Below are 53,560 nucleotides of genomic sequence, written 5' to 3' on the forward strand. Positions count from 1 at the left end.
TCATAAACCGTATCTCGCCAGATTCGCTGTGCGTAAACTGAACAATCTTATATGGCGATTTTTGGTGCTGGACAGATTGGATACTTAATCCCCCAAATTGGATAAATTAAAACCTAAAGGCCATTTAATACAATGGCTTGAGGAGGAATTGTTTATATATCCATTAGTATAGGGCGTTTAATCTGATTGGCAAGAGAAGTTGTCGAGTTTTGATAGATGAAGATATTCATAAAAAAACCCCCAGAGCGGTAGGCTCTGAGGGTTATAGCATGCAAAATCTTAACTATTCATAAGTAACCACTTCTAAGGGCTACTGACACTTGCTGTCACCACAGGCCAGGCAGGTGGCGCAGCCGTCCATCACAATCACCGCCTTGGTGCTGCATTTGCCGCACATGGTGGCGTTGGGCGGGTAATCGGCGCCCGTGTCGTCATTGGTGGCTGAGCTCTGGCTGGCTTCGAACTCGGCGCGCTTTTCGGCGAGGATGCGCTTGGTGGTCTCACTCATTTCCTCGCTTTCCAGCAGGCCGATGGCCTTCAGGTGCTTCTCGATCACGGCGCCGATCTCGGCCACCAGCGAGGGCATGAACACACCGCCTTTCTTGAAATAGCCGCCGTTGGGGTCGTAGACACTGCGCAACTCTTCCACCAGGAAGGTCACATCGCCACCCTTGCGGAACACCGCCGAGATAACCCGGGTAAGGGCGATGACCCACTGGAAATGCTCCATCGATTTGGAGTTGATGAAGATCTCGTAGGGCTGCCGGCTTTCGTGGTCTGTGTCCTCGTTCAGCAGGATGTCGTTGATGGTGATGTACATCGCATGCTCGGCCACCGGCGGCTTGATCTTGTAGGTGGTGCCCAGCAGGAAATCCGGCCGTTCGATGTTCTCGTTCATTTCCACCGGCTTGGTTTCTGCGTGCACCGGCGCTTGCTTTTCGGTCGGGGTTTCGTCTTCGGCTTTCTTTACGCGGTAGCCGACGATTTTATTGCTGATTTTTACTGTCATGGTTGTATTCCTGTCTGTCGGTTCCCGGATCAGTACTTGCCGTAGGTGCCTTCTTTGAGGGCATCGAACAGGTTGGCGGCGTTGTGGATTTCGCCGTCGTACTCCACCTCTTCGTTGCCCCGCAGGGTCACTTTGCTGCCATCATCCAGCGTGAACTCGTACAGTGTGTTTTCAAGGTCTTTCTCTTTGACCAGTACGCCCTGGAAGGCTTCCGGGTTGAAGCGGAAGGTGGTGCAGCCCTTCAGGCCCTTATCGTACGCATACAGGTATATGCCTTTGAAGTCCGGATACGGGAATTCGGTTGGCACATTGGCGGTCTTGGAGATGGACGAATCCACCCACTTCTGCGCCGCAGCCTGGATGTCCACGTGCTGTGCCGGGCTGACGTCGTCGGTGGTGGTGAAATAGTCCGGCAGTTTCTTGTCTTCGTCCTCGGAGAACGGCATGGCGGCCGGGTTGACCAGGTGACGGTAGGCCAGCAGCTCGAAGCTGAACACGTCCACTTTTTCCTTGGTCTTGCGGCCTTCGCGGATGATGTTGCGCGCGTAGTGGTGCGAGAAGCTCGGCTCAATGCCGTTACTGGCGTTGTTGGCCAGTGACAGGCTGATGGTGCCGGTGGGCGCGATGGAGGTGTGGTGGGTGAAACGGCCACCTTTCTCGATCAGTTGCTCAACCAGTTCCGGCTCCACGGCGGCAATCTGCTGCATGTAACGGCTGTATTTGGCGTGCAGCACCTTGCCTTTAAGCTTGTCGCCGACGTTATAGCCATCTTTGGCCAGCTGCGGGCATTTGTTCAGCATTTTCGGGGTGATTTCGAAGTCGTCTTCCATGATCGGTGCCGGCCCTTTTTCCGCGGCCAAAGCCAGGGACTGGCGCCAGCCTTCCACGGCCATTTCACGCACCACTTCCTCGGTGAATTTCACCGATTCGTCAGAACCGTAAGGCATGCGCAGCATGGCCAGGGTGGAGCCCAGGCCCAGAATGCCCATGCCATGACGGCGCTTGTAGGTGATTTCGTGGCGCTGTTCCGGCAGCGGCAGGCCGTTGATTTCCACCACGTTGTCCAGCATGCGGGTGAAGATGCCGACTACCTGGCGGTATTTCTCGTAGTTGAAGCTGGCTTTCTCGGTGAACGGGTATTCCACGAACTTGGTCAGGTTGACCGAGCCCAGCAGACAGCTGCCATACGGGGGCAGGGGCTGTTCGCCACAGGGGTTGGTGGCGCGAATGTCTTCGCAGAACCAGTTGTTGTTCATCTGGTTGACCTTGTCGATCAGGATGAAACCGGGTTCTGCGTAGTCATAGGTGCTGGTCATGATGGTGTCCCAGATGAACTGGGCTTTCACCGTCTTGTAGATACGACAGGCCACTTTGCCCTCGTCGTTGACCACGTAACCGTCCTGCACCGGGAAATCGCGGTAGACAAACTGGCTTTCGTCATCGAGCTTCAGGCCTTCGTCTTCCACTTCTTTCTGGGTGACAGGGAAAGACAGGTGCCAGTCGTCGCCGTTTTTCACCGCTTCAATGAAGTCTTCGGTGATCAGCAGTGACAGGTTGAACTGGCGCAGGCGACCGTCTTCACGCTTGGCCTGGATGAACTCGATCACGTCCGGGTGGTGAACGTCGAAGGTGGCCATCTGCGCGCCACGGCGACCGCCGGCTGAAGAGACGGTGAAACACATGCGGTCGAAGATGTCCATGAACGACAGCGGGCCGGAGGTGGTGGCGCCGGCACCGGCCACGTAGGCGCCCCGTGGGCGCAGGGTGGAGAATTCATAGCCAATACCGCAGCCGGCCTTGAGGGTGAGGCCGGCTTCGTGGTTTTTCTCCAGGATATCGTCCATGGAATCGCGAACAATGCCGGAGACGGTGCAGTTGATGGTGGACGTGGCCGGCTTATGGGCTTCAGCGCCGGCGTTGGAGGTGATGCGGCCGGCCGGAATGGCTCCGTTTTGCAGCGCCCAGATGAAGTTCTTCATGTGCTTGGCGCGCACGGATTTGTTTTCAACCTCGGCCAGGGCCTTGGCAACCCGCTCGTAAGTCGCGTGAATGTTCTTGTCGACAGGCTCGCCCGTTTTGGTTTTCAGCTGATACTTGCTGTTCCAGATATCGAGCGATGCTTCCTGCATGGGAATCGTTGAGATCACTGGCTCTGCCTTTGCGTTCATTTCCACCCTCGGTTTTCGGTCTGTCTGTTGTGGGCCCGGGCTTGCGTCAAGCAACGGGTTTATGTTTGGCGACCCTATATGTGGGTTTAATTTGAGGGAAGTATAACAGGATATTGTGTTCTGTGAATAAGGAAGGAACTATTGCCTGTGCCTTGCAGGCAAGGAAATTCAATGGCAAAAGGCTTGAATTGGCTGGAAGCCAGAGAAATCAGGCGTTTGCCGGAACCGGCATCAATACGGTCGGTTCCGGCAAACAGAGAGAGGAAGGTTAACCCAGTAGCAGGCTGTCGTCGTCGACCTGCAGGCCGCGCTGCTTTTCGAACAGGCCCAGCAGATCCTTTACTTCCAGGCCATCCCTTTCCTTGCCGGCGATGTCGAATACCACTTGTCCCTGGTGGAGCATGACCGTGCGGTTACCCACTTCCAGAGCCTGTTTCATGCTGTGGGTGACCATCAGCGCAGTCAATTGCTGGGTGGCGATGATGTGTTCCGTCAGTTCCAGCACGAAGCGGGCGGTCTTGGGATCCAGTGCCGCGGTGTGTTCGTCCAGCAGCAGAATGCTGGACGGTGTCAGGCTGGCCATCAACAGGCTCACCGCCTGGCGCTGGCCACCGGACAGCAGGCCCATCTTGTCGCCCAGCCGGTTCTCCAGGCCAAGGTTCAGTGATGACAGGCTGTCGCTGAACTGCTTCATGTACTGTTTTTTTACGGCCGAGGTGAGGCCGCGGCGTTGTCCGCGTTTGATGGCCAGTGCCAGGTTTTCCTCAATGGACAGGTTTTCACAGGTGCCGGCCAATGGGTCCTGGAACACCCGGGCCACGCGGTTGGCGCGTTTGTGGGTGGGCAGGCGGGTAACATCCTGGTTGTCGACAACAATCTTGCCGCTGTCGACCATGACCTCGCCGGCCAGGGCGTTGAGAAACGTGGATTTGCCAGCACCGTTGCTGCCAATCACGGTGACGAATTCACCCTGGTTCACGGTCAGGCTCATGCCCCGCAAGGCCGGGTTTTCCAGCGGCGTTCCCTTGCCAAAGGTCAGTTTCAGATCGGTTGCGCTGATCATGTCGGCTCCTCAGGCTTGCTTGCGGGAAAAACGGTGGGTGAGCTTGGTACGGACACCGGGCAACACGATGGCCAGGGTTACCAGCACGGCGGTAATCAGGTTCAGGTCCTGTGCCTGCAGGCCGAGTGCATCGGCGTTCAGGGCAAAGGCAATGGCCAGACGGTAGACGATGGCACCGATGATGCAGGCAAACAGTGCCCGCACCACGGTGGAGGGTGTCAGTACCGCTTCACCACCAATCAGTGAGGCCAGGCCGATCACAATCACGCCAACACCCATGGTGACGTCTGCCGCACCCTGGCTCTGGGCAAACAGTGCGCCGGCCAGGCCGACCAGGCCATTGGAGAGGGCCACGCCGAGCACGATCATGGCGCCGGTGGCAATGCCCTGGGCACGGGCCATGCGTGGGTTGGCGCCGGTGGCGCGCATGGCCAGGCCGGTTTCGGACTTCATGAAGCGCCAGAGCAGTACCAGAACCACCAGCGCCACGATCACGAACAACAGCACTGGTACCTGGTGAAATTCCAGGCCCAGTTCGTACCAGGGGGTCAGTACGGTATCTTCGCCCAGCAGTGCCACATTGGGGCGACCCATGATGCGCAGGTTGACGGAATACAACGCGATCATGGTCAGAATTGAGGCCAGCAGGTTGAGAATGTTGAGTTTGACATTCAGCAGGGCGGTGACCGCGCCGGCGGCCATGCCGGCGACAATGGCCATGCCGGTGGCCAGCCAGGGGTTCCAGCCGGCCATGATCAGCATGGCGGCAACGGCCGCGCCGAGAGGGAAGCTGCCATCCACCGTCAGGTCGGGGAAGTCCAGTACACGAAAGGAGATGTAGATGCCGAAGGCAACCAGGCCGTAGATCAGGCCGGTTTCGAGTGCGCCGTAAAATGCGATTTCACTGAGCATGGGTATGGGTTCACCGTGAAAAGAAAACGGGCGGGCCCTTTTGGGGTCCGCCCGTGTTGGTCAGGCGTTATCAGTCGTTTTTGACGACTTTGGTGGCTTCTTGGATCAGGTCGTCCGGCAGGGTGATGCCCATGCGCTCGGCGGCGCGCGGGTTCACATACAGATCCAGTTCTTCCATGACTTCAACCGGGGTGTCGGCGGGCTTGGCGCCTTCGAGGATGCGGGCCACCATGGCGCCGGTCTGGCGACCATGCTTGTAATAGTTAAAGCCCATGGCCGCAACCGCGCCCCGTTCAACGGTGGCGGTGTCTGCCGCGAATACCGGAATCTGTGAACGCTCGCCGACGGAGATGACCGCTTCGGCGGCACTGATGACGGTGTTGTCGGTGGTCAGGTAGATGGCGTCTACTTTGCCCACCAGTGAACGGGCAGCGCCGAGTACTTCAGAGGTCTTTGTGGCGGCGCCTTTTTCCAGCTTCAGGCCGCGTTCGGTGAGCTTTTCTTCCAGCAGCTCGACCAGGGCGGCAGCGTTGGCTTCACCCGGGTTATACACGGTGCCGATGGTCTGAACGTCGGGCAACGCGCGCTGGATCATCTCCAGGTGCTTGTCGATCGGCAGCATGTCGCTGACGCCGGTGATGTTCGCACCCGGCTTTTCCCAGCTTTTAACCAGCTTGGCGGCAACAGGATCGGTAACCGCGGAGAATACAACCGGAATGTTTCGCGCCGCGGAAGCCACGGTCTGGGCCGAGGGAGTGGCAATGGCGACGATTACATCGGGATTTTCACCCACAAACTTGCGGGCGATCTGGGAGGCAATGGCGGAGTTGCCCTGGGCGCTTTCGTGCATCAGTGTCAGGCTTTCCCCTTCACGATAGCCTCTTTCGGCCAGCTCGTCTTTCACGCCCTGGTGGGCAGCATCCAGAGCCGGATGTTCAACAATCTGGGTAATAGCAACTACACGAGGGTCTTCAGCTTGAGCCAGTGTGGCCGCCGCCAGCAGTGACGCGCCAATCAGGCTGCGCAGGAATTTCTTGGCCATGTGCCGGTCTCCGAGTTGTTTACGGGTTGCTGTGCCGTGGGCACGGGCGTGTTACAAAGCTGCAAGAGTTTACCACAGGCTTGCGGGTTTGGGGCCATCCCCCGAGGCACTTTCTTTGGCCTTTGTATTCTCCCTTGCACGGTACCCGCCGGGCCGGGCGGCCGCTCAGGCCATGGTGCGGGAGTTGGAGATGGAGCGGTTCATCAGGATGATGGGAATGATGCCAGCCAGAACAATAATCAGCGACGGCAGCGCGCTGTGCTGCAGCATTTCGTCGGAGGCGAACTGGTACACGTAGGTGGCCAGTGTCTCGTAATTGAACGGCCGCAGAATCAGCGTGGCCGGCAGTTCCTTCATGCAGTCAACGAATACCACCAGGGCAGCGGTGATCAGCGTGCCCCGCAACATCGGCAGGTGCACTTTGATCAAGGTCCCCCCGGGTGTATGCCCCAGCGACCGCGAAGCCATGTCCATGCTGGGTGTGATTTTCTGCAGGGCGCTTTCCACGCTGCCGGCGGATACCGCCAGAAAGCGGACGGTGTAGGCAAACACCAGGGCAAACGCGCTGCCGCTCAGCAGCAGGCCAGTGCTGAAGCCGAAATAATCGCGCATCAGGCCATCGAGCCAGTTGTCGAAGCCGGCCAGGGGCACAATCACGCCCACGGCAAGGACGGCGCCAGGCATGGCATAACCCAGACTGGACAGGCGCATGAGGATTTGCATGCCCCGGGTGTTGTGCAGTCGGCGGCTGTAAGCCAGGGTGACGCCGATCAGTAAGGTGGTGAGGGCCGCGGCGCTGGACAGGAACAGGCTGTTGAAGGTGTTTTCGATAAAATCGGGTGTCCAGCTCTCGTCGAAATAGTCCCAGGCGTAGTAGCCCAGCGTTGCCGCGGGAATGATAAAGCCGAAAACCAGCGGCACCGAGCAGGTGGCCACGCAGATCATCTGGCGGGGGAACGACATGGTGAAGCGCTGGATGGGGTCGCGGTTATCACGTGCGGCGAACTGCTGTTGCCTGCGCCGGGAGTAGCGCTCGAGGGTTACCAGGATGACCACGAAGATGAGCATGGTGGTGGCGATCTGTGCCGCACCGCCGAGATTGCCCAGGTTCATCCAGGTATCGAACAGGCCCCGTGTGAGGGTTTGCACGGCAAAGAAATCGACGGTGCCAAAATCGTTCAGCGTTTCCATCAGCACCAGCGACAGACCGACGGCAATGGCTGGGCGTGCTATGGGCAGGACCACCCGGAAAAAAGTGCTCAGGGCCGAGTGCCCGAGGCTGCGGCTAACGGAAAACAGTGAGGGTGATTGTTCAAGGAACGCGGCCCGGGCCAACAGGTAGATGTAGGGGTACAGCACCAGACTGATCATCAGAATGGCACCTTCCAGGCTGCGGATCTCCGGGAACCAGTACTCGGAGGCATTGGCCCAGCCGAACCAGTCCCGAAGCGCGCCCTGTACCGGGCCGGCGTAGTCCAGAAGGCTGGTATAGACATAGGCGATGACGTAGGCCGGGATCGCAAAGGGCAGCAGCAAGGCCCATTCGAAGAACTTGCGCCCGGGGAACTCGCACATAGTGACTGCCCAGGCCGTGGCCAGCCCGATCACCAATGTGAGAACACCCACTCCAGCCATCAGTTTCAGGGTGGTGGACAGATAGCGGGGCAGGGTGGTGTCCAGCAGGTGCGGCCAGATGTTTTCCTCGGGGAAGAAGGCAAGAACCAGAACCGACAGGACCGGAAGCGCAACAATGGCTGTGGTGATGAGGGCACTGAGCATCCAGCGTTTGGAGGTGCGTTTGGCCAGCAGGGGTTGGGCAAGTCCGGGATTTGCGCTGGTAACGACCTCGGTCATGGTGTTCCTGTTGCGATAGTGGAGATGAGAAAGGTTGCGATTCTAGATTGTGGTTGTGTTCCCTGCAATGATTCGTATCAGTTTCGTGGAGATGCCTGGCGGCGACTCAAACAAAACGGGGTGCCCTCAGGCACCCCGTATGTGGTTGCTTATTCGCCGTCGTAATCGACGCGATCAACCAGTTTTACCGCTGCATTGCGGTTTTCGGCGATCTCCTGCAAAGACAGGTCATCCGGGTTGATTTCACCCCACTCGGCGACGATGCCGGATGGCTGAATGTCCGGGTTGGCCGGGTATTCGAAGTTGGCCTCTGCGTAGATGCGCTGGGCTTCCGGTGAGGACAGGAATTCCATCAGTTTGATGGCGTTTTCCTTGTTTGGCGCGCTCTTGGTCAGGGCGATACCGGAAATGTTTACGTGGGTACCACGGCCCTCGGCATTCGGGAACACCAGGAACACCTGCTCTGCGATGGGGCGCTGGTTTTCGTCTTCCAGCATCTTGCCGTAGTAGTAGCTGTTGCCGATGGACAGGTCGCACACACCTTCGGCGATGGCTTTGATCTGGTCGCGGTCGCCACCCTGTGGTTTGCGGGCCAGATTGTCTTTCACGCCTTCCAGCCACTGTTCGGTTTTTTCTTCACCGTGGTGGGCGATCATCGAGGAGAACAGGGCGATGTTGTACGGATGTTTGCCGCTGCGGGTACAGATGCGGTCATCCCACTTTTCGTCTGCCAGATCTTCATAGGTGGAAATTTCGCCTTTTTCAACGCGCTCCTTCGACGCGAAGATCAGCCGGCCGCGGGTGGTCAGGGCGTACCATTTACCTTCAGGATGGCGCAGGTTTTCCGGAATGTTCTGGTTCAGGGTGTCGGTCTCCACACCTTCAACCAGGTCGCGCTCGACCAGCTCATTGATCCGTGAGATATCAACGGTCATCACCACGTCTGCCGGGCTGTTGCGGCCTTCACGCTCCAGACGTTCCGCCAGGCCTTTCTTGGCGAATACCACGTTGGACTCGATGCCGGTTTCCTTCTCGAATGCTTCCAGCAGAGGTTCCAACAGAAACGCCTGACGATAGGAGTAGATGTTGACCTCGCCATCAGCAGAGGCGCTCAGGGGCAGGGCAGCCAGGGCTGCTGCAGCGGTAGCGGCAAGCTTCATTCGCATAGCGTCATTCCTTCCTGTGTTTTCTCTTTTATGGGTCAGCTTAACTGTCAGGGACAGGGTAGCTATCTATAAACGGTAACCATTCTCATTGCTAACCGCATTTCAGTCAAGCATTCTTGGCAATTTGAGCTAAATTTATTGATATGCTTGCCGACACCTCCAGGGATAACCAAGAAAAGGACTTGAGTACCATGACAGGAGAAGAACGCAGGCAGCACGAGCGCACAGCCATGAAAGCCCGGGTCAGGGTAGTGCATAGGCTGTTTGGTGAGTTTGATTTTTCAACCGGTGACATATCCGACGGCGGGCTGTTTATTGTGATGGAGAATGACCATTTCCGGCCGGAGCTGGGGGATCGTGTGACTGTTCAGGTGCAGGGGCTGCCAGTGCCCGCTCCGGTGCTTGACATGAAAGTGGTGCGCCGTACCGACGACGGCCTGGGGCTGCAGTTCGAGAATTGCTGAGGCCTTCACAGGCCAGCTGTGAGAGTAATCACAGTGCGACAATTTGCCGTCTTGGTTGGTGCGTGGAGTGGGTTATATTGCTGAATGGATTCAGGCAATGGTTACGAGGTGCATGGTGGGTGTCCGACAGCAGAAGATAGCGGCGCATGATCTGGAGATCGGCATGTTTGTGTCGGATCTCGATCGGCCGTGGCATCAGACCCCGTTCCCGATTCAGGGGTTTCATGTTCGTAGTCAGGCAGACATCCAGGCGGTGGTGTCCCATTGCCGCTGGGTGATGATTGATGTCGACGAGGGCAGGGCCTCGCTATCGGCCGGAGGCGCCGGTTTTGGCTCTGGTTCATCATTGCGGGGGCAGGGACGGGAAACGCTCAAGCTGCCACCGCTGAATATTCGCCAACCGGTTCGCTACCAGACTGAACAGCCTCTGGAGAAGGAGGTGAAAGCCTGCCAGCGCTTGCTGGCCGATGCAGAGAGAGCCTTGCAGGACACCTTTGTAACCCTCCAGTCTGGCAAGACTCCCGACACCCGTCCGGCTGAGGCAGTGACCCGGAAAGTGGTCGCCAGCGTCGTGCGCCAGCCCAATGCGTTGTTATGGCTCAGTCGTACCCGGCAATTCGATGATCTGGTCTATCGCCATGCCCTAAACACCGCTGTGTGGGCCCTGGTATGCGGCCGTCAACTGGGTTTGAAGGAAGAGCTTCTCAACCATCTGGGGCTGGGCTGCCTGCTGTCTCAGGTGGGCAAAACCACCTTGCCACGGGAATTACTCCGGCACGAGCAACAGTTGTCCCGCGAGGACTATCAGCAGTACCGGAGCTATGTTTCCCGGGGCGTTGAAATGCTGGCCCAGAGCGGTTTGCCCCGGGCGGTAATGACGGTGGTGGAGAACCATCGCGAGCGCCACAATGGCTCCGGTTTCCCCCAGGGAATCAGAGGGGACCGTATTCCGGTGCTGGCCAAAGTGGCGGGGATTGCGGAGTTTTTCGAGTCGCTGGTGGCGCCCCGTGAAGATCATTCCCCACTTACGCCGGCCAGGGCGGTGGCATTGCTCTACGACATGCGGAATATCGAGTTTCAGGAAGATCTGGTGGAGACTTTTATTCAGGCCATCGGGGTCTACCCGACCGGGTCGCTGGTGGAATTGTCGGACGGCCAGCGGGGGGTTGTGGTGTCCCATTCCCCTGAGCGCCGTTTATGGCCGAGGGTCATGGTAATGCAGGACGCCGAGCACAAACCGCTGAAGTCGTCGCGCATACTGGATCTGGCCCGGATTAACGAAGGGCGCGATGCCTCGCAGGTATTGAAGGTTCTGGCCTGCCTGCCAAGTGGAACCCGCGGCCTCGACCCTTCCGCTTATGACCTCACCGGTGGGGAATCCCGCTGGTCCCTGGGCCGGTTGATCGGGCGTTAAAGGGTGTTTTTGCACTGTAGCCCTTGAAATCCCGCTATTCGACTCAATTCAATAGCACTCTATCCTTTCAGCCCGCACCATGCGGGCTGTTTTCGTTGATAACGGTAAGGTTTTATGACCTGTGCACTGGAAATCAAAGGGTTGCATAAAAGCTACGGTGATGGCTTTAAGGCCCTGAAAGGCATTGATCTGCATGTAAACGAAGGTGACTTCTTCGCACTGCTGGGCCCGAACGGTGCGGGCAAATCCACCACCCTGGGGATTGTCAGCTCGCTGGTGAATAAAAGTGGCGGCACGGTAAAGGTGTTCGGCCATGATATCGATACGGACCTGGCCGGTGCCAAGCTGAATCTGGGCGTGGTCCCCCAGGAGTTCAATTTCAACCAGTTCGAAAAAGTGTTCGACATTGTCACCACCCAGGCCGGGTATTACGGCATTCCCCTCAAGCAGTCACGGGTATCGGCCGAGAAATACCTGAAAAAACTGGGGCTCTGGGACAAGCGCAACACGCCCGCACGGATGCTGTCCGGCGGCATGAAACGCCGGCTGATGATTGCCCGGGCGCTGGTTCACGAACCCAGGTTGCTGATTCTGGACGAGCCCACGGCGGGCGTGGATATAGAACTGCGCCGTTCCATGTGGCAGTTCCTGGAAGAGATGAACCGTCAGGGCACCACCATTATTCTGACCACCCATTACCTGGAAGAGGCGGAAGCCCTTTGCCGGAACATAGCCATTATTGATCACGGCGAGATTATCCGACACACCAGCAAGCGGGAGTTACTTCAGCAACTGAGCGTGGAAACCTTTGTCCTGGATACCGAGCAGGAATTGCCGGCAGCGCCGGAACTGGAGGGATACCGTTGCACGCTGAACGGAGAAGGTGCGCTGGAAGTGGACGTGACCAAGGGGCAGGGCCTGAATCCGTTGTTCGTGGAACTGGAAAAACAGGGCATCAAGGTGCTCAGCATGCGCACCAAGGCCAACCGCCTGGAAGAGCTGTTTGTACGGATGGTGGAAGACAACGCCCGGGAAAACGCCAAAGGGGAGGGCCGCGTATGACCTTGCATGCCTTGTGGGTGGCCTTCGTCACCATTGTCGTTCGGGAAGTACGCCGGTTTACCCGCATCTGGGCGCAAACTCTGCTGCCGCCAGCGGTCACCATGACGCTTTATTTCATTATTTTCGGCAATCTGATCGGCTCCAGAATCGGTGAGATGGGGGGCTATGACTACATGCAGTTCATTGTGCCCGGGCTGATCATGATGGCGGTCATCACCAACTCCTATGGCAACGTGGTGTCGTCGTTTTTTTCCATGAAATTTCAGCGCAGTATTGAAGAGCTGCTGGTGTCGCCGGTGCCTAACTGGACCATCCTGGCTGGTTATGTGGCCGGCGGTATGGCGCGGGGCCTCAGTATTGGCCTGATTGTCACTCTCCTGTCCCTGGCGTTCACGAGGCTGTCGATCCACAACCTGCCGATGGTGGTGATTACCGTGTTCCTGACCTCGGCGCTGTTTTCTCTGGGCGGGTTTATTAATGCCATGCTGGCCACCAAGTTCGATGATATCTCGATTGTGCCGACCTTTATCCTGACGCCACTGACCTATCTTGGCGGGGTGTTCTACAGTATCCAGATGCTCCCGGAGTTCTGGCAGGGTGTCTCCATGGTCAACCCGATCCTGTACATGGTGAATGGGTTTCGCTACGGCATACTGGGTGTTTCGGACGTCAATCCGTTCGTTTCTCTTGGTATGATTCTGGTCTTTATTGTGCTGCTTGCCGCCATTGCCCTGCGTATGCTGGCAAGAGGCAAGGGCATTCGTCACTGAACGGCTTCAGGATAGCTTCATGGCTCTGGACAAAGCACCGCTGGGCAAGACCAGCGAATACCCGGATCGGTACGATCCAACCTTGTTGTTTCCGGTACCCCGGGAGGAAAACCGCCGGCGGTTGGATCTGGACGATGGTCGTTGGCCATGGTTCGGTGAAGACTTGTGGCAAGCCTGGGAGTTGTCCTGGCTACGCCCGGGCGGAGTGCCGGCGGTAGCCTGGGCGGAGATTCGCTTTCCGGCGGCTTCTCCGGCCATTATTGAAAGCAAGTCGCTGAAACTGTACCTCAACTCCTTCAACCAGGCGGTGTTTTCCTCGGTTGAGCAGGTACAGCACACCATGGAAGCGGACCTGTCCAGTGCCTGTGGGGCAGCGGTGCACGTTCGCATGCGCAGCGTGGACGAGACAGAGCCGGCTGTCGGCCGGCCGGAGGGGTACCGGTTGATTGATGACCTGCCGGTGGAGGATGTGGTTTATGACTACGCACCTGATTCCTTGTCAGCGGGAGGGGGCACGGTCACCGAACAGCTGTGTTCCCATTTGTTGAAAAGCAACTGCCCCGTGACCGGCCAACCGGACTGGGCAACGGTGCTGATACGCTACACGGGCCCGCGAATCGATGCTTCAGGATTGTTGCGCTATATTGTTGGCTTCCGGCAGAAACAGGACTTTCACGAGCATTGCGTGGAAACTCTGTTTACTGATTTGATGCACCATTGCCAGCCCACGGAGTTGATGGTCTGCGCCCGGTATACCCGCCGGGGTGGTCTGGACATCAACCCATGGCGTAGTACCAGCGCAGGGGACGGGCCTGGCCCCCGCTTGATTCGACAGTAACCACGAAGGGGAAGTTATGAGCACGGTTACCCGATTTCTCATGAACCGGGCTTCAGAACCCAGATTGCAGGCTCCCGCACCCGGGGAGGATGTGCTGGAAGCCGCGTTCCAGTGTGCGGGTCGTGCGCCGGACCACGCTCTGCTGCGCCCCTGGCGTTATCTGGTGCTGGAAGGGGAGGCCCTCAGGGAACTGGGTGAAGCCTTTGCTGCAGCCTGCCCGAATAACGCCACTGAGCAGGAGTTGGAAAAGGCTCGTAAGGCACCGTTACGGGCGCCCATGATCATTGTGGGTATCGCCAGCCCCAGGCATCATCCGAAAGTGCCGGAAATCGAACAGATACTGGCGGCGGGCAGCAGTCTCACCCTGCTTTCCCTGGCGATTAACGACGCCGGTTTTGGCACCATGTGGCGTACAGGGCAAGTCGCTTACGCCCCAAGTGTGCATGGCGCGCTGGGTCTGGAAGAGCACGAGCACATTGTCGGGTTTCTCTACACCGGAACCGTTGTTGCCCAAAAACCTTCGGTACCTCGCCCTGGCAACAGTGAGTTTGTCGGTTACCGGCAAACCCTGAAGTCTTAGGAAAGCCTTTGCCGGCAGCCCTCAAAAGCGACAGATTTATGCCGCTCATGTTTTGATCAGATTCCCTCCAGCCCGCACCATTGCGGGCTTTTCAATTTCTGGCATCCCTCTTGCTTTTCCTCTGGCAGAACGCAAAAACGGCAAACCGGCAACGCCCGGGTCGCCGCTGCAGATTTCCGGAGGGGACCATGGCAATCAGTTTTGACAACGCACTGGGCATTCACGAACACGCGCTTCAGGCACGTGTGAAGCGTGCCGAAGTTCTGGCCAACAACCTCGCCAATGCCGACACCCCGGGCTACAAGGCCCGCGATATCGATTTCAAGGCGATGATGCAGAAGGCCCAGGACTCCGTATCCGGCTTCAACATGCAAACCACTCACAGCGGGCACATGGACACTTCCAGCCCGGGTGCCGATGGCGAGCTGTTGTATCGCACACCCAATCAGCCGTCCATCGATGGCAATACGGTTGAGGCGCAAAGCGAACAGAGCCGGTTCATGCGTAACGCCATGGATTATCAGGCCAGCTTTGAATTTCTGAACAGCAAATTCTCTGGCCTGAAGAAGGCCCTGAAAGGCGAATAGTTCGCCAATAACTGATTCTTGAAGGAGACAGTCATGTCACTGGGCAACATTTTCGATATCGCAGGTTCCGGCATGACCGCGCAGTCACTGCGCCTGAATACCACCGCCTCGAACATTGCCAATGCAGAGACCGCCAGTTCCAGCACCGAGACGACCTATCGGGCCCGTAAGCCGGTGTTTGCCGCCATTCAGCAGTCCATGCTGAATCCTGACCAACACACGTTTGGCGCAACTGGCTCCGGCGAGCAGGGGCCCGGTGCCGGTGTTCGGGTTGAGGGGATTGTGGAAAGTGAAGCCGAGTTGCAGATGCGATACGAGCCGAATCACCCGGCTGCCAATGAAGACGGTTACGTGTATTACCCGAATGTGAACGTGGCCGAAGAAATGGCGGATATGATGTCCTCATCCCGCAGTTTTCAAATGAACGTGGACGTGATGAACGCCACCAAATCCATGATGCAGCGTGTCCTGACACTGGGTCAGCAGTAACAGCTAGGAGACTATCATGAGCGCAGTGAATTCCTCAGCCGCCTCAGACGTACTGAGCCAGTATCAGGTCCAGCAGGAGAAGCAGGCCAAGGGTAACAGTGAACTGGGTAAAGACGCCTTCATGGAGCTGATGATCGCCCAGATGAAAAATCAGGACCCGCTCAAGCCCCAGGAAAACGGCGATTTTGTCGCCCAGCTGGCGCAGTTCAGCTCACTTGAGCAAATGGAGAACCTGTCCAGCACCGTGGACGATGTCGCCAGCCAGTTCCGCTCCAGCCAGGCACTGCAAGCCTCTGCCATGGTGGGCAAGAGCGTGCTTGCACCATCCAGCGTTGGCATCCTCGGCAGTGACGGTCAGTTGTCCGGCACGGTGGAAGTGCCGGCATCTACAGGTGGCCTGCGGATTTCGGTCATGAACAAGTCCGGGGAACTCGTGCGCCAGATCGATATGGGCAGCAGCGAGCCTGGCATTGCCTCCTTTGAATGGGACGGCAAGGATGGCAACGGCAATTCCTTGCCGCCGGGCGCCTACGTGATCAAGGCGGAGGGTTCCTATCCCTCCGGCACGGAACAGCTTTCAACCATGGTAAGCGCGAACGTGGATAGCGTGTCGCTGGGGCAGGGTGGAGCCATCACCCTGAACCTGGCCGGCCTCGGCTCCCTGCCGCTTTCCGAAGTCAGACAGATTAATTGAACCGGTGTCAGACCAGGAGGTAACACGTCATGGCATTTAATACAGGGTTAAGTGGTCTTCGGGCCGCCCAGGTGGATCTGGACGTCACCGGTAACAACATTGCCAACGCCAGCACCGTCGGTTTTAAAAGCAGCCGGGCGCAGTTTGGTGATCTCTACGCCAACGGTTTCCTGAGCTCCGGTAGCAACCCGGTTGGTGACGGCGTCACCGTTCAGGATATCCAGCAGCAGTTCGGCCAGGGCAACATCAGTTTCACCGACAACGGCCTGGATATGGCCATTGATGGTGACGGGTTCTTTGTATTGAGTGATGGTGGTGAGACCCGTTATTCAAGGGCCGGTGAGTTCGGTATCGATAAAGACGGTTTCGTGGTGAACAACCAGAACATGAAGGTTCAGGGGTACCAGGCCGATGCCGACGGCAATATCTCCGGCGTGCGTGGGGACATGCAGATCCAGACCGATAATCTGGCGCCCCGTCGGACTACCAATTTGCTTACGGATGTGAATCTGGATTCTAGAGAGTCGGTCCTCGAACAAAGGATCCGTAGTTGGGATGACTTGACAGTCGACCAGTTTGCTGATGGGGAAAGCATTACCTTTGATGTTAACGGCCAGCTTAATGAAGTGACCTTTGATTCGACGGATTCGGTCGATGACATTGTCAATAAGCTCCAATCGGTTTCTGGTGTGAACGCGTCTGCATCCACCTCCTTTGCTGTTGGAGATATGGCAGGCGCCGATTTTGGGTCTTTCGAGCTCTACGTTGGTGATGAGACCAGCCCGAGAGCTATTGATCTGGACGGTGTTAGTGACGTTGACGAGTTGGCGGCTAAAATCCGCCAACAAAGCGATAACTCCATCTCCGCAGATGTTACCGACGGTGGTGAACTGGTTATTACTCACAATTCTGGTGAGAGCCTGAACGTACAGTATGACGATACAGGGGGCACTCCGGTTTTTGATGAAACTGAACAGGGTGTGGTGTCAATAACTACGGACCGGAGCGTTACCGACATGGAGTCTTCGGTAACGGCCATTGAAGATGCCTATGTTGGTGGTGATGTTGAACCGGTCAACGCGTTCAACCCTGAGGATCAGCGCACCTATAACCATGCCACCTCCACAACCATTTACGACAGCCTGGGTAATTCCCACGAACTGACGCAGTTTTTCGTGAAAGAGCCTTCCCCTGGTAACGGTGTAGGTGAAAGTCAGTGGTCAGTGTATATGGAAATTGATGGTGAGTTGGTGGGTGGGACCGATGAGGATCCGTACACCGCAACCTTCAGTGAGAGTGGTGAGCTTAAATCAATCCGGGATCAGAACGGAGATGTTTCCTCGTTGGGCGAAATTGTCATTGATGACTGGGTGCCCAAAGACCCTAATGGCGACCCCAATGGTGCAGAAGGTCCTCCTGCTCTGGGTCCGGGTGAAGAAGTGCCTTCACCTATTCCGGAGGATGGAGAATATGGCTCCGCTTTCGTTGTTGATCTAAGTGATTCGACCCAATATGGCGCCGCCTTTGGTGTGAACGATCAGCAACAAAACGGCTACACGACCGGCCGATTGTCTGGTCTGGATGTGTCCGATGAGGGCGTCATCTTTGCCCGCTACACCAATGGTCAGTCCAACGAGCTGGGCCAGGTGGCCCTGGCGACTTTCCAGAACACCGACGGTCTGTCGCCGGTAGGCGATACCGCCTGGGTGGAAACCTTTGAGTCTGGCCAGCCGGTTATCGGCAAGCCAGGCACCGGAACCCTGGGCTCTATTGCGGCCAGTTCCGTGGAAGAGTCGAATGTGGACCTCTCCGAAGAGCTGGTCAACCTGATCATTGCCCAGCGCAACTATCAGGCTAACGCCAAGACCATTGAAACCTCCGATGCAGTCACCCAGACCATCATCAACCTCCGCTAATAACCCCTCCATGTGAACATGGCACGACTCCTGCAGGAAGACTGGAAACAGTCAAAATTCCGGCAGGAGTTTGCCCATGGACAAAGCTCTCTACATTGGGATGTCTGGCGCCAAGCAGAACATGATGGCCCAGCGTGCCCATGCCAACAACCTGGCCAACGTTAACACCACGGGTTTCAAGAAGGATTTTGCCCAGGCCCGAAGCATGCCGGTATTCGGCGAGCACCATCCCACACGCGCCTATGCCATGACCGAAAGGCCCGGTACGGACCTTTCAGCCGGTGCCTTGCAGGAAACTGGCCGGAAAATGGATGTGGCGCTGGAAGGTGACGGCTGGCTGGCGGTACAGAATGACCAGGGCGAAGAAGTCTTCACCCGCAGCGGCAGTCTGCAAGTGGATGTCAACGGCATGATGCGCCTGTCCAGCGGCGAGATGGTCATGGGTAATGGCGGTCCGGTTGCCTTGCCGCCCTACGACAACATTCAGATTGGCAACGACGGCACCATTTCCATCGTCCCTGCTGGCGGCCCGCCGGATCAGATGGTGGAAATTGACCGGCTGAAACTGGTTAACCCTCCGGCTGATGCCCTCGAAAAAGGGGAAGATGGCTTTATCCGAAGAAAGCCGGACCAGGCGCTGGATGGCCCGGAACCGGCCGATGGGGCAATGCGGGTAGCCACGGGTTTTCTGGAAAGCTCGAACGTGAATGCCGTGGAAGAGATGATCGCCAACCTGCAGCTCTCCCGCCAGTACGAGATGCAGGTGAAGGTCATGTCCACCGCCAACGAAAATTCTGAAGCTACGGCACGGCTTTTGCAGAATCTCTGATAACAGTGAATTAAACGCACCGACTGCCAAAAAAACGGCAAAAAATCGTCGGCCAGATGGCAGAAGGTAAGGAGTAAAACCATGCATCCAGCACTTTGGGTCAGTAAAACCGGGTTGAGCGCACAGGACACCAACATGTCCACCATTTCGAACAACCTGTCGAACGTGAATACCACCGGCTTCAAGCGTGATCGGGCGGTATTCCAGGACCTGCTGTATCAGGTGAACCGGCAGCCGGGTGGCCAGAACACGGAAAACACCCAATTGCCTTCCGGCCTGCAACTGGGTACCGGCGTGCGGGTAGTGGGAACCGCCAAACAGTTTACCCAGGGTAATCTGCAGGTGACCGAGCAGCCGCTGGACATGGCTGTGAACGGCAGGGGCTTTTTCCAGATTGAAATGCCGGACGGCCAGATTGCCTACACCCGGGATGGCCAGTTCCAGCTTAACTCCGATGGCGATGTGGTTACCCCGGATGGCTATCCGCTGGAACCAAACATCAACGTGCCTGAAAACGCCACCAACATCACTATTGGCAAGGACGGCACGGTTACTGCGGTAACCGACGATCAGGCCGCACCTGTCAACCTTGGTCAGGTCACCCTGGTTGATTTCATCAACCCGCAGGGCCTGCAGGCAATTGGTAACAACCTGTTCAAGGCGACCAATGCCAGTGGCGATCCGGCGGAAGGCGAGCCGGGCCTGGCCGGCCTGGGCAGCGTGGAGCAGGGCACTATTGAGTCTTCCAACGTGGAAGTGGTGGAAGAGCTGGTGAACATGATCACCACCCAGCGGGCCTATGAAATGAACTCCAAGGTGGTGTCCAGCACCGACCAGATGCTTCAGTTCATTACCAACAACATCGGGTAAATTATGAAAAACCTTCGTCAACTCATTAACACAGAACGGCCAGCCACCTTGGCTGTAGTGGGTGCTCTGGTGCTGTTGCAGGGTTGTACCGCGATGACCCGCCCCCGGGCCGAGCCGAATGACCCGGCCTACGCACCAGCACGGGCCCAGGCCATGGTGCAGCGTAATCCGGACTCCGGTGCCATCTACCAGGTGTCGCGTAACTATAATTTGTACGGCGATACCAAGGCACTGAACGTCGGTGACGTGCTGACGGTTCGCTTGCAAGAGTCCACCAGCGCCAGCAAGAACGCCGAAACCAGCATTACCAAGGACCAGGAACTCGGCCTCGAAGAGCCGAATATCTTTGGGTACAACAAGCTGGGCTTGAGCGCGTCCGCCAACCTGGAGCGCGATTTCGAGGGTTCGGCCGAAGCCGACCAAAGCAACAGCCTTGCCGGCAGTATCAGTGTTACCGTCGTTGAAGTACTGCCCAACGGTGTATTGCGGGTGCGGGGCGAAAAATGGCTGTCGCTGACCAATGGTGACGAATACATTCGAATGACTGGCCTGGTGCGCCCTCAGGACATCCAGCCGGACAATACAGTTGCCTCCAACCGGATTGCTGATGCCCGGTTCGCTTATGGCGGCACCGGTGATTTTGATCAGGCCAACCGGATGGGCTGGCTGGCCCAGTTCTTCAACAGCGAATGGTGGCCGCTATGATCCGCAATGCATTGGCTGTTTTCACCCTGCTGGCCGTTTGTGCCGCTCCGGTCATGGCTGATCGCCTGAAAGATATGGCGAAGGTCAAAGGCGTGCGTAACAACCAGCTGGTAGGCTATGGCCTGGTGGTTGGCCTGGATGGCACTGGAGATTCTGCTCCGTTCACCAACCAGACGCTGCGCAACATGATGGAGAAGTTTGGCATCAGCTTGCCGGAAGGTGTAAACCCCAGTTCCGACAACGTGGCAGCGGTGACCATCAGTGCCAATTTGCCGCCATTCGCCAAGGCCGGACAGGAACTGGATGTCACGGTCTCTTCCATTGGCAATGCCGAAAGCCTGCGTGGCGGTACCTTGTTGATGACCCCGCTGAGAGGCGCGGATGACCAGGTGTACGCCATGGCTCAGGGCAGCCTGATTGTGGGTGGCTTTGGTGCGGGCGGCCAGGACGGTTCGCGCATAACCGTTAACGTGCCCAGCGTTGGACGCATTCCCAATGGCGCGACCATCGAACGTGAGGTCCAGTCCCCGTTCACCCGGGGCGATACCATCACCTTTAACCTGATGCGTTCGGATTTCACCACAGCCCGCCGGGTGGTTGAGGCCATTAATGAGAAACTGGGGCCGGATATGGCCTACGCCCATGACGCCACGTCGGTGTCAGTGCGTGCGCCGAGAGATCCATCCCAGCGGGGTCAGTTTTCTGTCGATTCTGGAAAATATTGAGGTTGAGCCTGCGGAGTCCTCTGCCCGGGTGGTTATCAACAGCCGTACCGGCACCATTGTGGTGGGTGAGAACGTGAAGGTCAGCCCCGCGGCGATTACCCACGGCAACATGACGGTCACCATTCAGGAAAACCCGGAAGTGGTGCAGCCCAATCCACTGGCCGAGGGTGAAACCGCCGTGGAACAGAATACCCAGATTGCCGTTACCGAAGATCCGGCCCGTATGTTCCAGTTTGGTCCCGCCACCACCCTGAACGACATTGTTCAGGCGGTGAACCAGGTGGGTGCGGCGCCAGGGGATGTAATGGCGGTTCTTGAAGCACTGAAGCAGGCAGGCGCATTACGTGCCGAGCTGATTGTGATCTAGGTGTGACCATGCAGGACTATCGCGTACAACAAGCACAGGTATATACCGACTTTCAGGGCCTGAACTCCCTGAAAACCCAGGCTCGCACAGACAAGAATGCGGCGCTGGAAGAGGTGGCAAAGCAGTTTGAGGGGCTTTTCCTGCAGGAAATGCTCAAGTCCATGCGCAAGGCCGGCGAAGTGTTTGCCGAGGACAACTACCTCAACAGCAACGAAGCCAATACCTATCGCGATATGTTCGACAGCCAGGTCAGTCTGAGCATGGCTGGCGGCACCGGGACCGGCCTGGCCGAAGCGCTGGTCCGTCAATTGGGTGAGCAGATTCCCGGCATGAACAACAAGGGCGAAAAGCTGGCGGCTCACAAGAGCTCGCTGGCTGACTATGATCGCAGTCTGCCGGCGGTTTCACGGGAACTGCCCGAGCAGTTGTCACGGGTAGGTGAGCTGGCAAATGCGGTACAGGGCAGCAATGAGGCCGAGACCGATCCGCGCACCGATGGTAAGCCGGCGGAGGTCTTGCCCGCCAGATTTGACTCCGCGGAGGAATTCGTCGGCAAGTTAATGCCGGTGGCTGAAAAAGTCGCGAAAGAGAGCGGCATTGATCCCAGGCTGATGATTGCCCAGGCAGCGCTGGAGACCGGCTGGGGCCGGCACATGATCGAAGGCGATGGCAAGGAGCCGAGTTTCAACCTGTTTGGTATTAAAGCCGATGGCCGGTGGGCCGGCGATGCAGTGACCATCACCACAACCGAATTCCGGGACGGCGTGCCCATGAAGGAAAAAGCTGACTTCCGCGCCTATGAGGATTACGAGGCCAGCTTCCGGGATTACGTCGACTTCCTGCAGAGTAACCCACGTTACAAAGACGTGCTGTCCTCGGCGGACAAGCCCGACATGTTCGCTGACAAACTTCAGGAAGCGGGCTACGCCACCGATCCGGAATACGGATCCAAGATCCGCAGCATTATGGACCGCAGCGCGGCGATGACGCTGTCCATGCGCGGTCAAGGTACAGAGGAGTAACAGGCCATGGCAGGATTGATTGGAATCGGTTTGACCGGTGTGCTGGGCCACCAGGCTGCTCTGAACACCACCGGCAACAACATCACCAACGCCAACACCCCGGGTTACAGCCGCCAGGAAGTGCAGTTTGAAACCCAGGCGGGCCAGCGTACCGGTGCCGGAACCATTGGCAGTGGCGTATTTGTCTCCAACATTCGCCGTATGGCTGATGAGTATCTGACTCAGCAATTGCGCGAAGACAGTACGTTGAACGGAGAACAGCAGGCGCTCAATTCTGAACTGAGCCGGTTGGACAACTTGCTGGGCGGTGAAGATACCGGTCTGAACAAGGCGCTTAATAATTTCTTTGCCGCCATGCAGAACGCGGCGGAGGATCCTACCTCGCTGCCACAGCGTCAACTGGTGCTGAGTGAAGGACAGCAGGTGGTTAACCGCTTCCAGGGTCTGAATGAGGAGCTGATTCAGCAGCGTGAATCGATCAAAACCCAGATGCAGCAGGGAGTGAAAGATGCCAACTCTCTGCTCACTAGCATTGCCGAACTGAACCTCGCCATTTCCGAATCGCCGGGTGTGGCCCAGGGTAAAATGCCTCTGGAATTGATGGATCAACGGGATGAAAAGCTGCGTCAGCTTTCCGAGTTGGTCAGCATTAAGGTGACTGAAACCGAAGGCAGCCAGGTTAACGTGTCATTGGCCAATGGCATGGCGCTGGTTACAGGCAGTAACTCTGCGGAGTTCGCGACCCGCACCAGCGCAGAAGACCCCAGCCGGCTGGAATTTATTCTCGAGAGCTCCGGTCGGACGCTGCTGGTGGATGACCAGATCAAAGGCGGAAAACTCGGTGGCCTGCGCCGGTTCGAGCAGGAGGCTTTGCGTCCCGCGTTTGATGAACTGGGGCGCCTGGCGATTGCGCTGTCATCCTCCATCAATCATCAGCACGAAATCGGCATGGACCTGGAAGGGGACCTGGGTGGCAACTTCTTCACTGATATCAATAACCCTGCTGTCGAGCGCAGCCGGGTGGTAGCCAATGCCAACAACGCTGAACCGAAAAATGCTCAACTGGCAGTTGAGATTACTGATAGCACCGAGCTGCCGGCTGGTACGTGGTCTCTGCAGTTCTCCGGTGACGGCCGTAATTTTGAGCTTATCAACGCTGAAAGCGGTGAAACGGTTCGCCAGGGGCGGCTGCCGGATCCGGTACAATCGGAAATCTCCATGGACGGCTTCAATATCCGTGTGGAAGGCGGGCAATTTAATGCTGGTGACAAGTTCCTGATTCAGCCGAGCCGGAACGCGGCGGAATACATTGGCATGAACATTCGCCGGGAAGAAGATCTGGCGTTTGCGAGTCCAGTTCGCGCGCGCGGTGGGGAATACAATGCTAGTGGAAAACTGGTTAAGGAAAACCTTGGATCAGCGGTTATTAATCAGGGAAAAATGCTAAACGTAAGGAATCCAAATACCAATGGTTTATTGGAGGGATTCAGGAATAGTGGAGAATTGGCTAACGGGCCGCTCACTATTGAGTTCACTAATACCGGCTCTGATATTACTTATACCGTTTCTGACAGTAATGGGCCGTTGGAGCCGCAAGATCAGATATACAACCCTCAAGAAATTAATACCATTTTCAGCTCTGATTTGGGTGACGGCGATATGTATCAGGGCTATCAGTTTGAAATTACTGGTGAGCCTGCCGACGGCGATGTGTTTACTATCGAATACAATGACAACGGCATTTCTGACAATCGGAACGCCGAATTACTGGCGGCTCTGGGCACCCAGAACACCATGAACGGTGGCACACAGAACTTCACCGAAGGCTATGCCGGCCTGGTGGAAGACATCGGCGTGAAAACCCGCCAGAGCCAGCTGGATAAAGACGCCAGCTCCACTCTACTGGAGCAGTCACAAAACCAGCGCGAATCGGTTTCCGGCGTGAACCTGGACGAAGAAGCCGGGAAGCTGATCCAGTATCAGGCGGCCTATAACGCGTCATCGCAGGTGATGTCGGTGGCGCAGGATCTGTTCAATACGTTGCTGCAAAGCTTCCGTTAATAGTTGAGGTAACCGACGATGATTCGGATTTCATCACAACAAATCTTCAACGGCGGGATCAACCGGCTGCAGGGCATTAACAGCAACCTGGTGGATACCCAGCAACAGATTTCCACCGGCAAAAAGGTTAACAAGCCTTCGGATGATCCGGTGGCAGCAGCGCGCATTCTGAAGCTGGACCAGGAGCTTCGACAAAACGACAGTTACACCCGTAATGCCACTTTGGCGGATAATCGTCTGAAACAGGAAGAAAATGCCCTGCAAAGCTCGGTGGATATTATTCAGCGGGTACGTGAGCTCACCGTGCAGGCGGGCAGTGGCTCTTTGTCTGCCAATGACCGGCAATCAATTGCCGCGGAGCTTAAAGAACGGCTGGGCCAGCTGGCGAATATCACCAATACCCAGGACGCCTCTGGTGAGTATATTTTCAGTGGTTTTCAAGGCAGTACACAGGCCTTTGCCAAAAACGATGAGGGTAATTGGGTGTATCAGGGCGACGAAGGCCAGCGCAAGTTGGAGATTGATGAAGGTGTGACTGTGCCCATCAGTGACCATGGCAAAGGTATCTTTGTCGATGTGCCGCGCTCCGTGTCCGTTGAAAACCGTGAGTCGGACGATGGTTACATTTCCGGGCTTGAAGTGGTGGATGAGGATGCATTGAGAGACGCGTCTCCTTCTGACGCGCCGAGAAAATCTATTTACCTTGCTGTGGATAGCAATAATAAAGTGATCGAAGTCGATGAAGACGGAAATCCCACTACCCCACCCAAAGAATTTGGTGATGCCGGTGAGGAAATTGATGTCTACGGCATGAAAATGACCGTCAACGATGCAGTAGATGGTGACACTTTTGAAATCGGCATCAACCGCAAACAGTCAATCTTCGGCACCATCGAAAAGCTGGTGGATGGTCTGGAAAGCGGTGCCAAGGGCTCCGATCGCGGCAACGCCGAATATGACGCCCTGATTGCCGAGTCACTCACCAATCTGGACAATGCCCAGGAAAAAATCATCCTCAAGCAGACCGAGCTCGGTGGCCGGCTGAACGCGGTGGAATCCACCACCGCATTTCTGGAGGATTCCGGCCTGTACACCAAGGAAATCCGCTCCCAGTTGCAGGATGTGGACTACGCAGAGGCCATCAGTAATCTGAGTTTCCAGAGCTTTGTGTTGCAGGCGGCCCAGCAGTCCTTTGCCCAGGTCTCGCGCCTGTCACTCTTTGATCGCCTGTAACAGCATGAGGCTGCGGATAATTTTGTCCGTGGCCCGGTTGCTTTCGGAATCAGGGTCAGTATAATTCACCCACTCTCCGATGGCGGCGTGGTGAAATTGGTAGACACGACGGATTCAAAATCCGTTGGGGTAAAACCCGTGGCGGTTCGAGTCCGCCCGCCGCTACCATTTATTCCGGTCGCATGCCTGCGGCATTCCTGATATCCCGGCCCATGAACGTCTCCGATTTTCATTTTGATCTGCCGGACGAGCTGATCGCCCGTTACCCCCTCGAACAACGCAGTGCTTCCCGGTTGCTGAATCTCGATGGCGCTACCGGCCAGACCCGGCACCTGCAGTTCACTGATTTACCCGACCTGCTTGAACCCGGCGACCTGCTGGTGTTCAACAATACCCGCGTGATTCCCGCCCGCCTGTTCGGTCGCAAGCAAACCGGCGGACAGATAGAAATACTGGTGGAACGCCTTTTAGGCGAGCAGGAATTTCTGGCCCATACCCGGGCGTCGAAGTCGCCGAAACAAGGCCAGACAGTCATCCTGGAAGACGGTACCGAGCTGCGCATGGTCGAACGCCGGGATGCGCTTTTCCGGTTTGTACACGATGGGCCGGAACCGGTTCTGGATTTGCTGGAGCGCGTTGGCCACATGCCCCTGCCGCCCTATATGGAACGCGACGACGAACAATCCGACCGTGAACGCTACCAGACAGTCTACGCCCGGGAAGCCGGCGCCGTGGCAGCACCCACGGCGGGGTTGCATTTCGATGATGCCATACTTGCTCAGTTGAAAGAGCGAGGCATCGAGTTTGCCTATGTCACCCTGCATGTGGGTGCCGGAACCTTCCAGCCGGTGCGAGTGGACAACGTGAAAGATCACGTCATGCACAGTGAAGTGGCGCATGTGCCGGAAGATACGGTAGACGCCGTTCGGCGTATCCGGGAACGGGGTGGCCGCGTGGTTGCCGTGGGTACCACCTCCGTGCGTTCACTGGAATCGGCCAGCCGGGCAGGGCGATTGCAGCCTTTTCGGGACGAGACCGACATCTTTATCTATCCGGGCTACCGCTTCCAGACGGTGGACGCCCTGATCACCAATTTCCATTTGCCGGAATCCACGCTGATCATGCTGGTCAGTGCTTTTTCCGGCTACGACAACATCATGGCTGCCTACCGCGAGGCGGTGGCGCAGCGTTACCGGTTTTTCAGTTATGGCGACGCCATGTTCCTGACCGGACAGCAGCCCAGCCAGGGCCGGCTGGCAACGGGCCTGCCAACCGGTCATACAGATTCGACGGGAGAGCCTTCGTGAGTCAGTCCTGTTTTATGTCATTCGAAAAACTCGGGGAAGACGGCAAGGCCCGGCGCGGCCGCCTGACGTTTCCCCGTGGCACCGTGGAAACCCCGGCGTTCATGCCGGTGGGTACCTATGGCACCGTCAAAGGCATGTTGCCCCGGGATATTGAAGCCATCGGTGCCGAGATCATCCTCGGCAACACGTTCCATCTGATGCTTCGCCCCGGCACCGAGGTGGTCAAAGCCCATGGTGACCTGCACGATTTTACCCAGTGGCAGGGCCCGATCCTGACCGACTCGGGTGGTTTCCAGGTGTTCAGCCTGGGTGACATGCGCAAGATTACCGAGAAAAGCGTCACCTTCCGTTCGCCTGTGGACGGTTCCAAGGTGGAGTTGTCCCCGGAAATCGCCATCCAGGTCCAGCGGGACCTGGGGTCGGACATCGTCATGATCTTTGATGAGTGCACGCCTTACCCGGCTACAGAGAAGCAGGCCCGGGAATCCATGGAGATGTCCCTTCGCTGGGCGGAGCGCAGCAAGAAAGCCCACGAGGGCAATCCGGCCGCATTGTTCGGTATTGTCCAGGGTGGCATGTACGAGTCCCTGCGCGAACGCTCCCTGCAGGGGCTGACGGACATCGGCTTTGATGGTTACGCCATTGGCGGCTTGTCTGTGGGCGAGCCAAAAGAAGACATGATCCGTATCCTTGACCACCTGCCACCGAAAATGCCGGGCGACAAGCCCCGGTACCTGATGGGCGTCGGCCGTCCGGAGGATATTGTCGAAGCGGTGCGCCGTGGCATCGACATGTTTGATTGTGTCATGCCCACCCGTAATGCCCGTAACGGTTACCTGTTCACTTCCACCGGTATTATAAAAATCCGTAATGCCCGGCATCGTCATGACACGGGGCCGCTGGATGAGCGTTGCGATTGCTACACCTGTCAGCATTTCTCCAGAAGCTATCTGCATCATCTGGACAAATGCGGTGAAATGCTCGGCTCCCAGCTCAACACCATCCACAATCTGCGCTTTTACCAGAACCTGATGCGCGGATTGCGTGGGGCAATCGAAGCAGGTACATTGTCCGACTTTATAAGAGAATTCTATGCCTTACGGGGTGAAAGCGTACCGCCTCTGGGCTGATTCTGTTTAATTTTCAAACCAAGACCAGTGAATTAACGGAGAACCTGAATGAAAACAATGAAACTGCTCGTCGCCGGCCTGTTGTCGTTTGTGCCTGCACTTGCCATGGCACAGGAAGGCGGCCCTGCTGGCGGTATGGGCGTGATGGGTCAGGTGATTTTCTTTGCCGGCTTCATTGCCATTTTCTACTTCCTGATCTGGCGCCCGCAGTCCAAGCGCGCGAAAGAACACAAGGAACTGATGGCTGGCCTGAACAAGGGCGACGAAGTGGTGACCTCCGGTGGCGTTGCCGGCCGTATCACCAAAGTGGCTGATGATTTCATTGTTCTGGAAGTAGCGGACAATGTTGAAATCAAGGTTCAGAAGGTGGCGGTTGGTGCCGCTCTGCCCAAAGGCACCCTGAAAGATATCTGAGCTGGTTCTGCACGGGCGCTTCGGGCGCCCGTTTGTTTTCAACTGGCTGAACATCACGGCCGGTGCCCATGCCGGCTTAAAGGAATCCCATGCTGAACAAGTTTCCTCTCTGGAAAAACCTGATCATTGTGTTCGCACTGGTGATCGGGTTCATCTACGCATTACCGAACTTCTTTCCGGACGATTACGCCATCCAGATTACCGGTGCCCGCGGTGCAACCGAGGTTAACCAGCAGGTGCTGGACCGGGCGCTGGCGGAGCTCGACGAGCGTGGCATTGAAGTAAAGTCCAGCTCACTGGAGGATCGTGACGCACTGATTCGCCTGACCAGCTCGGATGACCAGTTGCGTGCCCGCCCCGCGGTGCAGAATGCCGTGGGCGAACGCTATCTGGTGGCGCTGAATATGGCGCCGTCCACGCCGGAATGGCTGCAAAGCCTGGGTGCCGGGCCGATGAAGCTGGGGCTGGATCTGCGAGGCGGTGTCCACTTCCTGCTGGAAGTGGATATGGAAACAGCACTGGAACAGCGCCTTGAAGCGCTTTCTGGCCAGATCAAGCGAGAGCTGCGTGAAGAGAGGGTGCGCTACCGCGGCGGTGATATCGAGGACAGCCGCAATATCGTGCTGAGCTTCCGCGATGAAGAGTCCCGCAGTGAGGCGTTCAGCCTGGTACGTGACCAGTACAATGAATTTCTGCTCGATGAGTCCCGTGAGGGCGATGAATATCTGCTGACGCTGACCCTGTCTGAACAGGAAATCAAGAACATTCAGGACTATGCGCTTGAGCAGAACCTGACCACGATTCGCAACCGTGTGAACGAGTTGGGTGTTGCCGAGCCTCTTGTTCAGCAGCAGGGCGCCGACCGTATCATTGTCGAGCTGCCCGGTGTGCAGGACACAGCCCAGGCCAAGCGGGTACTGGGGGCTACCGCCAACCTGGAATTCCGGATGGAGGCTCGTCAGGATGCGCCGTCTTCGGAGACTGAAGTCTATCCGTTCCGGGATGAGCCGAACCGCACCGCACGTCTGGAAACCGAAATCATCGCCACCGGTAACAACGTGGCCAACGCCCAGCAGGCGTTTGATGAGAACGGCCAGCCACAGGTGAATATCACCATGGATTCGGTGGGCGGCGACCAGATGAATCGGGCCACCCGTAACGCCATCGGGCGTCGCATGGCGGTGTTGTTCATCGAATACCGCACGGAAACCAGCACCGAAGAAGTTAACGGTGAATTGCAGGAAGTAGAAGAGCGCGTGGTGGAAAAGGGCATTATCAGCCTGGCCACCGTGCAGTCAGCGTTGGGCGGCAGCTTCCGCATCACCGGTCTGGACTCCATTCCGGAGGCTTCGGAGCTGGCGCTGTTGCTGCGCGCCGGCGCCCTGGCTGCACCCATGTATTTTGTGCAGGAGCGCACCATCGGGCCAAGCCTGGGCCAGAAGAATATCGATGCCGGTTTTATGTCGGTGGTGTTCGGCTTCTCGCTGGTACTGCTTTACATGCTGGTGTTCTATCGTGGTTTCGGGCTGATCGCCAACGTGGCGCTGACTCTGAACCTGATGCTGCTGGTCGCGTGCATGTCGATTCTCTCAGCCACACTGACCTTGCCCGGTATTGCCGGTATCGTCCTGACGGTGGGCATGGCGGTGGATGCCAATGTGCTGATTTTCGAGCGCATAAAAGAAGAGCTTAAGGCTGGCGTGCCACCTCAGCTTGCCATTAATTCCGGTTATGGCCGGGCGTTTGTATCGATTGTCGATGCCAACATCACCACGCTGCTGGTGGCGGTTATCCTGTTTGCCATGGGCTCTGGTCCGGTGAAAGGCTTCGCTGTCACCCTGTGTATCGGTATTCTGACCTCCATGTTCTCCGGGCTTCTGGTGAGCCGTAGTATTGTGAATCTGGTTTATGGTGGCCGCAGAATCGAGAAGTTGTCGATCGGGGGGAAACAGGCTAATGGCTGATATGGAAAAGCAACCGTTTGATTTCATGGGGTTGCGGAAGATTGCTTCGGTAATCTCTATTGCATTGATCATCGCCTCGATCGCGCTTCTGGCGGTTCGCGGGCTCAATTTTGGCATGGACTTCACCGGCGGTACGTCCGTTGAGCTTGAGTATACCCAGGCTGCCGATCTGGACGGTATTCGTAATACGCTTGAGCAGTCCGGTTACGAACAGTTTTCGGTGCAGAACTTCGGCGCCGACACCACGGTGCTGATCCGTCTGGCAGAAGCGGGCAATGATACCCTCGCGCGGGAAGTCACCGGTGTGCTGGAGCAAACCGGGGCCGAGCTTGAGTTGGTTAGTTCCGAGTTTGTTGGCTCCCAGGTGGGCGAGCAGCTGAAAGAAGACAGTGGTCTGGGCCTGTTGATTGCCCTGGCGGTGGTGCTGATCTACGTGGGCATGCGCTTCCAGTTCAAGTTTGGTATCGCCTCGGTTATCCCGTTGGCCCACGATGTCATTATCGTGCTTGGCGTGTTTGCCCTGTTCCAGTGGACCTTCGACCTGACGGTGCTGGCAGCGCTTCTTGCTGTTATTGGTTATTCACTGAACGATACCATCGTGGTCGCGGACCGCATTCGGGAGAACTTCCGGAAGATGCGTGTTGGAGAGCCCTGGGACATCATCAACGAATCCATTCACCAGACCATCACGCGGACCATTAACACGTCCGGTACCACGTTGGTGGTTCTGTTGGCGCTGTATTTCTTTGGTGGTGAGGCCATCAATAACTTCGCTCTGGCGCTGATTATCGGGGTGATTGTGGGTACCTACTCGTCTATCTACGTGTCCGCGAACATGTTGATGGTCATGGGCGTAACCCGTGAGGATCTGATGGTGCCCGCCAAGGAAGGCACCGGAGAGCAAGCCGGGGAAGAAGAGCCGCCGGAGTGGCTGAACCGGATGTGATATCCGGTTTTGCTTCCGCCGGAATAGGTGGCATAAAAAAAACCGCCGGACCCTGTTGGGTGATGGCGGTTTTTTTGTGTCTGTTACAAAAGCCCGCTGATTCAAAGCGGGCGGGGAGTCAGCGCGGCAGGCGACCCCGGAACGGGTGCAGTACCTTTAGCAGTTCGCGGAACAGCTTGGGGTTGGCCACCACCAACTGTTTGGCGTGCTCAACCGACGGGTTGCCGGAGAAGTCGCCGGTCAGTGCGCCGGACTCCATGGCCAGTGTTACGCCCAGGTCGAGATCCGCAGCGTCGGGGCGGAAAATGACGGCCGCATCAAGCAGGCCCGCGGAAACCCGTGCGATATCCAGGGCCACGCAGCCGGAGGTGCGGAACATGCTGCTGTCCCGGGCAATGGTGGCAGCCAGTTCGCCCCAGATGAATGGGTCATCACCCTGGCGGGCCTGATCCAGCAGGTTGCTGGCAACCGCCGCCTGACCGGGCTGCTTGATTTCCGAAGCCCGCACACGGCGACTGTTCAGAGCGGCGCCATGGCCACGACTGGCGGTGTATTCCTCGCCGGTTACCGGATTCACAAGCAACAGGTTTTCCGTGCGGTTGTTTTTCTTCTGGGACAGCGCCAGGGCAAATTCGGGAATACCCCGGACAAAGTTATCGCGTCCCAGCACTGGAAAGATATGCCAGCTTTTTTCGCTGCCATGGGCGTCGGCTTCACCCATCGGGGCGATGGTGTGATCCTTGTAGGCCTTTTCCAGCTGCTCGACGAAGTTGTCGTAAATGGATTGCTCAACGCGGGCGAGTTGGCGACTGCGCTCACCTTCGTTTTTGGCGTTGGGTTCCTGTCGCTCGAAATGGGCTTTGAGATAGTCTGAACCCTGGCGCGCGATGCGCAGGGCCATCTTGATTGCTGGTTGCATCTGAGTGTTCATTATCCGGGTGTGTTAAGGCGCGCTATGATAACAAAAGTTGATGCCACTTGTATGGTTTTCGGTGGCGGAAAACCCGGATGCGCGCTGGTCGGAAAGGATGAGTTGCCCTGAAGGCGCCTGTGGCTCTCGCTTTCTGGTATCATCGCGTTTTTCATTCAAGTTGAGACAGGCAACCATTCATGCACAAACCCGCCTTGCCGCTGGAAGGCACAGACACCTTCAATGACCAGATCCGCATTGTGCTGGTCGAAACCTCCCATTCCGGCAATATTGGTGCGGTCGCCCGTGCCATGAAGAACATGGGGCTGGCCAATCTCTGGCTGGTCAACCCGGCGTCGTTCCCGGATGAAGCCTCATACGCACGATCCTCCGGCGCTTCTGATGTGCTGGACAAGGCACAGGTGGTCGGCACTTTGGATGAAGCTCTGGCGGATTGCCTGCTGGTGATGGGTACCAGTGCCCGTGGGCGCAAGGTGCCCTGGCCTGTCATGTCACCGCCGGACGCGGCAGTCAAGGCATCGGAATACAGTACCAGAGGCCAGGTTGCTCTGGTGTTCGGCCGGGAAAACAACGGCTTGTCGAACGAGGAATTGCAGCGGTGTCACTATCACATCCACATCCCGTCTAACCCCGACTACAGTTCCCTGAACCTGTCGATGGCGGTGCAGGTCGTGTGCTACGAGCTGCGCATGCATTACCTGCGTGGCCTTGAAGAGCAGGGCGAGAGCCCCTACCTTGATCCCATGGTGTCGCCGGGAGATGGCGGCTGGGATGTGCCGTTGGCCAATGTCAATGATGTGGAAGGCTTTTTCGGGCATCTTGAGCGGGTATTGGAGGAAATCGATTTCCATCGCCGGGACAATCCGCGCCAATTGATGACACGGCTGCGCCGGCTGTTTCAGAGAGCCCACCTGGATCAGATGGAAATCAACATCCTGAGAGGTATTCTGACGTCTGTGCAAAAAGCTGCCGGCACCCGGCAGGCGGATCACCGGACAAAACCCACTGTGGCTTCAGCCACTGATGACGGCCAGGAAGAAGATCATGTTTGAGCGTTTGCGGGAAGATATCAACAGCGTGTTCCACCGGGATCCGGCTGCCCGGAACACCTTTGAGGTGCTGACCAACTACCCGGGGCTGCACGCCCTGTTGTTTCACCGTTTCTCTCACTGGTTGTGGAACCTGGGGCTGAAATGGCTGGCCCGAACCATTTCAACCCTCGCCCGTTGGCTGACCGGCATCGAGATTCATCCCGGTGCCACCATTGGCCGCCGTTTCTTTATTGATCATGGCATGGGGGTGGTGATTGGCGAAACAACGGTCGTGGGTGATGATGTCACCCTGTACCAGGGTGTAACCCTCGGTGGTACCAGTTGGAACAAGGGCAAGCGTCACCCCACCATTGGCAACGGCGTGGTTGTGGGTGCCGGCGCCAAGATTCTCGGGCCATTCGAAGTGGGCGAGGGCGCCAAGATTGGCTCCAACTCCGTGGTGACCAAAGAGGTGCCGGCTGGTGCTACCGTGGTTGGCATTCCCGGTCGCGCGATTGTCAAGAAGAAGCCCGCCGAGGATGAAGCCCGGCGCAAGGAGATGGAGAAGCGCATGGGCTTTGATGCCTATGGGGTGACTGAAGAAATGCCGGACCCGGTGGCCCGTTCCGTCCGGGCGCTGCTTGACCACATGCACGCGGTGGACGATCGCATTGAGAACATGTGCCAGGCGCTACGGAAAGTGAACAGCGAGTATCAGAATGGCGAGCTTCCACCCCTGCACGACGAGGATTTCGATTGCGTGCGTGAGGAGGGCGAAGACAAGCCGCCCAAGCGCTGAATACTTGACTGTTTTGGTGGGTCAATCCATACTTCGCTGAATGATTTCCGACCGATTGTACTGCCGGGGCTGACTTATGAAGCTGACCACAAAAGGCCGCTATGCGGTCACCGCGATGCTTGACCTCGCCCTTCATGCAACCGAGGGGCCCGTCAGCCTGGCGGACATTTCCGCCCGCCAGGAGATTTCGCTGTCATACCTGGAGCAGTTGTTTTCCCGCCTGCGCCGCCACAGTCTGGTGATCAGCGTGCGGGGTCCGGGCGGTGGCTATCGCCTGAGCCGTTCCGCGGATGAAGTCTTTATTGCCGAGGTGGTGGATGCGGTCAGCGAATCTCTGGACACGACCCGTTGCGGCAATAAAGGCGATTGCCAGAATGGCGAGAAATGTCTGACGCACCATCTCTGGTCGGATCTCAGTGATCGCATCCATAATTTTCTCAGCGAGATCAGCCTTGGCGACCTGATGCGCAAGCGCGAGATTCGTAACGTGGCGGACCGCCAGAATCAGAAACAGTCGGAGGCCGTCAATACCCGCCGGCTGATCGACCAGGCGTCCGCCTGACCACTCACAGCTCGAACTCCAACCATGATGAAAAAGCCCGTCTATCTGGATTACGCGGCCACAACGCCCGTTGACCCCGCCGTTGCCGAAGAGATGATGAACTACCTGACCCCTGACGGGGTGTTTGGTAATCCCGCTTCCCGAACCCACAGTTATGGCTGGCAGGCTGAAGCTTCCGTTGAGAGCGCGCGTCGGCAGGTGGCTGACCTGATTCACGCCGATCCCCGGGAAATTGTCTGGACCTCGGGCGCCACCGAGTCTGACAACCTGGCCATCAAGGGCGTGGCGGCGTTGCATGAGAGTCCGCATATCGTAACCTCCACGATAGAACACAAGGCGGTTGTAGACACCTGTGCCTGGCTGGAGACTCGTGGTGTTCAGGTTGCCTGGCTGAGGCCGGATGCCGATGGCAGGGTATCGCCGCAACAGGTGGTTGATGCGCTGCAGGAGAACACCGTGCTGGTCAGCCTGATGCTGGCCAATAATGAACTCGGCTGTGTCACGGATATCGCCACCATTGGTAGGCACTTGCGGGAGCGCGGCGTGCTGCTGCATGTGGACGCTGCGCAGGCTGCCGGCAAGATGCCGGTGGATGTTCATGCCCTGAACGTGGATCTGTTATCGCTGTCCGCCCACAAGGTTTATGGCCCGAAAGGTGTGGGCGCCCTGTATGTGCGCCGGGCGCCGGAAGTGCGTATTGAGGCGCAGATGCACGGAGGAGGGCATGAGCGGGGTATGCGCTCGGGGACACTGCCGACTCACCAGATCGTTGGCATGGGCAAGGCGTTCGAGCTGGCCGGGCACCACCTGGAGGAGGAAAGCCGCAGGCTGGAAAATCTGCGTGAGCGCTTCCTGGCGGGTCTGTCGCACCTGGATGGTGTGCATTTTAACGGTAGCCGGGAACACCGGGTGCCGGGAATTGTCAACCTGTCATTCGAAGGCGTGGAAGCCGAATCCATGATGCTTGGATTGCGTCACCTGGCGGTGTCTTCCGGTTCCGCCTGTGCCTCGGCATCGATGGAAGCCTCTTACGTGCTGCGAGGTATCGGTGTGAGTAATGAGCTGGCCCACCGGGCATTACGGTTTTCCCTCGGGCGTTTTACCACCGAAGCGGACGTGGATTTCGCCTGTCAGCAGATCATCGAGGTGGTCGGGCGGCTTCGTTCGCTACGGTAGGCAGTTGTAGCCTTACCGCGTATAATCGCGTTTCCGGATTTTTATCACCCATCAAACTGGAGCAATACCATGGCAAACGAGCGCACGCTCTCCATCATCAAGCCCGACGCAGTCGCCAAAAACGTCATTGGCGAAATCCTGAGCCGCTTTGAAAAGGCCGATCTGAAAATCGTTGCGGCCAAGATGATGCACCTGACCCAGGAGCAGGCTGAAGGTTTCTACGCAGAACACAAGGAACGCCCGTTCTTCAACGATCTGGTGGCTTTCATGACCTCCGGCCCGGTTGTTGTTCAGGTTCTGGAGGGCGAGGGTGCCATCCTGAAAAACCGTGACCTGATGGGTGCCACCAACCCGAAAGAAGCAGAAGCTGGCACTATCCGTGCGGACTTCGCTTCCACTATCGACGCGAACGCGGTTCACGGTTCCGACTCCGCTGAATCAGCCGAGCGTGAAATTGCGTATTTCTTCAATGACAACGAAATCTGCCCGCGCGGCTAAGAGTTCGTTGTTTCAGGGGTGGTTCGCCACCCCTGTATTGGTTATCTGATCGAGGTTATGACATGACGGCTGTTGCCGAAAAGACCAATTTCCTGGGAATGCCGAAAGCCAAGCTGGAGGCTTTCTTTGAGGAAATCGGCGAAAAACGTTTCCGTGCCCAGCAGATCCTGCAGTGGATCCACCAGCGCGGGGTCGATGACTTCGATCAAATGACCAATATGAGCAAGGCCCTGCGGGAGAAGCTCAAGCAGGTCGCTGAAATTCGCGGGCCGGAGGTGATTTACGACGAAACCTCCAAAGATGGCACCCGCAAGTGGGTCATGCGCATGGACAACGGTAACAGCGTTGAAACCGTGCTGATTCCCGATGGCGAGCGTGGCACCCTGTGTGTCTCCTCCCAGATTGGCTGCACCCTCGACTGCACGTTCTGCTCCACTGGCAAACGCGGCTTCAACCGCAACCTGACCGCGGCGGAGATCATCGGTCAGGTGTGGGTGGCCCGGAAAGCCTTCATGCCGTTCGAGCCCGGCCCCGATCGTCCGATTACCAATGTGGTGATGATGGGCATGGGCGAGCCTCTGATGAACTTTGATAACGTAGTGGACGCCATGAACCTCATGATGGAGGACCTGGCCTACGGTATTTCCAAGCGGCGCGTCACCGTCAGCACGTCGGGCGTGGTCCCGGCGCTCGACAGGCTCGGCGACGTTACCGATGTTTCACTGGCCATTTCTCTTCATGCGCCTAATGATGAGTTGCGTAACCAGTTGGTGCCGTTGAATAAAAAGTATCCGATTGCCGAGCTGTTGGCGGCAACGAAGCGTTATATGGCGCGGCTCCCGGACAAGCGCAAAGCAACCATCGAATACACGGTTATTGAAGGTGTGAACGACCAGCCCGAGCATGCTCGTGAGCTGGCCGTGCTGCTTCGGGATCTGCCTTGCAAGATCAATCTGATTCCGTTTAATCCGTTCCCGGAGAGTGATTTTCGCCGGCCGAGCATGAACGCCACCCGCCGTTTCCAGAAAGTGATGAACGAGGCCGGGTACGTGACCACCATTCGAACCACCCGGGGCGACGACATCGATGCCGCCTGCGGGCAACTGGTGGGCCGTGTGGAAGATCGCACGCGCCGCAGTCAGCGTTACATTTCGGTGCAACAGGTGGCTCCGTAAGCGGGAACCCGGTGCTATTCTGGACAAGGTGTTAATAATGGCAAAGGATCGTTCCATGAAACTGACCGGTTTTATCGGTGTCGCCCTGGCACTGATGGTCTCCGGATGTGTGACCACCACCGACAGCCGCTTTGCCCGGGAGGCTGATCGTGACAAGGCGCTGGAGAACTACGTCAAGTTGGCAACGGCCTATATCGGCCAGGGCAATCTGGGTCGTGCGGAGCACCATCTGGACCGGGCACTGGAGATTGACGGAAACTATGCGCCGGCTCTGGCTGCCGAAGGGCTGGTGTACAGTTCGGATGGCGAACAGGAGCTGGCTGAGCGCAGCTTTCGCAAGGCGTTGTCCGAAGACAGCGGATACACCCGGGGGCGCACTTATTATGGCGCTTTCCTGTATTCCCAGCGCCGCTTCGAAGAGGCGCGGGATCAGTTCAGCATGGCATCCCGCGACACCGAGTACGAGGACCGCGGCAGCGTTTTCTTTAACCTGGGAATGACTGAAGAGCGTCTTGGGAATCTGCAGGAGGCGGAAGACGCGTTTCGCAGGGCCGTCGAGCTGACCCGGGGTGAACCCCGGTCCCTGCTGTCATTGTCCCGGGTACTGGTGGAACAGCGGGACTATTCCGGAGCTTCCCGTTACTACAGCAGACTGCAGAGCGTCATTAGTGGTAGTACGCGGCACAGCCACTCGCCGGAAAGCCTGTTGATCGGTGTGAAAATTGCTCGCCATTTCGGCGATCAGGATCAGGAAGCCAGCATGGCCATGATGCTGAAAAATGAATTTCCCGAATCTGTCGAATACCAACAATACAAGGTTCTGATTGCCAATGAGCGGTGAGGAGCGGCCAAAGCCAACAGCACAACCCGTCGGTCATCAACTTCGTCGGGCCAGGGAAGCTCTCGGGCTGGATATATCGGCGATTGCCGACCAGCAACATCTGAGGGTCTCGATCATTCAGGCCATCGAGAAGGGTGACTACAGCAAGATTGATACAGAGCTTTTCCTGAAGGGCTATGTAAGGGCGTACGCCAAGCAGGTCGGTCTGGATGGCGATGCGATCATTCGTGATCTGGATATCGAGCTGGAACCGCGTCGCAAGGAGCGGGAGCGTCAGTTGGAAGCCGATCCCCTGGTGGATATTGAAAGGCGGAAAAGACGCAAGCGTCGTCTGGCCAAGAGCGTGGTTGCACTGGTGATTCTGGGTGCGTTGGCCGTGGGCATTTCGACCTATATGGCGGAAAACAATCAGGCGCTGCCGTTTGGCGACCAGGCGGATGTGGCAGCGCCTGAAGAAGAACGGGACAATGGGGACGGTCAGCCAGAGCCACTGCCGGAAGCCGATGATGCCCCTGATGAGCGCACTGCCCAACCGGAATCCGAGCCGTTAAACGAGCCGTCTGATGAGTTGCCAGTTGGTGGTGCGGAAGATGAGCCGGTGGAGGCACTGGCCGGGCAGCCCGACACGCAAGCGGAGTCGTCGGCCGTTGTCGACGAGCCGCAGCCGGTGGACGTTGAAAACCTCGAGCCAGTGGCGGAAGACACGACCGTGGCGGAGCCCGACGAGCCACCAGTGATCGACCCACAGCCGGTGAAGGAATCCGCACAACCGGCGGCCGATGAGAACGTTCCGGCTTCCACCGGTGCCGAACTGGTGATGACCTTTAACGATGATTGCTGGGTGCAGGTCACCGATGCAGAGGGTAACCGGCTGGCCAGCACGTTGCAGACCAACGGTGACGAGTTGCGCCTTGAAGGTGTCGCCCCCATGAATGTCATCATTGGTGCCATGAGTGCGGTTGACTCGATTCGGTTCCAGGGCGAGACGGTTGAGCTTGATAATATTCGAACGGTAAATAACAGGGCTCAGTTTACCCTTGAGCCCTGAGCCTGTATGCGCGAACAGATGGTTGGTTGTTGTCCATGAAACATGAATCTCCGATTAAGAGACGCGAATCCCGCCGGATCATGGTGGGCGATGTGCCCGTTGGTGGTGGTGCGCCCATTGCCGTACAGAGCATGACCAACACCAATACCTGTGATGTGGAAGCCACGGTGGCACAGATTCGTGCCATCCAGGAGGCCGGTGCCGATATCGTCCGGGTTTCAGTGCCGTCCATGGAGGCGGCCGAGGCGTTCGGCAGGATCCGGCAGCAGGTCAGCCTGCCAATGGTGGCGGATATCCATTTTGATTACAAGATTGCCCTTCGGGTGGCGGAACTTGGTGTGGACTGCCTGCGCATCAACCCGGGCAATATCGGTCGTGATGACCGGGTCAGTGCGGTGATCAGTGCAGCCCGCGACCGCGGCATTCCCATTCGTATCGGCGTGAACGCCGGTTCCCTGGAAAAAAGTCTGCAGCGTAAATACGGTGAGCCCACGGCGGAAGCGCTGGTGGAATCGGCCATGCGCCACATTGACATCCTTGACCGGCACCAGTTTCCGGATTTCAAGGTCAGCCTGAAAGCCTCCGATGTGTTCATGACCGTGGATGCCTATCGTCAGATTGCATCGCAGATCGAGCAGCCGCTGCATCTGGGCATCACCGAAGCGGGCGGTTTCCGCTCCGGCACGGTGAAATCCTCCGTGGGCCTGGGTATGTTGTTGATGGACGGCATTGGCGATACCATCCGTGTCTCGCTGGCGGCTGATCCCGTTCAGGAGATCAAGGTTGGTTTTGATATTCTCAAGAGCCTGCGTCTTCGCAGCCGGGGCATCAACTTTATTGCCTGCCCGAGTTGTTCCCGGCAGAATTTCGATGTTATCCAGACCATGAACGATCTTGAAGCCCGGCTTGAAGACGTCAATACATCCATGGACGTGGCCATTATTGGTTGTATCGTGAATGGTCCCGGCGAAGCCAAGGTAGCGGATCTGGGCCTGACCGGCGGCAGTCCGAAGAATCTGCTGTATCTGGATGGCAAGCCAAACCAGAAGCTGGACAACGCCACACTGACCGATGACCTGGAACGGTTGATTCGCGAAAAAGTGGCCGAGCGCCAGCAGCAGGAAGAGTCTCTAATCGCGCGTTCTGGCGACTGAACATTTCCAAACACCACTATTCATCTGGTAAATCAGGGTTTTAACTTGGCAAAAATCAAGGCAATCCGGGGGATGAACGACATTCTCCCGGACCAGACGCCGGTCTGGCAGTATGTTGAATCAACGGTAAGGAAGGTATTGGGGCAGTACGGGTATCAGGAAATCCGCATGCCTATTGTTGAACAGACAGAATTGTTCAAGCGCTCCATTGGCGAAGTAACCGACATTGTTGAAAAAGAAATGTACACCTTCGAGGATCGCAACGGCGACAGCCTGACCCTGCGTCCTGAAGGCACCGCCGGTTGCGTGCGCGCGGCCGAGGAACACGGTCTGCTGTTCAACCAGACTCGCCGGCTTTGGTACACCGGCCCGATGTTTCGCCATGAACGCCCTCAAAAAGGCCGCTACCGTCAGTTTCACCAGATTGGCGTGGAATGTTTTGGTATGGCCGGTCCGGACATCGATGCCGAATTGCTGATACTGACCGCCCGGCTATGGTCCGCGCTGGGGTTGACGGGCCACGCTCGCCTGGAAATCAACTCCATTGGTACCAGTGAGTCCCGCAAGGTATACCGGGAAGCGCTGGTGGCTTACCTGCAGCAGTATAAAGACCGGTTGGACGAAGACAGCCAGCGCCGCCTGGAAACAAATCCGTTACGGATTCTGGACAGTAAAGACCCGGCTACCCGCGAAGTTCTGGTAAATGCGCCTGTACTGGACGATTACCTGGACGAAGAATCCCGCAACCACTTCAGCCAGCTTAAAGCTTTGCTGGACGCCGCCGGCGTCGCCTACACCGTAAACCCGGCACTGGTGCGTGGATTGGATTATTACGGCAAGACAGTCTTCGAATGGATTACCGACAGCCTGGGGGCCCAGGGCACTATTTGCGCCGGGGGGCGGTACGATGGCCTGGTCCAGCAGCTTGGTGGCAAGCCTACCGATGCGGTTGGTTTTGCCATGGGCATCGAACGCCTGATCCTGCTGCTGGAGACGCTGGAGCTGGTTCCCGACTACGTAAACAACCAGGCGGACATTTATGTCACCGCCATGGGCGACATCGCCACTGCGCCAGCCCTGGCGTTGGCCGAGGATCTGCGAACTGCCATGCCGTCAGCCGTGGTGGTTGGCCATTGCGGTGGTGGCAGCTTCAAGAGCCAGATGAAGAAAGCCGACCGCAGTGGTGCCCGTTACGCGGTGATTCTCGGCGAAAACGAAATCAGGAATCAGACAGCCGGGCTCAAGCCTCTGCGTGACGACCAGCCGCAGCGGGAAGTGCCTCAGGCAGAGCTGGCAGCGGAACTGGCCAAACTGGTCTGACGCCATGCCGGCAAAGATCAAACGTATAAAAACTGACAGGAGTGTTCATGGCTGAGTTGCGCACCGAAGAAGAGCAAATCCAGGCTATCAAAGACTGGTGGAAGAGAAATGGCAGCTCGCTGCTGATTGGTATCGGTGCGGCCCTGGCCATTGTCTTTGGCTGGCAGGGGTGGCAGAACCACCAGGCACAGCAAAGAGCTGAGGCGGCGAAGGAGTTTGCCAACCTGCTCAACGCTGCTTCTGCCGGTGATGATCAGGAAACCGTGTCGTTTGTTGCGCAAACCCTGCGCAATGATTACACCGACAGCGCCTATGCGATCTATGGCAACCTGGTTCTGGCCCGTCAGCAGATGATGGTTTCGGATGACCCTGAGGCGGCCATTGAGTCGCTTGACTGGGCATTGTCCCAGGCCAGCGATTATCCGGCACTGACCAACGTCATCCGCAACCGTCTGGCCCGTGCTCAACTTGCCGCGGGCAACCATGACGCTGCCCTGGCCACTGTGGATCAGGCCGGTGCCTCTGACGCCTTCGGTCCGATTTTCTCTGAGCTGCGAGGTGATATCCAGCTTGCAAAGGGGGATCGCGATGCTGCCCGCCAGGCCTATTTGCAGGCCCGGGAGCAGGGCGGCCAGAACAGCAGTATTCTTGAATTGAAATTGTCCGACCTCGGTGTCGGAGGTGATGCATGATGTTGACCCGAGCGTTCAGGCAACGGGCGTTGGCGCCGCTGGTTTCCGGACTGGTGTTGGTTCTTGCCGGCTGTAGCTCCAATGAGATCATCGAGCAGCCGGACCCGGTGCCGGACATCGACGAGAGTGTTGAGCTTGACCGGGTCTGGCACACCTCTGTGGGCGATGGACACGATGACGAGTTCCTGCAGTTGTCTCCTGTTTATAATGGCAATGTCATTTACGCGGCGTCCGCCGATGGCATCATCAAGTCGGTAAATCCGGAAAATGGTGATACCCGTTGGACCACTGAACTGGACGAACGTATTTTCGCCGGTCCCGGCGCGGATGGCGGACAGGTGTATGTGGTAACCCGCGATGCCGAATTGATTGCCCTCGCGAACGATGGTTCCGGCGAGCAGTGGCGGGTGTCGTTGCCCACCGAGGCCATTGCCTCGCCACAGTCGAACGGCTCGCTGGTTGCCGTCCAAACCATCGATGGCCGCCTGATGGCCTTCGATACCGGTGATGGTGAGGGCCTGTGGCAGTATGAGGCGCAAGTGCCGGTGTTGACCATGAGGACCACGGCCGCGCCCCTGGTGGGTGGTGATATCGTGATCGCCTCGTTTGCCAACGGCCGGATGGTTGCGCTGTCGGCAGAGGCGGGTCAGCCAATCTGGCAATACCAGGTGGGTCAGCCCCAGGGTCGCACCGAACTGGAGCGGCTGGTGGATATTGGGGGTCAACCGCTGGTTCTTGACTCCGCGGTGATGGTGGCTGGCTACCAGGGCAAGCTCGCGCTGGTGGACATCCGTTCAGGCCAGGAAATCTGGAGCCGACCGGCGTCCAGCTTCAATGGTCCCGCCATTGGTGGTGGTAACATTTACCTCTCGGACGCTAACGGCGATGTGGTGGCGCTGCGCGGCAGTGACCGCCGGGAAATCTGGGTTCAGGATAATCTGTCCTGGCGGCAACTGACACGCCCGGCGGTTTCGGGTGAATTTGTGGTGGTTGGCGACTACGAGGGTTACCTTCACGTCCTTGCCCAGGAGGATGGCTCTCTGGTGGGCCAGGAACATGTGGACAGTGACGGCCTGCGGGTACCGGTACAGGTGCTTCGTAACGGCGACATTCTTGTGTACAGCAACGACGGAGACCTGGCCAGCTACAGGCTCCGGCAGGACGACTGACTATTATGACACCAGTGATTGCCCTTGTCGGGCGTCCCAACGTTGGCAAGTCCACTCTGTTCAACCAGATGACCCGCTCGCGGGATGCCCTGGTGGCGGACTTTCCCGGCCTGACCCGTGATCGCAAGTATGGCGAAGGCTATAACGAAGGCCAGAAGTTCATCGTCATTGATACCGGCGGCCTGACCGGAGATGAAGCCGGGCTCGATGCGGAGATGGCTCGCCAGTCCCTGCAGGCCATAGAGGAGGCCGACATCGTTCTGTTCCTGGTGGACGGCCGCGCTGGCCTGACCGCCGGTGATGAAATGATTGCGGATCACCTGCGCCGTTCCGGCAAGAAGGCCCATCTTGTGGTCAACAAGACAGATGGCCAGGATCCGGATGTGGCGGCCGCGGATTTCTACAGCCTCGGTTTTGATTCCAACTTTCTGATTGCCGCGGCCCACAACCGGGGCATTCGCTCGATGCTGGCTGAGTTGTTGCCGGAGCCGGAAAATCCGGAGGAAGAAGATCGGGCTGACCGTTACCCGGGTATCCGGATCGGTGTGGTGGGCCGACCCAATGTCGGTAAATCCACCCTCGTCAACCGCATGCTCGGAGAAGACCGGGTGGTGGTGTACGACATGCCGGGCACCACCCGGGATAGTGTCTATATCCCCTATGAGCGTCATGGTGAGCAATATACACTGATCGACACTGCCGGTGTTCGGCGCCGCAAGAATGTTAATGAGGCGGTCGAGAAATTTTCCATCATCAAGACCCTGCAGGCCATTGATGATGCCCATGTGGTAATTCTGGTGATTGATGCCCGTCAGGGGCTGGTAGACCAGGATATGCACCTGATCGGCTTCGTGCTGGATGCGGGCCGGTCGCTGGTGATCGCCGTCAATAAATGGGACGGCATGGACCCGGATGACCGGGCCCGGGTCAAGGAACAGATTGCCCGTCGCCTGGATTTTCTGGATTACGCTGACAAGTACTACATTTCAGCACTGCACGGGACAGGTGTGGGCACCATGTACGAGTCTGTGCATGCCTGCTATGACTCGGCGATGGCAAAGTGGCCGACCAACCGCCTGACCGCGCTGTTGCAGGATGCGGTGGCGCAACATCAGCCTCCGATGGTCCATGGCCGTCGTATCAAGCTGCGCTATGCCCATCAGGGCGGCTCCAATCCGCCGGTGATTGTTGTGCACGGTAACCAGGTTGATGCCTTGCCAGGGGCTTACAAGCGGTATCTGGAAAACACTTTCCGCAAGGTTCTGAAGGTGGTGGGTTCGCCAATTCGGTTTGAATTCCGCTCCAGCGAAAACCCCTACGCGGGCAAGGTGGATCGTCGTACGCCAAGACAGAAAGTAAAACAGGATAACGACCAGAAAAAGGGCCGTCGCGTTAAAAAAGCCCGCCAGAAAAGCGTCAAGCGCTAAGCCTCAGACAATATCCGGGGTGTAACGGGCGTAGGCACTTTTGCCGCTGCGCTTGGCTTTATACATCGCGGTGTCGGCATAACGCAGCAGGCTGCCGATGTCGTCTGAGTCTGTCGGGAAGGTGGCAATACCAATGCTGGTGGTGACCATTACTTCCTGATCGGCCAGTTGGTAAGGGGCAGCAAAAGTTTCCAAAATCCGCTCTGCCACCTGGCAGGGCGCGTCCGGGTCGGACAGGCCCGGCAGAATCACCAGAAATTCGTCTCCTCCCAGCCTGGCCACCGTGCTGGCCCCCCGCAAACAACTGGACACTCGCCGAGAGGCCTCTATCAACAGAGTATCCCCGGCATCGTGTCCGAGTGTGTCATTGATCTGTTTGAAGTTGTCGAGGTCCAGAAACATCAAGCCGACTTCGGTTTTGTCCCGGCGCGACTGGGCCAGGGCGAGCTTCAGGCGATCCATGGCGAGCATCCGGTTGGGGAGGCCGGTCAGGATGTCGTAATTGGCCTGTCGGAGCAGTTGCTGTTCGTAACGTTTGCGGATGCTGATGTCTTCGCCAACGATCAGATAGCCGTTGATTTCGCCGTTTGCATCCTTGATGGTGGTAATCACCAACTGCTCCCAGTACCGCTCGCCATTACGCCTGAGACTGTTGATTTCGCCCTGCCATACGCCAACACGCTGCACCTGCAATTTCACCCCTTGCCAGAATCGCCGGTCGTGGTGGCTGCTCAGTTCCTGGTTTATGACCGCTGACGGATGCTGTCCGACAATGTTTGCGGCCTGGTGCCCAGTCAGTTGAGCGAATTTAAGGTTGGCGTATTCGATACGCCAGTGCTTGTCGCAGATCAGTACCGAAGACGGACTTTGCTCAATGGCCTTGGAAAACTTGAGAATGTCTTTCGCATCTCGCTCCCGGCGCTCCACGTCTTCATTCAACCGCTCTCGCATGTCGTTGATGGCCTCGGTAACCAGGCCCAGTTCATCCTGTCGATTGGCCCGGGTGTCAGGCCGGTCAAGCACCAGGGGATTTGACAGATTCTGTAGTGACAGGTCGCGGGCATAATCCGCCATGGCGGTGAGATGCCGGGTGACCAGGTAACGGAAAATCCAGAGACTCAGGATGGCAACAATAAACACCGTCAGGAACTGGCTGCCTATGATCATGCCAACCCGTCGCTGAAGGTCGGAATACAGTCGATTGGTGTTGGCGCTGATGGTCAGCTCCCCCAACAGAACTTTCTCGCCGCTGTTGTGAAAGAGCGGGAAGCTATGGGTGAGGGTGTCGTGCCGGGGTGGCAGTGAGCCCATAACCAGTTCGGAGTCCGGTTCAATGCGCAAGCGCAGGTGATCAATGTCCGGCAAGCCGAGAATGCCTTCGAGTTGCGTTTGAATGGATTGATCGTCCAGTGCCCACAGGCTGCGGGCCAGGCTCGACCGGGAGCCGGATTCAATGCGTTCCAGGCTTTCGCGGATTTCGCCCAGATCGGTTCGGTAGTCGAAGTAGATCTGCATACCGGAGGTCAGCAGGGTAAAGGCAGAGCTGAACAGAAGAATCCACGCCAGCAGCCGGAAAGAAAGGGGCGATGCTGCACGCAGACGCGTTAAAGGCGCTGGTAAGTCTGCCATGATCCCTCTGGTGCCGCGGAAGGTAAACGAACGTTTGATAACAGCCAAACTATAGCAGCAGTTATGGATAAATGCGTGGCGTTTGGCGGCAGGAACGTCCGAAAATTGAAATAACCGCAATTATTGCAAGGGTGAATCACGCTTGATGTAGGTCAATACCGGCAGAATTACGCAGGCGTAACCTGAGGCCAATCAAACATCGTCAGCAAGCAGGAGAAGACGTCATGTATATGGACGCTGTTGTTATTGCCGGAATCGGAACCGTAGTATTGATGCTGGGCTTTTTCGTAGGGGTAGGCATCTTCGTGATGAAAGATCAGAAGAACCATAAGCACGATAGTGCCGGGAAGTAACTCAGATAGGATTCAAAAGACGTTGAGGCGGTAGTTGGGATTTCACTGCTGCCTCAAGCTTGGGAAAAAATTGGCGTCCCCTAGGGGGTTCGAACCCCTGTTGCCGCCGTGAAAGGGCGGAGTCCTAGGCCACTAGACGAAGGGGACGCAACGTTTTCAAAAGCTTGCCTCGTCGAGGTGGTGCGTATACTAATTAGCGCGCCGGGGGCTGTCAACGTTTTTTTCAACAAAAATTCAGGTTTTTGTGCTGTCGGCAAGAGCATCCTTCAGTTGCGGATACCTGAACTCGAATCCCCCCTCCTGAAGCCTCTGTGGAATCGCCTGCTGGCCAGTCAGCAAAAGCCTCGCCATTTCTCCAAGTGCTATCTTGAGGACCGGTGCCGGCACGGGAAAAATTGCTGGCCGGTTCAGAACCCCCGCAAGTGTCCTGGTAAATTCCCGGTTGGTCACCGGATTCGGGCTGACCATGTTGTAGGGCCCCGCAGCCGTTTCCGTCTCGAGCATCCAGATCAAGCCATTCACCACATCCGCACGATGCACCCAGGGCATATATTGCTCGCCACTGCCGAGCCTGCCACCCAGCCCCAGCTTGAATGGCGGCAGCATGCGCTGCAAAAAGCCGCCTCCGGGGCCAGCAACCACGCCGGTACGGGAAAGGCAGACGCGCACCCCGTGCTGTTCGAGCGCCAGGGCTTCCTGCTCCCAGTCCCGACACAGGCGGTGGGTGAATTCATCGTGGGGTTCGGTTTGCTCGGTAACCAGGTTCCTGCCCTGGTCACCATAGAAGCCCACCGCCGAGCCGGAGACTAGTGTCCCCGGCAGGCGCTCCCATGATCGAACAACACCAGCCAATTGGTGGGTCAGGTCAATACGGCTGCTTCTAAGTGCTTGTTTGCGGCTGTCTGTCCAGCGCTTGTCGGCAATGCCTTCCCCGGCCAGATTGATAATGCCATCGAAGCCCGAATGGTTTCGCAGTGCTTCAAGCTCATTGACCACCTCAACCCGCCCACACAAGGAACGAACGGTGTCGGCGGGCTGTCGGCTGAGTACCGTCAGTGAGTAACCCCTGCTGGTCAGTTCCCGACAAAGCTCTTTGCCAATGAAGCCGGTGCCACCGGTTACCAGGATCTGCTTGTCCATTGTTCGTTCCCTGTATGGTTGGTGAAGGAGGGATGTCTGAGAAAGAGACTAGCTCAATTCTTCCAAGACGACGTCCCGAATGGCGTCTCCCAGTCTCGGGTTCATGCCGATGGGGTCCGCAAGCCGAATATGAACCTGGTGCTGTTGCTCCAGTTCATCGATCATCGCGGGCACGTCCTTGCGCAAATGCCGTCCGGCCGCGAGAAACAGGGGGACAATGGTAAAACGCTCAACGCCCCGATGCTTGCCATCGGCAATCACGCTGTCCAGAGATGGTTCGGCCAGCTCCATGTAAGCAATGGCAGAGTTTTCCACGGACTGCAGGGTCGGTTCTGCGAGCTTTTCGAACGTTTCGCACCAGCGCTTGTCGCTACTGCCGTGAGCCAGCAAAATAACCTGACTGGAATCAGACATCATCTCGTCCTCATTGTGGTTCATGATTGAATTTTTTCTCGCTAGTTAGCACTGTACGATGAATGTCTCCGAAATGTATCAGGGAGTGCCTGTATGTTCGATTGGAAAGAGCTTCTGGATTTCTGGTTCGGGCCATTGGACGATCAGGGGCTACCTGACGCCGAGCACCGTAATCGCTGGTTTCGCAGCAGCCGCGCCTTCGACCAGGAAATCCGCCGGCGTTTTCTGTCGCTGGTGCTGTTTGCCTCGGAGCAGGGGCTGGAGCATTGGCGCAAGGAGGCAGGTGGGGCACTGGCGGAGATCATTCTTCTGGATCAGTTCACCCGGAACATCTATAGGGGGGGTGCGATGGCCTTTGATAACGATGCTCTGGCTCGCACGCGATGCCGGCAGGCCATGAACCGGGGTCTGGACCTGAGATTGCCGGCCATCCAGCGGGCCTTTCTGTACATGCCGCTGCAGCACTCTGAAAAGCTCGAAGACCAGAAAGAGGCCGTGGCGTGTTATCAACAGCTTGCGGCCACCCATGAAGGACTGTTGGGGGAGTTTCTGGGCAGCTTCGAGAAATCGGCGAAGGATCACCTGGCAGTGATCGAGCGGTTCGGCCGCTTTCCTCATCGAAACCAGGCGCTTGGTCGAACCTCAACAGAAGAGGAGCTGGAGTACCTGAAAGGAGGGCATCGGTTCGGGCAATGAAATTTTTCTGAAAAAAGTGTTGACGCCCCGCCGGTTATCAGTAGAATACGCAGCCGTTGAGAGGCAACGCCCTCAGACAACCAAGCGGGAATAGCTCAGTTGGTAGAGCACAACCTTGCCAAGGTTGGGGTCGCGAGTTCGAATCTCGTTTCCCGCTCCAGATTTAAGAAAAAACCCGGCCTCCGTGCCGGGTTTTTTCGTTTCTGCCTCAGGAGTCGTGATCACGATGCCTTTACTTACTCTGGATAAGATCTCTCTCGCCTACGGTATGCACCCGTTGCTGGATGAAGCGTCACTGGTTATCGAAGCCGGTGAGCGCGTCAGTCTGCTCGGGCGAAATGGCGAGGGGAAATCCACACTACTGAAGATCATCAGCGGCGAGGTGGTGCCGGACGGCGGTATCGTTCGTCTGGAGGAGGGCGCAGTGTTGGCGGTTTTGCCGCAGACACTGCCGTCAAATGATCAGCGTAGCGCTTACGACGTGGTGGCTTCCGCCTTTCCGGAAACCGGTGACCTGCTGACCGAATTCCATCACCTCTCTCAGCAGGGTGATGAGGCGTCACTGGACCGTATGATGAAGGTGCAGGAACGCCTGGAGGCACTGGATGGCTGGCGGCTTGACCAGAAAGTCACCACCATTCTTGCGCAGTACGGTGTAGACCCGGACCAGACCCTGGATACGCTTTCCGGCGGCTGGCAGCGGCGTGTTCTGCTAGCGAAGGCATTGGTGGTTGATCCGGATATTCTGCTGCTCGATGAGCCGACAAACCATCTGGATGTGCCCGCCATTGCCTGGCTTGAAGAGGCGCTGGGCCAATTCCGCGGCGCTATGTTGTTCGTCAGTCACGACCGGGCGTTTATCCGTCGTATGGCCACTCGAGTGGTTGAGCTTGATCGAGGTCAGTTAGTCAGTTTTTCAGCAAGTTATGATAAGTACCTTGAGCTTAAGGAAAAAGCGCTGGAAGAAGAAGAGCGTCAGAACGCACTGTTCGACAAACGCCTGAAGCAGGAAGAGGCTTGGATACGCCAGGGTATCAAGGCCCGGCGTACCCGGAATATGGGCCGGGTGCGTGCGCTCAAATCCATGCGCGAGGAGCATCGCCAGCGCCGTGTGCGCACGGGTACCGCCAGTTTTGCGGTCGAGGAAGCGGCCAAATCCGGAAAACTGGTTGCCGAGGCCAGAGAGGCGGGCTTCGCCTATCCTGATGGTCGTCGCATCGTCAAAGACATGAACCTGACGGTGTTGCGTGGCGACAAAATTGGTCTGGTGGGTGAAAACGGTACCGGTAAAACCACGCTGGTACGGCTGTTGTTGGGCGAGCTCGCTCCGACCGAGGGCAATATTCGCCTGGGTACCAATCTGCAGGTGGCGTATTTTGACCAGTTGCGTGGCGAGCTCGATCTGGAGCGCAACGCGCTTGATAACCTGGCCGAAGGGCGGGAATTTATTGACATCAACGGTCAGAGTAAACACGTCCTGGGGTATCTGCAGGAATTCCTGTTTACTCCCGAGCGTGCCCGCTCTCCGGTCAGTGTGTTTTCCGGTGGCGAGCGGGCCCGTCTGTTGCTGGCCAAGCTGTTCAGCAAGCCGGCGAATATTCTGGTGCTGGATGAGCCCACCAACGACCTGGACGTGGAAACGCTCGAATTGCTCGAAGAGCAACTGGCCGAGTTCAAGGGCACGGTGGTGATCATCAGTCACGACCGGGAATTCCTGGATAATGTGGTCACAGAGGTCATTTTCCTCGATGGTAGCGGCCAGGTCCGGGAATATGTGGGCGGCTACAGTGACTGGCGTCGGCAGGGGGGGCGGTTCCCGTCTGAAGTCTCTGGCGCGAAAGTGGATAAGCAGGATAAAGGCGACAAAACGGAATCGGTGCCGGAAAAAGGCGCGAAGAAAATCGACGCTTCCAGCAAGGCCCAAGGCAAAAAAACGGCCAAAATGAGCTACAAGCTCAAACGTGAGCTGGAACAGCTGCCAGGGCAGATCGAAACCCTGGAGCAGGAAGTTGCAGAGTTGCACGAACGGATTGGCGCACCGGATTTCTATACCGGGCCATCGGAAGAGGTGTCCGCCACGTTGGCAAAACTGAGCGAAACCGAAGCCAAGCTGGAGCAGGTCATGGAACGCTGGATGGAGCTGGAGGAACAGGCGAATCAATGAACATCAAATATCACTTCCGTTTTCAGGACGGCCGGAGCGCCGAATTCCGGGTAACGACCGATCCCGCTGAAGTGCCGCCCGACCAGGCAGCCCCCGGCTGGGTAAAGCTGGGTCACTGTCAGTGCAGCAACTGCCCGCTGAAGCCCGAGAACAAGGCCCATTGCCCCGCCGCGGTTGCCATGCTGCCGGTGGTGCGGGAGTTTCAGGCACAGGATGCCTACGAAAAAGTGGAAGTGACGGTAACCGATGATCGCCGGGGCTACTTCAAGAATACCTCCCTGGAAGAGGCCTTGCGCTCGCTGCTGGGTCTCAAGATGGCCACCAGTGGTTGTCCGGTGCTGGCTGAACTCAAGCCCATGGCGCTGCATCACCTGCCGTTCGCCAACAGCGAAGAGTTCATCATGCGTAGCGTTGGCGATTACCTGCTTCAACAGCTGTTTGCCAAACGCAATGCCGGTGAGCCGGACTGGGAATTGACCGGGCTGGTCGAGCGCAACAAGCGATTGCAACTGGTCAACCAGGCGCTCTGGCAGCGCATTCATGCCCAATGCCAGGGCGATAGCAGTCTGAAAGTGCTGCTGAGCTTTTTCTCAATGGCCTCGAGCGTCAGCGTGTCGCTGGAGAGCCAGCTAAGGAAACTGCAAGCCAAAATGGCCGGGGAAGTGGCCTGAACAGATAGCCCGAAAGCCTGTCTGCATCTGAAGCCGCCGGCACCTACCGGCGGCTTTTTTGGTGCGCCCGGCATGGGCGCACTCCTGGAGGTGCAAGTCCTCCCGTGAGCTGGCCACAGCGAACGAAGTGAAGCGCAACTGCGGAAGGGCGACCGACCGTGGGGAGGAAGCGTGGAGCGTAAACCGTGAGCCGATGAACAAGAATCGGATACGAGGCACTGCCGAGCAGGGCGAGCGGGCCAAAAGTCGCGAAGCTCTTGTGGCCAAGGCGAGGTGGTGTAAATCCGGCGGTTGTGCGGTGAAGGAGTGTGTTCTTACCCGGGGAGATCTCGCCTCATGCCTGAAAGGGCGACGTGGCAACACGGAGCGAGAAGTCAGCAGAGGCCATAGTAGCCGCTTGGTCAGGGCGAAGGGCTGAACGAGAAGGAGCGTCAAACGCCTTGTCGATGAAAACTGTAAGGCATCAGATGCCCGCGCCAGCGGGGCGGGTCGCAACACGGGAAGGTGAAGCCTTGCCGGGCGTGACCAGTGATGAAACAGGACTCCCGCGACGAGAACCGGAGGGCGCAGGGCGAAACCTGCTTGAGCAGGCGTTCGCACGAGAGAATATGCAACGGGCATGGAAGCGCGTGAAGGCCAACAAAGGATCGGCAGGTGTGGACGGGCTGGATATTGCCCAAACCGCGGAACACCTGCGATGGGTGTGGCCGGAGCTTCGCCAGCAACTGCTGAGCGGCTCCTACCAACCACAACCCGTTCGTCGGGTAGGCATCCCGAAACCGGACGGCAGTGAGCGGGAACCGGGAATCCCCACCGTCACCGACCGTCTGATTCAACAGGCATTGTTGCAAGTGCTGCAACCTCTGATTGATCCCACCTTCAGCGAGCACAGCTACGGCTTCCGCCCGGGCCGCCGGGCCCACGATGCGGTGCTGGCTGCGCAACGCTACGCCCAACAGGGTCGCCACATCGTGGTGGACGTTGACCTGTCGAAGTTCTTCGACCGGGTTAACCACGACATCCTGATCGACCGCCTGAAGAAACGCATAAACGACCCCGGAATCATCCG

General features: G+C 57.5%; 52 protein-coding genes, 3 tRNA genes and 1 pseudogene (1 of these 56 only partly in view). 43 read left to right on the forward strand and 13 right to left on the reverse strand.

Features of this window, described 5'->3' with window-relative positions:
• From BMZ63_RS12055 to BMZ63_RS12065, 3 genes are all read right to left on the reverse strand, one after another.
• Positions 1–4: the start of a site-specific integrase gene (locus tag BMZ63_RS12055; protein ID WP_091705831.1), read on the reverse strand. The gene continues 1,169 nt to the left of window position 1, outside the view; only the first 4 of its 1,173 coding nucleotides appear in the window; its start codon is at positions 2–4; its stop codon lies beyond the left edge, outside the window.
• A 306-nt stretch (positions 5–310) separates the two neighbouring features.
• Positions 311–1,009, reverse strand: a complete 699-nt coding sequence (locus BMZ63_RS12060; protein WP_091705833.1) for a TSCPD domain-containing protein — start codon at positions 1,007–1,009, stop codon at positions 311–313.
• 29 nt (positions 1,010–1,038) lie between these two features.
• Positions 1,039–3,177, reverse strand: coding sequence for an adenosylcobalamin-dependent ribonucleoside-diphosphate reductase (locus tag BMZ63_RS12065; RefSeq protein ID WP_091705909.1), 2,139 nt, complete (start codon positions 3,175–3,177; stop codon positions 1,039–1,041).
• Between the two features lie 122 nt (positions 3,178–3,299).
• Here BMZ63_RS12065 and BMZ63_RS14980 point away from each other — a divergent pair, with 122 nt between their 5' ends.
• On the forward strand, positions 3,300–3,449 hold the full coding sequence (locus tag BMZ63_RS14980) for a hypothetical protein (protein ID WP_177187079.1): 150 nt from the start codon (positions 3,300–3,302) through the stop codon (positions 3,447–3,449).
• Here BMZ63_RS14980 and BMZ63_RS12070 read toward each other — a convergent pair.
• The 5 genes from BMZ63_RS12070 to BMZ63_RS12090 all read right to left on the reverse strand — a co-directional run bounded on the left by BMZ63_RS12070 (position 3,446) and on the right by BMZ63_RS12090 (position 9,214).
• On the reverse strand, positions 3,446–4,240 hold the full coding sequence (locus tag BMZ63_RS12070; protein WP_091705835.1) for an ABC transporter ATP-binding protein: 795 nt from the start codon (positions 4,238–4,240) through the stop codon (positions 3,446–3,448). The genes BMZ63_RS14980 and BMZ63_RS12070 overlap by 4 nt on opposite strands.
• 9 nt (positions 4,241–4,249) lie before the next feature.
• Complete coding sequence (locus BMZ63_RS12075; RefSeq protein WP_091705836.1) at positions 4,250–5,152, reverse strand: ABC transporter permease; 903 nt, start codon at positions 5,150–5,152, stop codon at positions 4,250–4,252.
• A gap of 70 nt (positions 5,153–5,222) precedes the next feature.
• Entirely contained in the window at positions 5,223–6,194 is a 972-nt protein-coding gene (locus tag BMZ63_RS12080; protein WP_091705838.1) for an ABC transporter substrate-binding protein, read from the reverse strand.
• Between the two features lie 165 nt (positions 6,195–6,359).
• Complete coding sequence (locus tag BMZ63_RS12085; protein WP_091705839.1) at positions 6,360–8,048, reverse strand: ABC transporter permease; 1,689 nt, start codon at positions 8,046–8,048, stop codon at positions 6,360–6,362.
• A 149-nt stretch (positions 8,049–8,197) separates the two neighbouring features.
• A complete protein-coding gene (locus BMZ63_RS12090; protein ID WP_091705841.1) occupies positions 8,198–9,214 on the reverse strand; it encodes a Fe(3+) ABC transporter substrate-binding protein in 1,017 nt (338 codons plus the stop codon).
• 191 nt (positions 9,215–9,405) lie between these two features.
• On the opposite strand from BMZ63_RS12090, the gene BMZ63_RS12095 reads away from it, so the two are divergent.
• From BMZ63_RS12095 to secF, 23 genes and pseudogenes are all read left to right on the forward strand, one after another.
• Positions 9,406–9,678 carry a PilZ domain-containing protein gene (locus BMZ63_RS12095; RefSeq protein WP_091705911.1) on the forward strand — a complete coding sequence of 91 codons (273 nt, stop codon included), beginning with the start codon at positions 9,406–9,408 and terminating at the stop codon, positions 9,676–9,678.
• 115 nt (positions 9,679–9,793) lie between these two features.
• Entirely contained in the window at positions 9,794–11,092 is a 1,299-nt protein-coding gene (locus BMZ63_RS12100; protein WP_091705913.1) for a cyclic di-GMP phosphodiesterase, read from the forward strand.
• A 114-nt stretch (positions 11,093–11,206) separates the two neighbouring features.
• The gene (locus BMZ63_RS12105) at positions 11,207–12,154 is read left to right on the forward strand and encodes an ABC transporter ATP-binding protein (protein WP_091705843.1); all 948 of its coding nucleotides are present in this window, start codon (positions 11,207–11,209) and stop codon (positions 12,152–12,154) included.
• Positions 12,151–12,924, forward strand: coding sequence for an ABC transporter permease (locus BMZ63_RS12110; protein WP_091705845.1), 774 nt, complete (start codon positions 12,151–12,153; stop codon positions 12,922–12,924). The genes BMZ63_RS12105 and BMZ63_RS12110 overlap by 4 nt, the downstream gene beginning before the upstream one ends.
• Positions 12,925–12,943: 19 nt before the next feature.
• Positions 12,944–13,762 carry an NADPH-dependent 7-cyano-7-deazaguanine reductase QueF gene (queF, locus tag BMZ63_RS12115; protein WP_091705847.1) on the forward strand — a complete coding sequence of 273 codons (819 nt, stop codon included), beginning with the start codon at positions 12,944–12,946 and terminating at the stop codon, positions 13,760–13,762.
• Positions 13,763–13,778: 16 nt separating this feature from the next.
• On the forward strand, positions 13,779–14,342 hold the full coding sequence (locus tag BMZ63_RS12120; RefSeq protein ID WP_091705849.1) for a nitroreductase family protein: 564 nt from the start codon (positions 13,779–13,781) through the stop codon (positions 14,340–14,342).
• Positions 14,343–14,530: 188 nt separating this feature from the next.
• A complete protein-coding gene (gene flgB / locus BMZ63_RS12125) occupies positions 14,531–14,929 on the forward strand; it encodes a flagellar basal body rod protein FlgB (protein WP_091705851.1) in 399 nt (132 codons plus the stop codon).
• A gap of 33 nt (positions 14,930–14,962) precedes the next feature.
• Positions 14,963–15,418: a flagellar basal body rod protein FlgC gene (flgC, locus tag BMZ63_RS12130; RefSeq protein ID WP_091705853.1), complete on the forward strand. Its 456-nt coding sequence runs from the start codon at positions 14,963–14,965 to the stop codon at positions 15,416–15,418.
• A 16-nt stretch (positions 15,419–15,434) separates the two neighbouring features.
• Positions 15,435–16,112: a flagellar hook assembly protein FlgD gene (locus BMZ63_RS12135; RefSeq protein WP_091705855.1), complete on the forward strand. Its 678-nt coding sequence runs from the start codon at positions 15,435–15,437 to the stop codon at positions 16,110–16,112.
• A gap of 29 nt (positions 16,113–16,141) precedes the next feature.
• The gene (locus BMZ63_RS12140) at positions 16,142–18,028 is read left to right on the forward strand and encodes a flagellar hook protein FlgE (protein WP_091705857.1); all 1,887 of its coding nucleotides are present in this window, start codon (positions 16,142–16,144) and stop codon (positions 18,026–18,028) included.
• A gap of 76 nt (positions 18,029–18,104) precedes the next feature.
• The gene (locus BMZ63_RS12145) at positions 18,105–18,857 is read left to right on the forward strand and encodes a flagellar basal body rod protein FlgF (protein ID WP_091705858.1); all 753 of its coding nucleotides are present in this window, start codon (positions 18,105–18,107) and stop codon (positions 18,855–18,857) included.
• A gap of 81 nt (positions 18,858–18,938) precedes the next feature.
• The gene (gene flgG / locus BMZ63_RS12150) at positions 18,939–19,727 is read left to right on the forward strand and encodes a flagellar basal-body rod protein FlgG (protein WP_091705860.1); all 789 of its coding nucleotides are present in this window, start codon (positions 18,939–18,941) and stop codon (positions 19,725–19,727) included.
• Between the two features lie 3 nt (positions 19,728–19,730).
• Positions 19,731–20,432 carry a flagellar basal body L-ring protein FlgH gene (gene flgH, locus BMZ63_RS12155; protein ID WP_091705862.1) on the forward strand — a complete coding sequence of 234 codons (702 nt, stop codon included), beginning with the start codon at positions 19,731–19,733 and terminating at the stop codon, positions 20,430–20,432.
• Positions 20,429–21,524: pseudogene (locus BMZ63_RS12160) on the forward strand (flagellar basal body P-ring protein FlgI). Before flgH ends, BMZ63_RS12160 begins: the two are co-directional and overlap by 4 nt.
• Before the next feature lie 8 nt (positions 21,525–21,532).
• Positions 21,533–22,546 carry a flagellar assembly peptidoglycan hydrolase FlgJ gene (gene flgJ / locus BMZ63_RS12165; RefSeq protein WP_091705914.1) on the forward strand — a complete coding sequence of 338 codons (1,014 nt, stop codon included), beginning with the start codon at positions 21,533–21,535 and terminating at the stop codon, positions 22,544–22,546.
• A gap of 6 nt (positions 22,547–22,552) precedes the next feature.
• Positions 22,553–24,607, forward strand: coding sequence for a flagellar hook-associated protein FlgK (gene flgK, locus BMZ63_RS12170; protein ID WP_091705863.1), 2,055 nt, complete (start codon positions 22,553–22,555; stop codon positions 24,605–24,607).
• Between the two features lie 18 nt (positions 24,608–24,625).
• The gene (flgL, locus tag BMZ63_RS12175) at positions 24,626–25,840 is read left to right on the forward strand and encodes a flagellar hook-associated protein FlgL (protein ID WP_091705865.1); all 1,215 of its coding nucleotides are present in this window, start codon (positions 24,626–24,628) and stop codon (positions 25,838–25,840) included.
• A gap of 81 nt (positions 25,841–25,921) precedes the next feature.
• Positions 25,922–26,008 (forward strand) — tRNA-Leu (locus BMZ63_RS12180).
• Positions 26,009–26,052: 44 nt separating this feature from the next.
• Positions 26,053–27,147 (forward strand): tRNA preQ1(34) S-adenosylmethionine ribosyltransferase-isomerase QueA, encoded by a 1,095-nt coding sequence (queA, locus tag BMZ63_RS12185; protein WP_091705866.1) that lies wholly within the window; start codon positions 26,053–26,055, stop codon positions 27,145–27,147.
• Between the two features lie 14 nt (positions 27,148–27,161).
• On the forward strand, positions 27,162–28,277 hold the full coding sequence (gene tgt / locus BMZ63_RS12190) for a tRNA guanosine(34) transglycosylase Tgt (RefSeq protein ID WP_091705868.1): 1,116 nt from the start codon (positions 27,162–27,164) through the stop codon (positions 28,275–28,277).
• A 48-nt stretch (positions 28,278–28,325) separates the two neighbouring features.
• Complete coding sequence (gene yajC / locus BMZ63_RS12195; protein WP_091705870.1) at positions 28,326–28,691, forward strand: preprotein translocase subunit YajC; 366 nt, start codon at positions 28,326–28,328, stop codon at positions 28,689–28,691.
• An 89-nt stretch (positions 28,692–28,780) separates the two neighbouring features.
• A complete protein-coding gene (secD, locus tag BMZ63_RS12200) occupies positions 28,781–30,655 on the forward strand; it encodes a protein translocase subunit SecD (protein ID WP_091705872.1) in 1,875 nt (624 codons plus the stop codon).
• Positions 30,648–31,601: a protein translocase subunit SecF gene (secF, locus tag BMZ63_RS12205; protein WP_091705873.1), complete on the forward strand. Its 954-nt coding sequence runs from the start codon at positions 30,648–30,650 to the stop codon at positions 31,599–31,601. Before secD ends, secF begins: the two co-directional genes overlap by 8 nt.
• A 118-nt stretch (positions 31,602–31,719) precedes the next feature.
• Here the strand turns inward: secF and BMZ63_RS12210 are convergent, their stop codons facing one another.
• Positions 31,720–32,520, reverse strand: a complete 801-nt coding sequence (locus BMZ63_RS12210; protein ID WP_091705875.1) for an inositol monophosphatase family protein — start codon at positions 32,518–32,520, stop codon at positions 31,720–31,722.
• 191 nt (positions 32,521–32,711) lie between these two features.
• On the opposite strand from BMZ63_RS12210, the gene trmJ reads away from it, so the two are divergent.
• The 13 genes from trmJ to der all read left to right on the forward strand — a co-directional run bounded on the left by trmJ (position 32,712) and on the right by der (position 45,424).
• The gene (trmJ, locus tag BMZ63_RS12215) at positions 32,712–33,584 is read left to right on the forward strand and encodes a tRNA (cytosine(32)/uridine(32)-2'-O)-methyltransferase TrmJ (RefSeq protein WP_091705876.1); all 873 of its coding nucleotides are present in this window, start codon (positions 32,712–32,714) and stop codon (positions 33,582–33,584) included.
• Positions 33,577–34,362: a serine O-acetyltransferase gene (cysE, locus tag BMZ63_RS12220; protein ID WP_091705878.1), complete on the forward strand. Its 786-nt coding sequence runs from the start codon at positions 33,577–33,579 to the stop codon at positions 34,360–34,362. Before trmJ ends, cysE begins: the two co-directional genes overlap by 8 nt.
• Positions 34,363–34,438: 76 nt before the next feature.
• Positions 34,439–34,924 (forward strand): Fe-S cluster assembly transcriptional regulator IscR, encoded by a 486-nt coding sequence (gene iscR, locus BMZ63_RS12225; protein WP_091705880.1) that lies wholly within the window; start codon positions 34,439–34,441, stop codon positions 34,922–34,924.
• A 27-nt stretch (positions 34,925–34,951) separates the two neighbouring features.
• Entirely contained in the window at positions 34,952–36,100 is a 1,149-nt protein-coding gene (locus tag BMZ63_RS12230; protein ID WP_091705916.1) for an IscS subfamily cysteine desulfurase, read from the forward strand.
• A 69-nt stretch (positions 36,101–36,169) separates the two neighbouring features.
• Positions 36,170–36,598: a nucleoside-diphosphate kinase gene (ndk, locus tag BMZ63_RS12235; RefSeq protein ID WP_091705881.1), complete on the forward strand. Its 429-nt coding sequence runs from the start codon at positions 36,170–36,172 to the stop codon at positions 36,596–36,598.
• Positions 36,599–36,660: 62 nt separating this feature from the next.
• On the forward strand, positions 36,661–37,773 hold the full coding sequence (rlmN, locus tag BMZ63_RS12240; RefSeq protein ID WP_091705883.1) for a dual-specificity RNA methyltransferase RlmN: 1,113 nt from the start codon (positions 36,661–36,663) through the stop codon (positions 37,771–37,773).
• A gap of 37 nt (positions 37,774–37,810) precedes the next feature.
• Complete coding sequence (pilW, locus tag BMZ63_RS12245) at positions 37,811–38,614, forward strand: type IV pilus biogenesis/stability protein PilW (RefSeq protein ID WP_091705885.1); 804 nt, start codon at positions 37,811–37,813, stop codon at positions 38,612–38,614.
• Positions 38,604–39,662, forward strand: coding sequence for a RodZ domain-containing protein (locus tag BMZ63_RS12250; protein ID WP_091705887.1), 1,059 nt, complete (start codon positions 38,604–38,606; stop codon positions 39,660–39,662). The genes pilW and BMZ63_RS12250 overlap by 11 nt, the downstream gene beginning before the upstream one ends.
• Positions 39,663–39,697: 35 nt before the next feature.
• The gene (gene ispG / locus BMZ63_RS12255; RefSeq protein ID WP_091705889.1) at positions 39,698–40,816 is read left to right on the forward strand and encodes a flavodoxin-dependent (E)-4-hydroxy-3-methylbut-2-enyl-diphosphate synthase; all 1,119 of its coding nucleotides are present in this window, start codon (positions 39,698–39,700) and stop codon (positions 40,814–40,816) included.
• A gap of 72 nt (positions 40,817–40,888) precedes the next feature.
• The gene (hisS, locus tag BMZ63_RS12260) at positions 40,889–42,136 is read left to right on the forward strand and encodes a histidine--tRNA ligase (RefSeq protein ID WP_373296699.1); all 1,248 of its coding nucleotides are present in this window, start codon (positions 40,889–40,891) and stop codon (positions 42,134–42,136) included.
• A gap of 47 nt (positions 42,137–42,183) precedes the next feature.
• The gene (locus tag BMZ63_RS12265) at positions 42,184–42,828 is read left to right on the forward strand and encodes a YfgM family protein (RefSeq protein ID WP_091705892.1); all 645 of its coding nucleotides are present in this window, start codon (positions 42,184–42,186) and stop codon (positions 42,826–42,828) included.
• On the forward strand, positions 42,825–43,997 hold the full coding sequence (gene bamB, locus BMZ63_RS12270; RefSeq protein WP_091705893.1) for an outer membrane protein assembly factor BamB: 1,173 nt from the start codon (positions 42,825–42,827) through the stop codon (positions 43,995–43,997). Before BMZ63_RS12265 ends, bamB begins: the two co-directional genes overlap by 4 nt.
• Positions 43,998–44,002: 5 nt before the next feature.
• A complete protein-coding gene (gene der / locus BMZ63_RS12275) occupies positions 44,003–45,424 on the forward strand; it encodes a ribosome biogenesis GTPase Der (RefSeq protein WP_091705895.1) in 1,422 nt (473 codons plus the stop codon).
• A 3-nt stretch (positions 45,425–45,427) separates the two neighbouring features.
• Here the strand turns inward: der and BMZ63_RS12280 are convergent, their stop codons facing one another.
• Positions 45,428–47,053, reverse strand: a complete 1,626-nt coding sequence (locus BMZ63_RS12280; RefSeq protein WP_091705896.1) for a diguanylate cyclase domain-containing protein — start codon at positions 47,051–47,053, stop codon at positions 45,428–45,430.
• Positions 47,054–47,277: 224 nt separating this feature from the next.
• On the opposite strand from BMZ63_RS12280, the gene ccoM reads away from it, so the two are divergent.
• Complete coding sequence (ccoM, locus tag BMZ63_RS15225; protein ID WP_265013604.1) at positions 47,278–47,406, forward strand: cytochrome c oxidase subunit CcoM; 129 nt, start codon at positions 47,278–47,280, stop codon at positions 47,404–47,406.
• Between the two features lie 71 nt (positions 47,407–47,477).
• Here ccoM and BMZ63_RS12285 read toward each other — a convergent pair.
• The 3 genes from BMZ63_RS12285 to BMZ63_RS12295 form a co-directional block, all read right to left on the reverse strand.
• A tRNA-Glu gene (locus BMZ63_RS12285) sits at positions 47,478–47,553 on the reverse strand.
• Positions 47,554–47,640: 87 nt separating this feature from the next.
• The gene (locus BMZ63_RS12290) at positions 47,641–48,546 is read right to left on the reverse strand and encodes a TIGR01777 family oxidoreductase (protein WP_091705898.1); all 906 of its coding nucleotides are present in this window, start codon (positions 48,544–48,546) and stop codon (positions 47,641–47,643) included.
• A 48-nt stretch (positions 48,547–48,594) separates the two neighbouring features.
• Positions 48,595–48,984 (reverse strand): sirohydrochlorin chelatase, encoded by a 390-nt coding sequence (locus BMZ63_RS12295; protein WP_227663570.1) that lies wholly within the window; start codon positions 48,982–48,984, stop codon positions 48,595–48,597.
• 69 nt (positions 48,985–49,053) lie between these two features.
• Between BMZ63_RS12295 and BMZ63_RS12300 the strand changes: the two genes are divergently transcribed.
• The 5 genes from BMZ63_RS12300 to BMZ63_RS12325 all read left to right on the forward strand — a co-directional run.
• On the forward strand, positions 49,054–49,656 hold the full coding sequence (locus BMZ63_RS12300) for a DUF924 family protein (RefSeq protein WP_091705900.1): 603 nt from the start codon (positions 49,054–49,056) through the stop codon (positions 49,654–49,656).
• 84 nt (positions 49,657–49,740) lie between these two features.
• Positions 49,741–49,816 (forward strand) — tRNA-Gly (locus BMZ63_RS12305).
• 66 nt (positions 49,817–49,882) lie between these two features.
• Entirely contained in the window at positions 49,883–51,820 is a 1,938-nt protein-coding gene (locus tag BMZ63_RS12310) for an ATP-binding cassette domain-containing protein (RefSeq protein WP_091705901.1), read from the forward strand.
• Positions 51,817–52,491, forward strand: a complete 675-nt coding sequence (locus BMZ63_RS12315) for a DUF6901 family protein (RefSeq protein WP_091705903.1) — start codon at positions 51,817–51,819, stop codon at positions 52,489–52,491. Before BMZ63_RS12310 ends, BMZ63_RS12315 begins: the two co-directional genes overlap by 4 nt.
• 440 nt (positions 52,492–52,931) lie before the next feature.
• Positions 52,932–53,560 (forward strand): reverse transcriptase domain-containing protein (locus BMZ63_RS12325; RefSeq protein ID WP_244888402.1); only part of this gene is annotated, 629 nt, incomplete at its 3' end.

Source organism: Marinobacter persicus, from assembly GCF_900114155.1.
In the GTDB taxonomy this organism is placed as follows: domain Bacteria; phylum Pseudomonadota; class Gammaproteobacteria; order Pseudomonadales; family Oleiphilaceae; genus Marinobacter; species Marinobacter persicus.

Coding starts and splice junctions, on each gene's coding strand:
- BMZ63_RS12060 (WP_091705833.1), bottom strand. CDS start 1,009: ATGACAGTAAAAATCAGCAATAAAATCGTCGGCTACCGCGTAAAGAAA.
- BMZ63_RS12065 (WP_091705909.1), bottom strand. CDS start 3,177: ATGAACGCAAAGGCAGAGCCAGTGATCTCAACGATTCCCATGCAGGAA.
- BMZ63_RS12070 (WP_091705835.1), bottom strand. CDS start 4,240: ATGATCAGCGCAACCGATCTGAAACTGACCTTTGGCAAGGGAACGCCG.
- BMZ63_RS12075 (WP_091705836.1), bottom strand. CDS start 5,152: ATGCTCAGTGAAATCGCATTTTACGGCGCACTCGAAACCGGCCTGATC.
- BMZ63_RS12080 (WP_091705838.1), bottom strand. CDS start 6,194: ATGGCCAAGAAATTCCTGCGCAGCCTGATTGGCGCGTCACTGCTGGCG.
- BMZ63_RS12085 (WP_091705839.1), bottom strand. CDS start 8,048: ATGACCGAGGTCGTTACCAGCGCAAATCCCGGACTTGCCCAACCCCTG.
- BMZ63_RS12090 (WP_091705841.1), bottom strand. CDS start 9,214: ATGCGAATGAAGCTTGCCGCTACCGCTGCAGCAGCCCTGGCTGCCCTG.
- BMZ63_RS12095 (WP_091705911.1), top strand. CDS start 9,406: ATGACAGGAGAAGAACGCAGGCAGCACGAGCGCACAGCCATGAAAGCC.
- BMZ63_RS12105 (WP_091705843.1), top strand. CDS start 11,207: ATGACCTGTGCACTGGAAATCAAAGGGTTGCATAAAAGCTACGGTGAT.
- BMZ63_RS12110 (WP_091705845.1), top strand. CDS start 12,151: ATGACCTTGCATGCCTTGTGGGTGGCCTTCGTCACCATTGTCGTTCGG.
- queF (WP_091705847.1), top strand. CDS start 12,944: ATGGCTCTGGACAAAGCACCGCTGGGCAAGACCAGCGAATACCCGGAT.
- BMZ63_RS12120 (WP_091705849.1), top strand. CDS start 13,779: ATGAGCACGGTTACCCGATTTCTCATGAACCGGGCTTCAGAACCCAGA.
- flgB (WP_091705851.1), top strand. CDS start 14,531: ATGGCAATCAGTTTTGACAACGCACTGGGCATTCACGAACACGCGCTT.
- flgC (WP_091705853.1), top strand. CDS start 14,963: ATGTCACTGGGCAACATTTTCGATATCGCAGGTTCCGGCATGACCGCG.
- BMZ63_RS12135 (WP_091705855.1), top strand. CDS start 15,435: ATGAGCGCAGTGAATTCCTCAGCCGCCTCAGACGTACTGAGCCAGTAT.
- BMZ63_RS12140 (WP_091705857.1), top strand. CDS start 16,142: ATGGCATTTAATACAGGGTTAAGTGGTCTTCGGGCCGCCCAGGTGGAT.
- BMZ63_RS12145 (WP_091705858.1), top strand. CDS start 18,105: ATGGACAAAGCTCTCTACATTGGGATGTCTGGCGCCAAGCAGAACATG.
- flgG (WP_091705860.1), top strand. CDS start 18,939: ATGCATCCAGCACTTTGGGTCAGTAAAACCGGGTTGAGCGCACAGGAC.
- flgH (WP_091705862.1), top strand. CDS start 19,731: ATGAAAAACCTTCGTCAACTCATTAACACAGAACGGCCAGCCACCTTG.
- flgJ (WP_091705914.1), top strand. CDS start 21,533: ATGCAGGACTATCGCGTACAACAAGCACAGGTATATACCGACTTTCAG.
- flgK (WP_091705863.1), top strand. CDS start 22,553: ATGGCAGGATTGATTGGAATCGGTTTGACCGGTGTGCTGGGCCACCAG.
- flgL (WP_091705865.1), top strand. CDS start 24,626: ATGATTCGGATTTCATCACAACAAATCTTCAACGGCGGGATCAACCGG.
- queA (WP_091705866.1), top strand. CDS start 26,053: ATGAACGTCTCCGATTTTCATTTTGATCTGCCGGACGAGCTGATCGCC.
- tgt (WP_091705868.1), top strand. CDS start 27,162: ATGTCATTCGAAAAACTCGGGGAAGACGGCAAGGCCCGGCGCGGCCGC.
- yajC (WP_091705870.1), top strand. CDS start 28,326: ATGAAAACAATGAAACTGCTCGTCGCCGGCCTGTTGTCGTTTGTGCCT.
- secD (WP_091705872.1), top strand. CDS start 28,781: ATGCTGAACAAGTTTCCTCTCTGGAAAAACCTGATCATTGTGTTCGCA.
- secF (WP_091705873.1), top strand. CDS start 30,648: ATGGCTGATATGGAAAAGCAACCGTTTGATTTCATGGGGTTGCGGAAG.
- BMZ63_RS12210 (WP_091705875.1), bottom strand. CDS start 32,520: ATGCAACCAGCAATCAAGATGGCCCTGCGCATCGCGCGCCAGGGTTCA.
- trmJ (WP_091705876.1), top strand. CDS start 32,712: ATGCACAAACCCGCCTTGCCGCTGGAAGGCACAGACACCTTCAATGAC.
- cysE (WP_091705878.1), top strand. CDS start 33,577: ATGTTTGAGCGTTTGCGGGAAGATATCAACAGCGTGTTCCACCGGGAT.
- iscR (WP_091705880.1), top strand. CDS start 34,439: ATGAAGCTGACCACAAAAGGCCGCTATGCGGTCACCGCGATGCTTGAC.
- BMZ63_RS12230 (WP_091705916.1), top strand. CDS start 34,952: ATGAAAAAGCCCGTCTATCTGGATTACGCGGCCACAACGCCCGTTGAC.
- ndk (WP_091705881.1), top strand. CDS start 36,170: ATGGCAAACGAGCGCACGCTCTCCATCATCAAGCCCGACGCAGTCGCC.
- rlmN (WP_091705883.1), top strand. CDS start 36,661: ATGACGGCTGTTGCCGAAAAGACCAATTTCCTGGGAATGCCGAAAGCC.
- pilW (WP_091705885.1), top strand. CDS start 37,811: ATGGCAAAGGATCGTTCCATGAAACTGACCGGTTTTATCGGTGTCGCC.
- BMZ63_RS12250 (WP_091705887.1), top strand. CDS start 38,604: ATGAGCGGTGAGGAGCGGCCAAAGCCAACAGCACAACCCGTCGGTCAT.
- ispG (WP_091705889.1), top strand. CDS start 39,698: ATGAAACATGAATCTCCGATTAAGAGACGCGAATCCCGCCGGATCATG.
- hisS (WP_373296699.1), top strand. CDS start 40,889: ATGAACGACATTCTCCCGGACCAGACGCCGGTCTGGCAGTATGTTGAA.
- BMZ63_RS12265 (WP_091705892.1), top strand. CDS start 42,184: ATGGCTGAGTTGCGCACCGAAGAAGAGCAAATCCAGGCTATCAAAGAC.
- bamB (WP_091705893.1), top strand. CDS start 42,825: ATGATGTTGACCCGAGCGTTCAGGCAACGGGCGTTGGCGCCGCTGGTT.
- der (WP_091705895.1), top strand. CDS start 44,003: ATGACACCAGTGATTGCCCTTGTCGGGCGTCCCAACGTTGGCAAGTCC.
- BMZ63_RS12280 (WP_091705896.1), bottom strand. CDS start 47,053: ATGGCAGACTTACCAGCGCCTTTAACGCGTCTGCGTGCAGCATCGCCC.
- ccoM (WP_265013604.1), top strand. CDS start 47,278: ATGTATATGGACGCTGTTGTTATTGCCGGAATCGGAACCGTAGTATTG.
- BMZ63_RS12290 (WP_091705898.1), bottom strand. CDS start 48,546: ATGGACAAGCAGATCCTGGTAACCGGTGGCACCGGCTTCATTGGCAAA.
- BMZ63_RS12295 (WP_227663570.1), bottom strand. CDS start 48,984: ATGAACCACAATGAGGACGAGATGATGTCTGATTCCAGTCAGGTTATT.
- BMZ63_RS12300 (WP_091705900.1), top strand. CDS start 49,054: ATGTTCGATTGGAAAGAGCTTCTGGATTTCTGGTTCGGGCCATTGGAC.
- BMZ63_RS12310 (WP_091705901.1), top strand. CDS start 49,883: ATGCCTTTACTTACTCTGGATAAGATCTCTCTCGCCTACGGTATGCAC.
- BMZ63_RS12315 (WP_091705903.1), top strand. CDS start 51,817: ATGAACATCAAATATCACTTCCGTTTTCAGGACGGCCGGAGCGCCGAA.